At 68.5% G+C, this 55455-nt stretch carries 55 protein-coding genes; 21 read left to right on the plus strand and 34 right to left on the minus strand.

The annotated features are described in order from the left end of the window. Positions 1-67: 67 nt before the first annotated feature. The 11 genes from fusA to fumC all read right to left on the minus strand — a co-directional run bounded on the left by fusA (position 68) and on the right by fumC (position 10496). Positions 68-2143 (minus strand): elongation factor G, encoded by a 2076-nt coding sequence (gene fusA, locus V5F48_RS03590; protein WP_394040166.1) that lies wholly within the window; start codon positions 2141-2143, stop codon positions 68-70. A gap of 18 nt (positions 2144-2161) precedes the next feature. Beyond that, complete coding sequence (rpsG, locus tag V5F48_RS03595) at positions 2162-2632, minus strand: 30S ribosomal protein S7 (protein ID WP_012113698.1); 471 nt, start codon at positions 2630-2632, stop codon at positions 2162-2164. Between the two features lie 25 nt (positions 2633-2657). Next, a complete protein-coding gene (rpsL, locus tag V5F48_RS03600) occupies positions 2658-3029 on the minus strand; it encodes a 30S ribosomal protein S12 (protein ID WP_012113697.1) in 372 nt (123 codons plus the stop codon). A gap of 622 nt (positions 3030-3651) precedes the next feature. Then, on the minus strand, positions 3652-4635 hold the full coding sequence (locus V5F48_RS03605; RefSeq protein WP_394040168.1) for a malate dehydrogenase: 984 nt from the start codon (positions 4633-4635) through the stop codon (positions 3652-3654). Between the two features lie 214 nt (positions 4636-4849). Further along, positions 4850-5230 (minus strand): hypothetical protein, encoded by a 381-nt coding sequence (locus tag V5F48_RS03610; protein ID WP_394040170.1) that lies wholly within the window; start codon positions 5228-5230, stop codon positions 4850-4852. A gap of 274 nt (positions 5231-5504) precedes the next feature. Beyond that, entirely contained in the window at positions 5505-6164 is a 660-nt protein-coding gene (locus tag V5F48_RS03615) for a TPM domain-containing protein (RefSeq protein ID WP_394040172.1), read from the minus strand. Between the two features lie 33 nt (positions 6165-6197). Then, positions 6198-6530, minus strand: coding sequence for a hypothetical protein (locus tag V5F48_RS03620; RefSeq protein ID WP_394040174.1), 333 nt, complete (start codon positions 6528-6530; stop codon positions 6198-6200). A gap of 137 nt (positions 6531-6667) precedes the next feature. Next, positions 6668-7504, minus strand: a complete 837-nt coding sequence (locus tag V5F48_RS03625; RefSeq protein ID WP_394040176.1) for a TPM domain-containing protein — start codon at positions 7502-7504, stop codon at positions 6668-6670. 17 nt (positions 7505-7521) lie between these two features. Continuing rightward, positions 7522-8148: a LemA family protein gene (locus V5F48_RS03630; protein ID WP_394040178.1), complete on the minus strand. Its 627-nt coding sequence runs from the start codon at positions 8146-8148 to the stop codon at positions 7522-7524. Positions 8149-8319: 171 nt separating this feature from the next. After that, on the minus strand, positions 8320-8949 hold the full coding sequence (locus tag V5F48_RS03635) for a ParB-like protein (protein ID WP_394040180.1): 630 nt from the start codon (positions 8947-8949) through the stop codon (positions 8320-8322). Positions 8950-9107: 158 nt separating this feature from the next. After that, on the minus strand, positions 9108-10496 hold the full coding sequence (gene fumC / locus V5F48_RS03640; protein WP_394040182.1) for a class II fumarate hydratase: 1389 nt from the start codon (positions 10494-10496) through the stop codon (positions 9108-9110). A 264-nt stretch (positions 10497-10760) separates the two neighbouring features. On the opposite strand from fumC, the gene V5F48_RS03645 reads away from it, so the two are divergent. The 6 genes from V5F48_RS03645 to V5F48_RS03670 all read left to right on the plus strand — a co-directional run bounded on the left by V5F48_RS03645 (position 10761) and on the right by V5F48_RS03670 (position 15811). Next, on the plus strand, positions 10761-10955 hold the full coding sequence (locus V5F48_RS03645; protein WP_394040702.1) for a DUF4169 family protein: 195 nt from the start codon (positions 10761-10763) through the stop codon (positions 10953-10955). Further along, positions 10936-11214, plus strand: coding sequence for a ribbon-helix-helix domain-containing protein (locus V5F48_RS03650; protein WP_394040184.1), 279 nt, complete (start codon positions 10936-10938; stop codon positions 11212-11214). Before V5F48_RS03645 ends, V5F48_RS03650 begins: the two co-directional genes overlap by 20 nt. Before the next feature lie 245 nt (positions 11215-11459). After that, positions 11460-12617, plus strand: a complete 1158-nt coding sequence (gene hflK / locus V5F48_RS03655; RefSeq protein WP_394040186.1) for an FtsH protease activity modulator HflK — start codon at positions 11460-11462, stop codon at positions 12615-12617. Beyond that, positions 12614-13540: a protease modulator HflC gene (gene hflC, locus V5F48_RS03660; RefSeq protein WP_394040188.1), complete on the plus strand. Its 927-nt coding sequence runs from the start codon at positions 12614-12616 to the stop codon at positions 13538-13540. The genes hflK and hflC overlap by 4 nt, the downstream gene beginning before the upstream one ends. A gap of 18 nt (positions 13541-13558) precedes the next feature. Continuing rightward, positions 13559-13747 carry a DUF2065 domain-containing protein gene (locus V5F48_RS03665; protein ID WP_394040190.1) on the plus strand — a complete coding sequence of 63 codons (189 nt, stop codon included), beginning with the start codon at positions 13559-13561 and terminating at the stop codon, positions 13745-13747. 567 nt (positions 13748-14314) lie between these two features. Beyond that, a complete protein-coding gene (locus V5F48_RS03670) occupies positions 14315-15811 on the plus strand; it encodes a DegQ family serine endoprotease (protein WP_394040192.1) in 1497 nt (498 codons plus the stop codon). Positions 15812-15918: 107 nt separating this feature from the next. Here the strand turns inward: V5F48_RS03670 and serB are convergent, their stop codons facing one another. Then, entirely contained in the window at positions 15919-16818 is a 900-nt protein-coding gene (gene serB / locus V5F48_RS03675; protein ID WP_394040194.1) for a phosphoserine phosphatase SerB, read from the minus strand. Between serB and miaA the strand changes: the two genes are divergently transcribed. After that, positions 16817-17767 carry a tRNA (adenosine(37)-N6)-dimethylallyltransferase MiaA gene (gene miaA, locus V5F48_RS03680; RefSeq protein WP_394040196.1) on the plus strand — a complete coding sequence of 317 codons (951 nt, stop codon included), beginning with the start codon at positions 16817-16819 and terminating at the stop codon, positions 17765-17767. The genes serB and miaA overlap by 2 nt on opposite strands. Before the next feature lie 15 nt (positions 17768-17782). On the opposite strand, the gene V5F48_RS03685 is transcribed toward miaA, so the two are convergent. From V5F48_RS03685 to ccmI, 6 genes are read right to left on the minus strand one after another with little or no spacing between them, the layout of a single operon-like run. Beyond that, positions 17783-18286, minus strand: a complete 504-nt coding sequence (locus V5F48_RS03685; RefSeq protein WP_394040198.1) for a cytochrome c-type biogenesis protein — start codon at positions 18284-18286, stop codon at positions 17783-17785. Further along, entirely contained in the window at positions 18283-18474 is a 192-nt protein-coding gene (locus tag V5F48_RS03690; RefSeq protein WP_394040200.1) for a DUF2283 domain-containing protein, read from the minus strand. The genes V5F48_RS03685 and V5F48_RS03690 overlap by 4 nt, the downstream gene beginning before the upstream one ends. Further along, entirely contained in the window at positions 18471-18728 is a 258-nt protein-coding gene (locus V5F48_RS03695; protein ID WP_394040202.1) for a DUF4258 domain-containing protein, read from the minus strand. Before V5F48_RS03695 ends, V5F48_RS03690 begins: the two co-directional genes overlap by 4 nt. Before the next feature lie 3 nt (positions 18729-18731). Beyond that, a complete protein-coding gene (locus V5F48_RS03700) occupies positions 18732-20717 on the minus strand; it encodes a heme lyase CcmF/NrfE family subunit (RefSeq protein ID WP_394040204.1) in 1986 nt (661 codons plus the stop codon). 3 nt (positions 20718-20720) lie between these two features. Continuing rightward, positions 20721-21200: a cytochrome c maturation protein CcmE gene (gene ccmE / locus V5F48_RS03705; protein ID WP_394040206.1), complete on the minus strand. Its 480-nt coding sequence runs from the start codon at positions 21198-21200 to the stop codon at positions 20721-20723. After that, a complete protein-coding gene (ccmI, locus tag V5F48_RS03710) occupies positions 21197-22378 on the minus strand; it encodes a c-type cytochrome biogenesis protein CcmI (RefSeq protein ID WP_394040705.1) in 1182 nt (393 codons plus the stop codon). Before ccmI ends, ccmE begins: the two co-directional genes overlap by 4 nt. Positions 22379-22633: 255 nt before the next feature. On the opposite strand from ccmI, the gene V5F48_RS03715 reads away from it, so the two are divergent. Further along, on the plus strand, positions 22634-23050 hold the full coding sequence (locus tag V5F48_RS03715; protein ID WP_394040208.1) for a YidB family protein: 417 nt from the start codon (positions 22634-22636) through the stop codon (positions 23048-23050). 166 nt (positions 23051-23216) lie between these two features. After that, complete coding sequence (locus tag V5F48_RS03720) at positions 23217-25487, plus strand: transglycosylase domain-containing protein (RefSeq protein WP_394040210.1); 2271 nt, start codon at positions 23217-23219, stop codon at positions 25485-25487. Between the two features lie 240 nt (positions 25488-25727). Here the strand turns inward: V5F48_RS03720 and yidD are convergent, their stop codons facing one another. Beyond that, entirely contained in the window at positions 25728-26102 is a 375-nt protein-coding gene (gene yidD, locus V5F48_RS03725) for a membrane protein insertion efficiency factor YidD (protein WP_394040212.1), read from the minus strand. A 128-nt stretch (positions 26103-26230) separates the two neighbouring features. Here yidD and V5F48_RS03730 point away from each other — a divergent pair, with 128 nt between their 5' ends. Continuing rightward, the gene (locus V5F48_RS03730) at positions 26231-26845 is read left to right on the plus strand and encodes an HD domain-containing protein (protein WP_394040214.1); all 615 of its coding nucleotides are present in this window, start codon (positions 26231-26233) and stop codon (positions 26843-26845) included. Positions 26846-26849: 4 nt separating this feature from the next. Here the strand turns inward: V5F48_RS03730 and V5F48_RS03735 are convergent, their stop codons facing one another. After that, positions 26850-27326: an iron-sulfur cluster assembly scaffold protein gene (locus tag V5F48_RS03735; protein WP_394040216.1), complete on the minus strand. Its 477-nt coding sequence runs from the start codon at positions 27324-27326 to the stop codon at positions 26850-26852. Between the two features lie 387 nt (positions 27327-27713). Between V5F48_RS03735 and folE the strand changes: the two genes are divergently transcribed. The 4 genes from folE to V5F48_RS03755 all read left to right on the plus strand — a co-directional run bounded on the left by folE (position 27714) and on the right by V5F48_RS03755 (position 31159). Further along, positions 27714-28442, plus strand: coding sequence for a GTP cyclohydrolase I FolE (gene folE, locus V5F48_RS03740; RefSeq protein ID WP_394040218.1), 729 nt, complete (start codon positions 27714-27716; stop codon positions 28440-28442). A gap of 91 nt (positions 28443-28533) precedes the next feature. Then, positions 28534-29055: a phosphoribosyl-AMP cyclohydrolase gene (gene hisI, locus V5F48_RS03745; protein ID WP_394040220.1), complete on the plus strand. Its 522-nt coding sequence runs from the start codon at positions 28534-28536 to the stop codon at positions 29053-29055. A gap of 183 nt (positions 29056-29238) precedes the next feature. Next, a complete protein-coding gene (locus V5F48_RS03750) occupies positions 29239-30342 on the plus strand; it encodes a patatin-like phospholipase family protein (RefSeq protein ID WP_394040222.1) in 1104 nt (367 codons plus the stop codon). Between the two features lie 178 nt (positions 30343-30520). Further along, positions 30521-31159, plus strand: coding sequence for a flavin reductase family protein (locus tag V5F48_RS03755; RefSeq protein ID WP_394040224.1), 639 nt, complete (start codon positions 30521-30523; stop codon positions 31157-31159). A gap of 29 nt (positions 31160-31188) precedes the next feature. Here V5F48_RS03755 and V5F48_RS03760 read toward each other — a convergent pair whose 3' ends face one another. The 3 genes from V5F48_RS03760 to V5F48_RS03770 all read right to left on the minus strand — a co-directional run bounded on the left by V5F48_RS03760 (position 31189) and on the right by V5F48_RS03770 (position 34612). After that, on the minus strand, positions 31189-32307 hold the full coding sequence (locus V5F48_RS03760; RefSeq protein WP_394040226.1) for an alginate O-acetyltransferase AlgX-related protein: 1119 nt from the start codon (positions 32305-32307) through the stop codon (positions 31189-31191). 14 nt (positions 32308-32321) lie between these two features. After that, the gene (locus tag V5F48_RS03765) at positions 32322-33740 is read right to left on the minus strand and encodes an MBOAT family O-acyltransferase (RefSeq protein WP_394040228.1); all 1419 of its coding nucleotides are present in this window, start codon (positions 33738-33740) and stop codon (positions 32322-32324) included. 89 nt (positions 33741-33829) lie between these two features. Next, positions 33830-34612: an NAD kinase gene (locus tag V5F48_RS03770; RefSeq protein ID WP_394040230.1), complete on the minus strand. Its 783-nt coding sequence runs from the start codon at positions 34610-34612 to the stop codon at positions 33830-33832. Positions 34613-35109: 497 nt separating this feature from the next. Between V5F48_RS03770 and cutA the strand changes: the two genes are divergently transcribed. Continuing rightward, positions 35110-35436, plus strand: coding sequence for a divalent-cation tolerance protein CutA (gene cutA, locus V5F48_RS03775; RefSeq protein ID WP_394040232.1), 327 nt, complete (start codon positions 35110-35112; stop codon positions 35434-35436). Positions 35437-35443: 7 nt separating this feature from the next. Here cutA and V5F48_RS03780 read toward each other — a convergent pair whose 3' ends face one another. The 3 genes from V5F48_RS03780 to V5F48_RS03790 form a co-directional block, all read right to left on the minus strand. After that, positions 35444-36484 (minus strand): MBL fold metallo-hydrolase, encoded by a 1041-nt coding sequence (locus tag V5F48_RS03780; RefSeq protein ID WP_394040234.1) that lies wholly within the window; start codon positions 36482-36484, stop codon positions 35444-35446. Between the two features lie 268 nt (positions 36485-36752). Then, positions 36753-37784, minus strand: a complete 1032-nt coding sequence (locus V5F48_RS03785) for an amino acid ABC transporter substrate-binding protein (protein WP_394040236.1) — start codon at positions 37782-37784, stop codon at positions 36753-36755. A 40-nt stretch (positions 37785-37824) separates the two neighbouring features. Continuing rightward, a complete protein-coding gene (locus V5F48_RS03790) occupies positions 37825-38457 on the minus strand; it encodes a L,D-transpeptidase (protein ID WP_282641428.1) in 633 nt (210 codons plus the stop codon). Between the two features lie 458 nt (positions 38458-38915). On the opposite strand from V5F48_RS03790, the gene thrS reads away from it, so the two are divergent. Next, a complete protein-coding gene (gene thrS, locus V5F48_RS03795; protein WP_394040239.1) occupies positions 38916-40898 on the plus strand; it encodes a threonine--tRNA ligase in 1983 nt (660 codons plus the stop codon). Positions 40899-40977: 79 nt separating this feature from the next. Here thrS and V5F48_RS03800 read toward each other — a convergent pair whose 3' ends face one another. Together V5F48_RS03800 and V5F48_RS03805 are read right to left on the minus strand one after the other, a co-directional pair. Next, on the minus strand, positions 40978-41334 hold the full coding sequence (locus tag V5F48_RS03800; RefSeq protein ID WP_394040241.1) for a c-type cytochrome: 357 nt from the start codon (positions 41332-41334) through the stop codon (positions 40978-40980). Between the two features lie 111 nt (positions 41335-41445). Beyond that, on the minus strand, positions 41446-42519 hold the full coding sequence (locus V5F48_RS03805; protein WP_394040243.1) for a hypothetical protein: 1074 nt from the start codon (positions 42517-42519) through the stop codon (positions 41446-41448). 226 nt (positions 42520-42745) lie between these two features. On the opposite strand from V5F48_RS03805, the gene V5F48_RS03810 reads away from it, so the two are divergent. Then, complete coding sequence (locus V5F48_RS03810) at positions 42746-43309, plus strand: nitroreductase family protein (protein ID WP_394040245.1); 564 nt, start codon at positions 42746-42748, stop codon at positions 43307-43309. 305 nt (positions 43310-43614) lie between these two features. On the opposite strand, the gene V5F48_RS03815 is transcribed toward V5F48_RS03810, so the two are convergent. Together V5F48_RS03815 and V5F48_RS03820 are read right to left on the minus strand one after the other, a co-directional pair. Then, positions 43615-44730, minus strand: a complete 1116-nt coding sequence (locus V5F48_RS03815) for a site-specific tyrosine recombinase XerD (protein WP_394040247.1) — start codon at positions 44728-44730, stop codon at positions 43615-43617. Further along, positions 44727-44870, minus strand: coding sequence for a histidine kinase (locus V5F48_RS03820; RefSeq protein ID WP_394040249.1), 144 nt, complete (start codon positions 44868-44870; stop codon positions 44727-44729). The genes V5F48_RS03815 and V5F48_RS03820 overlap by 4 nt, the downstream gene beginning before the upstream one ends. A 344-nt stretch (positions 44871-45214) precedes the next feature. Between V5F48_RS03820 and aroB the strand changes: the two genes are divergently transcribed. After that, the gene (gene aroB / locus V5F48_RS03825; protein ID WP_394040707.1) at positions 45215-46981 is read left to right on the plus strand and encodes a 3-dehydroquinate synthase; all 1767 of its coding nucleotides are present in this window, start codon (positions 45215-45217) and stop codon (positions 46979-46981) included. Positions 46982-47142: 161 nt separating this feature from the next. Here the strand turns inward: aroB and nth are convergent, their stop codons facing one another. After that, positions 47143-48036: an endonuclease III gene (nth, locus tag V5F48_RS03830; protein ID WP_394040709.1), complete on the minus strand. Its 894-nt coding sequence runs from the start codon at positions 48034-48036 to the stop codon at positions 47143-47145. Between the two features lie 154 nt (positions 48037-48190). Here nth and V5F48_RS03835 point away from each other — a divergent pair, with 154 nt between their 5' ends. Beyond that, positions 48191-48730 carry a DUF2244 domain-containing protein gene (locus tag V5F48_RS03835; protein WP_394040251.1) on the plus strand — a complete coding sequence of 180 codons (540 nt, stop codon included), beginning with the start codon at positions 48191-48193 and terminating at the stop codon, positions 48728-48730. 2 nt (positions 48731-48732) lie between these two features. On the opposite strand, the gene V5F48_RS03840 is transcribed toward V5F48_RS03835, so the two are convergent. The 3 genes from V5F48_RS03840 to fae form a co-directional block, all read right to left on the minus strand. Next, positions 48733-49440, minus strand: coding sequence for a cupin domain-containing protein (locus V5F48_RS03840; RefSeq protein WP_394040253.1), 708 nt, complete (start codon positions 49438-49440; stop codon positions 48733-48735). After that, the gene (locus V5F48_RS03845; protein ID WP_394040255.1) at positions 49437-50015 is read right to left on the minus strand and encodes a sigma-70 family RNA polymerase sigma factor; all 579 of its coding nucleotides are present in this window, start codon (positions 50013-50015) and stop codon (positions 49437-49439) included. Before V5F48_RS03845 ends, V5F48_RS03840 begins: the two co-directional genes overlap by 4 nt. A 270-nt stretch (positions 50016-50285) precedes the next feature. After that, positions 50286-50825: a formaldehyde-activating enzyme gene (fae, locus tag V5F48_RS03850; RefSeq protein ID WP_394040257.1), complete on the minus strand. Its 540-nt coding sequence runs from the start codon at positions 50823-50825 to the stop codon at positions 50286-50288. A 302-nt stretch (positions 50826-51127) separates the two neighbouring features. Here fae and V5F48_RS03855 point away from each other — a divergent pair, with 302 nt between their 5' ends. Together V5F48_RS03855 and V5F48_RS03860 are read left to right on the plus strand one after the other, a co-directional pair. After that, positions 51128-53440: a sensor histidine kinase gene (locus V5F48_RS03855; RefSeq protein ID WP_394040259.1), complete on the plus strand. Its 2313-nt coding sequence runs from the start codon at positions 51128-51130 to the stop codon at positions 53438-53440. A gap of 149 nt (positions 53441-53589) precedes the next feature. After that, positions 53590-55206, plus strand: coding sequence for a serine hydrolase (locus tag V5F48_RS03860; RefSeq protein WP_394040261.1), 1617 nt, complete (start codon positions 53590-53592; stop codon positions 55204-55206). The last annotated feature ends 249 nt before the right edge of the window (positions 55207-55455 follow it).

Here is a 55455-nt window from a genome sequence, read left to right on the forward strand (position 1 = left end):
TGGACTCTCCGTTGGGTCTCTCTGGCGAACCTGAAGGGTGAAACTCGTGAGGCTCAGGCCGACGCCGTCAGGCGTACTTGGCCTGGACCTCCTGGGCGACGTTCGACGGCACCTGCTCGTAGTGGTCGAACTGCATGGTGAAGGTGGCACGACCCTGACTGAACGAGCGCAGGGTGTTCACGTAGCCGAACATGTTGGCGAGAGGCACCATCGCGTTGACCACGTTGGCGTTGCCGCGCATGTCCTGGCCCTGGATCTGGCCACGGCGGGAGTTGAGATCGCCGATGACGGAGCCGGTGTAATCCTCCGGCGTCACCACCTCGACCTTCATGATGGGCTCGAGCAGGACCGGGGTGCCCTTCTGGAGGGCCTCACGGAACGCCGCGCGAGACGCGATCTCGAACGCCAGGGCGGACGAGTCCACTTCGTGGAAGGCGCCGTCGATGAGCTGCACCTTCACGTCCACCACCGGGAAGCCCGCCAGCACGCCGGCGCCAAGCACGCTCTCGAGGCCCTTCTGGACGCCCGGGATGTACTCCTTCGGCACCGCGCCGCCCACGATGGCGCTCTCAAAGGCGAAGCCCTTGCCCACCTCGTTCGGCTCCACGATGAACTTCACCCGCGCAAACTGGCCGGTACCACCGGTCTGCTTCTTGTGGGTGTAGTCCACCTCGTACTTCTTCGTGATGGTCTCACGATAGGCCACCTGGGGGGCGCCGATGTTGGCGTCCACCTTGTAGGTGCGCTTCAGGATGTCGACCTTGATGTCGAGGTGCAGTTCGCCCATCCCCTTGAGGATGGTCTGGCCGCTCTCGAAATCGGTGGACACGCGGAAGGACGGGTCCTCGGCGGCGAGCTTGGAGAGGGCGATGCCCAGCTTCTCCTGGTCGGCCTTGGACTTCGGCTCGATGGCGATCTCGATGACCGGCTCCGGGAATTCCATCTTTTCCAGGATCACGGCCTTGGCGGGATCGCACAGCGTGTCACCCGTGCGCACATCCTTGAGGCCGGCGAGGGCGACGATGTCACCCGCATAGGCTTCCTTGATGTCTTCCCGGTTGTTGGCATGCATCAGCAGCATCCGGCCGACGCGCTCACGCTTGTCGCGGGTGGAGTTGAGCAGGCCCATGCCGGTTTCCATCTTGCCGGCATAGACCCGGCAGAAGGTGATGGTGCCGACGAAGGGATCGTCCATGATCTTGAACGCGAGAACCGCGGTGGGCTCCTCGTCCGAAGGCATGCGGACGGTGTCTTCCTCGGTCTTGAAGTCGATGCCCTTGATGGCGCCGCGATCGATGGGGGACGGCAGGAAGTCCACCACCGCGTCGAGCAGGGGCTGAACGCCCTTGTTCTTGAAGGCGGAGCCGCAGAACACAGGGTTGAACTTGCGTCCGATCACCGCCTTGCGGATCAGCGACTTGAGGGTCGCCACATCCGGCTCGACGCCGTCGAGGTAGGCGGTCATAGCGTCGTCGTCGAGCTCGACGGCGGCTTCCACCAGCTTGTTGCGATACTCGGCGGCCTTGTCGACGAGATCCGCGGGGATCTCCTCGTCATGATACTTGGCGCCGAGGGCCTCATCTTCCCACACGACCGCCTTCATGCGGACGAGGTCGATGATGCCCTTGAAGTTGTTCTCGGAACCGATGGGCAGCTGGCAGCACACGGGGTTGCCGGCCACGCGGTCGATGATCATCTCGACGCAGCGGTAGAAGTCGGCACCGATCTTGTCCATCTTGTTGACGAACACGATGCGCGGCACGTTGTACTTGTCCGCCTGGCGCCACACGGTCTCGGTCTGCGGCTCGACGCCCTGGTTGCCGTCCAGCACGCACACGGCGCCGTCGAGCACGCGGAGCGAGCGCTCCACCTCAATGGTGAAATCCACGTGCCCGGGGGTGTCGATGATGTTCAGGCGCTTGCCCGACCAGATGGCAGTCGTCGCGGCCGACGTGATGGTAATGCCGCGCTCCTGCTCCTGGGTCATCCAGTCCATGGTGGCGGCGCCATCATGGACTTCACCGATCTTGTGGCTCTTGCCGGTGTAATAGAGGATCCGCTCCGTGGTCGTGGTCTTGCCGGCATCGATGTGCGCCATGATGCCGAAGTTGCGGTAGTCCTCGATCGCGTGAGTGCGGGGCATGGAAGTCGTCCTCTCCGATCACCAGCGATAATGCGAGAAGGCGCGGTTGGCTTCCGCCATCCGGTGCGTATCTTCGCGTTTCTTCACGGCGGCGCCGCGATTATTGGCAGCATCGAGCAGCTCGGCGGAGAGACGCTCCACCATGGTCTTCTCGTTGCGGGCACGGGCCGAGGCGATGAGCCAGCGGATCGCCAGGGTCTGGCGACGCTCGTTCCGCACCTCAACGGGAACCTGGTAGGTGGCACCACCCACGCGGCGGGAGCGAACTTCCACCGCCGGAGCCACGTTCTCGAGCGCCTGGATGAACACATCCACCGGATCGTGCTTGGCCTTGGTCTCGACCACGTCGAGAGCGCCATAGACGATGCCTTCGGCGACCGACTTCTTGCCATCACGCATCACGGAATTCATGAAGCGCGACAGAGTGGTGGACCCGTACTTGGGGTCCGGAATGACTTCGCGGCGCTCGGCCTTGTGACGACGGGACATCGTTCAGTTCCTCAACCTAGCCGGATCACTTGGGCCGCTTCGCGCCGTACTTCGAACGGCGCTGCTTGCGGTTCTTGACGCCCTGGGTGTCCAGCACGCCGCGCAGGATGTGGTAACGCACACCCGGAAGATCCTTCACGCGGCCGCCGCGGATCATCACCACGGAGTGCTCCTGAAGGTTATGGCCCTCACCGGGAATGTAGCCGATCACTTCGTAGCTGTTGGTGAGCCGCACCTTGGCGACCTTACGCAGAGCCGAGTTCGGCTTCTTCGGGGTCGTCGTGTAAACGCGGGTGCAAACGCCGCGCTTCTGGGGGCTCGCCTGAAGCGCCGGCGCCTTGTCGCGCGCCTTCTGCGCTTCGCGCGGCTTACGGATCAGCTGGTTGATCGTCGGCATGTACGCCTTCGCCTCGTCCTGATCTGCGGCCTGGGGCCGCATTCTTCATTCGACGACCTTTTCAGGGGTCGCCACGATTGACCCCGAAGGGGCCTCAAATTCCGCTCGCACCAACGAACACGAAAGGCGCCGTCCACGGCCCAAACGGGTGCGGACACGCCTTTCTCGCGACAGAGGATCACAGCGCGCAATTCCCTTACGGGACGACGCCGCGATCATGCACCTGAAGTTATCGCAGTGCTGTTTCTGGCAGCGTTTCGGCTCTTGGGATCGTCTCACTCAAGGCTGGGAAGCCTTTGGGAATGAGAAACCGATCGCTCAGACGCCGACCGCCTGCCGCGAAGTGGGCTGCTTCTAGCCGTAGAGTCGCTCTGCGTCAAGCCTTCGTTGAGAAACGGGCGGGATGAACGCCCGAGTTCGAAGGCATCGAACCGCCTTTTAGCCGCCGATGGGGATGCCGGCGGCTTACCGGGCCTCAAATTGCCTGCCAAAAGGGCGGAATTGGCCCGTGCATAAACCAGCGGCACCGCATCTTTCCGCCCTCGACTGCGCACCGGCGCCCCGATCGCACGCGGCGATGGGGGGCCGGGTCACAGATTCGCGATGAGTCGCACCAGGCAGGTCAGCCCAGCAGGGCGGCCACGCCGTCGCGCTCTTCGAGCAGCTCGTTCAGGGTCTTGTCGAACATGGACTTGGAGAAATCGTCCATGGGCAGGCCCTGGACCACTTCGTACGCGCCGGCGGTGCACACGGCGGGCACGCCGAAGACGATGCCCTCGGGCACGCCGTAGGAGCCGTCGGAGGCCACGCCCATGGACACCCACTTGCCGGCGGTGCCGTGGATCCAGTCATGCATGTGGTCCACGGCGGCGTTGGCGGCCGAGGCGGCCGACGACAGGCCACGGGCCTCGATGATGGCGGCGCCGCGCTTGCCCACCTTGGGCAGCAGGGTCTCGCGATACCAGGTCTCGTCGTTGATGAGCTCCGGCAGCGGCTTGCCGTTCGCGGTGGCGAAGCGGTAGTCGGCATACATGGTCGGGGAGTGGTTGCCCCACACCGCCACCTTCTCGATATCCGCCGTGGCGATGCCGGCCTTGGCCGCGAACTGCGACAGGGCGCGGTTGTGGTCCAGGCGGAGCATGGCGGTGATGTTCTTCGCCGGCAGGTCCGGGGCGCTCTTGGCGGTAATGTAGGCGTTGGTGTTGGCCGGATTGCCCACCACCAGCACCTTCACGTCGCGCTTGGCCACCTCGTTCAGCGCCTTGCCCTGGACCTTGAAGATCTCGGCGTTGGCGGAGAGCAGGTCGGCACGCTCCATGCCCTTCGAGCGCGGACGGGCGCCGACGAGGACCGCGGCGTCAATGTCCTTGAACGCCACCTTCGGATCGTCGGTGATGACCACGCCGGCAAGGTTCGGGAACGCGCAGTCCTCGAGTTCCATCACCACGCCGCCGACGGCAGCCTGCGCCTGAGGCAGATCCAGAAGCTGGAGGATGACCGGCTGGTCCTTGCCGTACATGTCGCCGTTGGCGATGCGGAAAAGCAGCGAATAGCAAATCTGACCGGCGGCGCCCGTGACAGCGACGCGAACGGCGGGTTTGGTCATGAGAAGAAGCCCTTTGCCTTAGGTCGAGCCCCGAAGGCTCGGGCGCGCAATCTATGCCGCAGCGCGGCGGAAGGAAAGGCACGAGGCGGGGCCGATTCGGGGCTTGCCGTGGGACCTTGGTCTTAGGCGGGCAGTGCCGTCCGCGCCCGATCGTTCGGGCGCGGGCTGGCCATCAGCGCGGCGGATCTTCCGCGAAACCTCCGGCGTCCCCGGCTCAGGCCCTCGGAAACTTCGCCGCTTTCAGGAAAACCGCCAGTTCCTCGAAATCATCGCCGCCCACGGGATACTCCGCCTTGGTGATGAAGGGCACGGTGATCGCGATCACGCCGCCGTCCCTGGTGGCCACGAGGCTGCAGTCCACGTTCGGGTCGAACGGGCCGGGTGCGTCGGCCTTGCAGGAAATCGCGTAAGCGGAAACTGCCGTAACATCGTAGAGATCATAGGCTAGGAGACTTTTGGGACGGTCCAGTGCCGGATTTTGGCCATTGCCCCATGTCGCAAGGCGGATAGCGGCGGCGGCCGGTCCGGTCTTCTCCAGGTAGATCTGGATTTTCTCTCCGGCCCGACCACTCGACCAGACGGTTGCTGTCGGCATGTTTCCCCCCATCCGAGCGGAAAAAGTGGGATCGCAAAGCCCCCTGCCCTGCAGATGAGATGAACGCATCCACAGCACTGCCGCGCCCCGCCCGGAAACAGGCGCGACCGTGTCCCTAAGCGTGTAGGGAAGCTGAAGACAATCTTAGATTGTAGTTACGAGCGACACAACTGGAAAGGCCAGGAGCCCTACGGTTTCCGTCCCGCACGGCAAACCAGAGCGCCATGGAGGTCCGGGTCCACTCAGGCCATCGCGAGAGGCCGCTCCCCCACCCTCACAGCACGATCACGTGGTTGGAGAGTTCGTTGCGATCGTCGGGCCCGCGCGGCAGGGCGCCGGAGAGCAGTTCGCCCGCCTTCTCGACGCCGCAGACCAGCCCGTCCGCCAGGCTCCCCTGCCGGGCGCGGGAGGCCACCGCTCCACAGATCTCCTGCCAGGCCCCGTGGCCCAGCGGGGTGTGGACCCCCTCGTCCGCCACCACCTCCACCAGCCGCTCGCGGGCCGCGGCGTAGATGAGGATGCCGGTGCGCCCCGCCGTCTGGGGGATGCCGTAGGCCAGGAAGGTTTCGATGGCCGCGCTGCGGGCGGCCGCCTTGAGCGCGAGCCGGGGAACGACCCGCGGTGCCACACTGGGCAGCATCAGCACCGCCGCGATCACCACGAAAAGCACCGCCTGCACCGTGAGCGTTGTCAAAGATGGCATGGGGCGCACCAGCACCACCAGCCACGGCAGGACCAGGGCGGCGAGCGAAGCCCACAGCACCGAGAAAAACGGATGCTGTACCAGCGGCGCCTGCGCCACCACCACGCGGATTTCGGCCGAGGTCTTTGCCTCCGCGGTCGCGATCGCATCGGCGATCCGCAGCAGCGCCGCTTCGGACAGGCCGATGCCGACGGCATCCTCGGTAGGCGAAGCGGGTGCCAAGTCAGTCATCAATACTCTCCAGCCATCAATGCTCTCCAGTCATCAATACTCTCCCGATGCTCCGGCTCCGCCCGACGAACCTCCACTACGGTCAACGGAAGGGGACCTGCCGGTTTCCGAACGCTTGCCGCTCGTGATGCGTATGTCCCCGGTCGCGCGGGACAAAAAGCCAACCACCCGGCGCAGCCGGCTGGTGCGGGATTGCGGCACGAACCCGAAAGCCAGCATCAGCTTCGCCAAAACGGAGACCACCACAAGCGCCGCAATGACGAGGAAGAGCAGCATCACCAACGCCGCGCCAAGGCTCACCGTCTCGACATCGGAACCCGCCGCTCCGGCCGTCGCCGCAGCCATCGCCGCATCGGCGCTGGACATCAAGGCGAAGGCAGAAAGAACGATGGCGGCTGGTGCGCCGGCCGCACGGCCGGACCGATCCGCATCTCTCCGGCCGCCTTCTCCGACACCCCTGCCTGCGCTCCGGTGCATGCTGCCAGTCCCCGCCATGCCCATATTCACCAGTCTCCCGAGGCGCCGCCGCCGCCGGAAGATCCCCCGCCGCCCGACCAGCCGCCGCCGCCGCCGCCAGACCAGCCACCGGAGCCGCTGCCCCAGTCCCAGCCGGAGGCCGCGCCGCCCGCCGCAGCCGCCCCCCCGCGCCGACGCGTCACCGCCCCGCCCCGAGGGCCGCCCCCGCCCCGCGTGACCCGCCAGATGATGAAGCCCCAGAAGACGATCATGGCGATGAGGAAGAGGATGTTGTCCACCTCCTCCTCGCTCATGCCCGGCTGTTCCAGCGCCTTGGCGCGGGCGCGGGCCTCGTCGGGATCGAGGTTGAGGATTTCGAGGATGGCGTCGGTGCCCTTCACGATGCCGCCGGCCATGTCGCCGGCCTTGAAGGCGGGAACGATGGCGTTGCGGATGATGGTGGAGGCCACCGCGTCGGTCAGGATGCCCTCAAGTCCGTAGCCCACCTCGATGCGCACCTTGCGATCGGTGGGGGCGACGAGCAGGAGCACGCCGTTGTTCTTCTTCGCCTGCCCGATCTGCCAGAAGCGGAACAGTCGGTTGGCGTAATCCTCCACCGAGGTGCCCTGGAGCGAGGGGACGGTGGCCACCACCACCTGATCGGTGGCCTTGGCCTCCTGCGCCGCCAGCCGGGCGTCGAGGGCCGCGAGGGTTCCGGCATCGAGCACATGGGCGGCATCCACCACCCGGCCGGTCAGAGCGGGGAACGTCAGCTCCGCCCACGCCGGCGCCCCGGCGAGGAGCACCAGCGCGATAAGAACGGGCGCCGCAAGGCAAAGCGCAGCGCGCGCCGCAGACCGGATGGATTTGGACAGGCGGGCCATGGCCGCCTCCCTCAGGTTCAGTTGAACTTCACCTTCGGAACCTGCATCTGCTGCTCGGAGATGGTGAAGGTCTCCATGGGCCGGTAGCCGCGATAGAAGGTGGACGCCCACAGCAGGCCGGGGAAGGTCTTCAGCTCGGTGTTATAGACCCGCACCGCCTCGATATAATCGCGCCGCGCCACGGCGATGCGGTTCTCCGTGCCCTCGATCTGCGACTGGAGGGCGAGGAAGTTCTGGTTGGACTTCAGGTCCGGATAGGCTTCCGACACCGCGATCAGCCGGCCGAGCGCGCTGGAGAGGCCCGCCTGCGCATCCTGGAACTGCTTGAACTGGGCGGGATCGGTGACGGTGGAGGCGTCGACCCGGATCGAGGTGGCCTTGGCCCGCGCCTCGATGACCGAGGTCAGCACGTCCTTCTCCTGGGCCGCATAGCCCTTCACCGTTTCCACCAGATTGGGAATGAGGTCGGAGCGGCGCTGATACTGGTTGAGCACCTCGCTCCAGGCGGCCTTGGCCCGCTCTTCCTCGGTGGGGATCACGTTGATGCCGCAGCCGGCCAGCATCAGCCCGGCGAGCACGGCGAAAAGCGGCGCCCGCAGGCGGGCGAACTGCTGGAGTGCGGTGGACTTGAGCGCGATGATCATGGCGGCCCCTCCCCTGTCTCGGCGCATCGGCCCCGACCACAACCGTCGGCAGCCCGGCGGGCTTATAACACGGCGAAGCTCGGGAAAGGTCCCGGGTGGATCAACCCAGACGACGCGCGCCCTTCCGTTGCGAAAAGGCGATCCATCAGATCAAAACCATGGGCGGATCCCTCACTTCGGACCAAGATAGCCCGGCAGGTCCTGCGCCTCATCAAGGCGGGAGAGCTTCGCCGCGAGTTTCTCCGCCAGTTCGATGTCGCTCTGGAGCAGCCGCGTGGTCATGAAGGAGCGATAGTAATTGCCCCACATGAATTCCTGGAACGGCGTGTCCTCGTTGGAATAGGCCTTCCCCCGCACGCCGCGGGCGAGGGTGCGCCACGGGTTGTCGGTGAGTTCACTGATGTGCTCGGGGATCTTGATGCACGGCCGCCGGTTGCCGTCCACGTCGATGGGCCAGCAGAAGCCCTGCGTCTCCATGCGGTGCCAGAAGGTCGGCACGTCGAGGTCGGACCAGTCGGCCCGGGGCGTGCCCACCATCACCGTGTCGTGGCCGATCTCCAGCAGCGCCCGGCACAGGTGGTGGTGGTCGATCATGTAGAGACGCTTCTTCGGACCAAGCACGCAGGGTACCGCCTTCTCCTCCAGCAGCGCCAGCAGCTCGCGCCGGGACAGGCCGGCCATGATCTTCGCCCGGCGCTTCACCTCGGAAAGCCCGAGGGTGAGCTGGGTGGGACGCAGCCCATCGATGGCCACTTCGCGCAGGCCGCTCTGCGCCGGGTCCGCGGGCCGCTCGTCGGTCATGGTCTTCTCCCTGGAGCGTTTCGGTATGAACCCAGCCGGTCTCATGCCCGGAAAACGCCGAAAACAGCTTCAGCGCCGCGGCGCCAGCATGGCCGAAAACGCAAGCGGCGGCACCCCACCCGGGTTGCCGCCGCGCCGATGCCTGATGCCGGCAAGGATCAGCCGGGCGAGATCATGTTCTCGGGGCGGACCACGGCGTCGAACTCCTCGTTGGTCACATAGCCGCCGCCGACGGCCTCCTCGCGCAGGGTGGTGCCGTTCTTGTGCGCGGTCTTGGCGATCTTGGCGGCGTTGTCGTAGCCGATCTTCGGAGCCAGCGCGGTGACCAGCATCAAGGACCGCTCCAGCGCCGCCTTGATGTTGTCCTCGCGCGCCTCGATGCCGACGACGCAATTGTCGGTGAAGCTCACCGCCGCGTCCGCCATCAGCCGCACTGACTGGATGAAGTTGTAGGCCATCACCGGGTTATAGACGTTCAGCTCGAAATGGCCCTGGCTGCCGGCGAAGCTGAGCGCGGCATTGTTGCCGAAGATCTGCACGCAGACCTGGGTGAGCGCCTCGCACTGGGTCGGGTTCACCTTGCCCGGCATGATGGACGAGCCGGGCTCGTTCTCCGGCAGCGACAGCTCGCCGAGGCCCGAGCGCGGGCCCGAGCCGAGCAGGCGGATGTCGTTGGCGATCTTGAACAGGGAGGCCGCCACGGTGTTGATGGCGCCGTGCGAGAACACCATGGCGTCGTGCGCCGCCAGCGCCTCGAACTTGTTGGGGGCGGAGGTGAAGGGCAGGCCGGTGATGGCGGCGATCTTGTCCGCCACCGCCTCGGCGAAGCCCACCGGCGCGTTGAGGCCGGTGCCCACCGCGGTGCCGCCCTGCGCCAGCTCCATCAGCGCCGGCAGGGTCAATTCGATGCGCTTGATGCCGTTCTCGACCTGCTGGGTGTAGCCGGAGAATTCCTGGCCCAGGGTCAGCGGCGTCGCGTCCTGGGTGTGGGTGCGCCCGATCTTGATGATGCGCGCCCACTGCTGCGACTTGTCGTTCAAGGCGTTGCGCAGCTTCTGCAGGGCCGGCAGCAGCCGGTGGACGATCTCTTCCGCGCAGGCGATGTGCATGGCGGTGGGATAGGTGTCGTTGGACGACTGGCTCATGTTGACGTGATCGTTGGGATGCACGGGCTTCTTGGAGCCCATCTCCCCGCCGAGCATCTGGATGGCCCGGTTCGAGATCACCTCGTTGGCGTTCATGTTGGACTGGGTGCCCGAGCCGGTCTGCCAGACGGCGAGCGGGAAATGGGCGTCGAGCTTGCCCTCGATCACTTCCTGCGCGGCGGCGACGATGGTGTCGGCGAGCTTGGGATCGAGCCGGCCGAGGTCGCGGTTTACTTCGGCGGCGGCACGCTTGACGATGCCGAGGGCCCGCACCACCGGGAGCGGCTGCTTTTCCCAGCCGATCTTGAAATTCCCCAACGAGCGCTGCGCCTGCGCACCCCAATAGCGGTCGGATTCAACTTCGATGGGACCGAACGTGTCGGTCTCGATGCGGGTGCTCATGGCTTAGCCTTTCAATGGTCTCGCGGCGGCGGGCTCATAGCACAGCTGGCGGCCCTCGGGGGAGTTAGACATCCAGGCTAAAATAATTCCAGGGTGGTAGCCCGCGGATGTTACCTCTCTGAGAATTCGCCATATCTTTAGCCTGCCCTAGGGTATTAGTATCTCGCTGGGCGCGTGGGCCTGACGCGGTGCGCCGGCCGTAAAAAATCACCGGCCGCCGGGTCGGAGGAAACCGGCGACAAGGTGAGGGAAGCGTTGGGCGACGTGGTCAATCTTCATCGGGCGCGCAAGGCGCGGGTCCGTCAGGCGGCGCAGACGGCGGCCGGGGAGAACCGAATCCGATTCGGGCGGACCAAGGCTGATCGTGAAAGGCTGGCAGACGAGCTTGAGCGGCAGCGACGCCACCTTGAGGGCCACGCCCTGACCGAGAGGGAAGAACATGAAAAGCCCCGTGGTTAAGAGATCCATCGTCATCGCCGGCCACAAAACCAGCGTCAGCCTAGAGGACGCCTTCTGGGAGGCGTTGAAGGAGATTGCCAGCGGCCGCCGGCTCACCCTGTCCGACCTCGTGGCGACCATCGATTCCGCCCGCACGCAAGGCAACCTGTCGTCCGCCATCCGCCTCTTCGTCCTCGATTACTATCGTGGCGTGGCAACGGCGGCCCGGACCCAGGCCGTGGGAGAACGGATTCCCATGGCAAGTCCTCCCGTTGCGTAAAGCGCGGCTCGACCTTATCTGCGAACGAGGCTGACCGCGCGTCGCGTTGAAAGGCGACGCGCGGTTTCCTATAACCGCCCGGCCAGGCGGGGTGGCTTCAGGTGCTGGCGGTCGCTGGCGCCGGGCTGGCCTCCTCGGATGGGTCCGCCTGTCGGATCGGGTTCGTTGCGGCATGCCGCACGAGCCCGGCGGAGGCTCGCAGCGACGCGTGTGCCGATGGCGGCACCGCTCACGGGAGACGACGGATGTCGTGGAAGAATCAAAGTGGCGGCCCATGGGGTAATGGGCCGCGGGGTCCCTGGGGTTCGGGGCCCTCTTCATCAGGACCGACGCCGCCAGATCTCGAAGACTTGATCCGCCGCAGCCAGGACCGGCTGCGCACCATGATACCCGGCTCCTTCGGTGCCAAGGGCATCGCCGTCGTCATCGCTCTGGTGGTGTTCGGCTGGCTCATGTCCGGCTGGTATCGCGTGCAACCGGACGAACAGGGCGTGGTGCTGCAGTTCGGCCGCTATGTGGGCACGACCCAGCCCGGCCTGAACTATCACTGGCCCTATCCGATCCAGTCGGTGCTGACCCCCAAGGTCACCTTCGTCAACCGCATCGACGTCGGCATGCAGGTGACCGAGGACGCGCGCCGCGGCTCTCCCGTGATGCGCGACGTGCCGGCGGAAAGCCTCATGCTCACCGGCGACGAGAACATCGTGGACGTGGACTTTGCGGTGTTCTGGGTCATCTCCAACGCCCAGGACTATCTGTTCAACGTCCAGAACCCCGAGGGCACCATCAAGGCGGTGTCCGAGAGCGCCATGCGCGAGGTCATCGGCCGCACCAACATCCAGCCCATCCTCACCGGCGCCCGGCAGAACATCGAGACCGGCGTGCAGGAGCTGATGCAGTCGGTGCTGAACAGCTACAAGGCCGGGGTGCAGATCACCCAGGTGCAGATGCAGAAGGTGGACCCGCCGAGCCAGGTCATCGACGCGTTCCGCGACGTGCAGGCCGCCCGCGCCGACGCCGAGCGCTCCCAGAACGAGGCGCAGACCTACGCCAACCGCGTCCTCCCCGAGGCGCGCGGCGAGGCCTCCCGCATCGAGAATGCCGCCCAGGGCTATCGCGAGCGCACCGTGGTGGAAGCCCGCGGCCAGGCGGCGCGCTTCCTAAAGATCTACGACGAGTACCAGAAGGCCAAGGTGGTGACGCGCGAGCGCATGTATCTTGAAACCATGGAACGCGTGCTCGGCGGCGTGGACAAGGTGATCGTGGATTCAGCCGGCACCCGACAAGGGCCAGGTGGGGCAGCGACCGGCGGGTCAGGCGGCGTCGTGCCCGTCCTGCCGCTCAACGACCTCCTCCGCCGCCAGCCGGCGCCTGCCGCCCAGACCCAGGGAGCCACGCGATGAGAAATCCCATCCTCGGCGGCGTCTTCGCCATTCTCGGCGTCGTCACCCTCATCCTCATCTATTCCGCGGCCTTCATCGTCCACCAGACGCAGCAGGCCCTGGTGTTGCGGCTCGGCGACCCGCTGGCCCCCGTCACCACGCCCGGACTGCACTGGAAGGTGCCGTTCATCGACAGCGTGGTCTATCTCGACAACCGCATCCTCGACCTCGAAAACCCGTCGCAGGAAGTCATCGCCGCCGACCAGAAGCGCCTGGTGGTGGATGCGTTCGCGCGCTATCGCATCACCAATCCGCTGCGCTTCTACCAGTCGGTGGGCACGGTGCAGGGCGCCAATTCGCGCCTGTCCACGGTGCTCAACTCGGCGCTGCGGCGGGTTCTCGGCGAGAACAGCTTCATCAGCGTCGTGCGCGACGGCCGTGAGGGCCTGATGCACCAGATCGCCGAGCAGGTGAACCGCGAGGCGTCCAACTTCGGCATCACCGTGGTCGATGTGCGCATCCGCCGTGCCGACCTGCCGGAGGCCAACAGCCAGGCGGTGTTCCAGCGCATGCAGACGGAGCGCCAGCGCGAGGCGGCCGAAATCCGCGCCCAGGGCAACGAGGCCGCCCAGCGGCTGCGCGCCCGGGCCGACCGCGAGGTGACCATCGTGGTGGCCGAAGCCAACTCGAAGGGCGAGCAGGTGCGCGGCGAAGGCGATGCGGAACGCAACCGCATCTTCGCCGACGCGTTCGGGCGCGATCCGGACTTCTTCTCCTTCTACCGGTCCATGCAGGCCTATGAAGCGAGCATCAAGCCCGGCGACACCCGAATGGTGCTGAGCCCGGATGCGCGCTTCTTCCGCTACTTCCAGGACCCCGTGCAGGCCCCCGTGCAGAACCCCGCGAGCGTGGTGAGCCCCACTGCTCCCACGGCCGGCAACTAAAAAAGGGCCGAGTGCGGCATGAAGGATCTGATCGCCGCGCTCGGCCTTATGCTCGCCATCGAGGGCCTGTGCCTTGCCGCCTTCCCGGCGGCGTGGCGCAGGGCCATGGACGCCATCCTCCACGCCCCGGAGACGCCCATGCGCCTCGCCGGCCTGGGCGTCGGCGCCCTCGGCGTGCTGGTGGTCTTCCTCATCCGGACCTTCTGAGATCGAGGGGACGATCGCGACCAAGGCCGGGCGGATTGGCCCTAGAGCGTTTTCGAGCGAAGTGGATACCGGTTCGCGTAAAGAAAACGCGTCCATGCAAGAAGCTAGAGCGATTGCCGTGAGCCGGTGCAAACGGAAAGCGCTCTAAACTTAAGGAAAGAGAACGCGTTATCCGATCGGATTGCGATGCAATCTGATCGGCGCGTGCTCTAGTGCCGCCGGCATGGTCGAAAACGCCCCCGAGACAGAAAACGCCCCGAGACAGGCGCACCGGCCTCTCGCAAAGTTGACCGCCCGGTTCGCCCGTGACACGGCGGACGGGGCGGTCGCGTTTTAGCCGTATTGCGACCGCACCGATTCACCTGTGAGCAGAGCCGATCCGACCGCTTGCCGGTCGCATCGGGTGGTCTGCTGGTCTTGAATGCGGGGACGGGCCTGCGCCGGGTCGACAAGGCCCGGATGGGTCCGGCTCCGGTGTAGCCGACGCCGGATCGTGACCGCTCGGGACTTGCGCCCGCGCGGCGGCCGGTTCAGCCTCAAGGAACGACCGCCGCGTCGAGGAGAGACATGCCCCACCCGCTTCGTTCCTCAGCTCCCGCCCTCCGCCTGCCCGCCTTCGTCCTGGCAGCCGCCCTCGCACTCCTCACCGCGACCCTCTCGACCCTCGGCCCGCTTCCCCTCCTCGCGGCCCCCGGCAAGGGGCCGGACACGGTGGCGGATGCGGCGGAGCGGGTCATGGATGCGGTGGTGAACATCTCCACCTCGCAGAACGTGGCGGCCTCGCGCTCGGTGCCCCAGCCCCAGCTGCCGCCGGGCTCGCCGTTCGAGGACTTCTTCGACGAATTCTTCAAGCGCAAGCAGGAGGATGGCGGCGAGCAGCGCTCGCGGCGCGTCTCGTCCCTGGGCTCGGGCTTCGTCATCGACCCGTCGGGCCTCATCGTGACCAACAATCACGTGATCGCCGATGCGGACGAAATCTTCGCCAATTTCAACGACGGCTCGAAGCTGAAGGCCGAGCTGATCGGCCGCGACGCCAAGACCGACCTCGCCCTGCTGCGGGTGAAGCCGGACAAGCCGCTCACGGCGGTGGCCTTCGGCGACAGCGAAAAGCTGCGGGTGGGCGACTGGGTGATGGCCATCGGCAACCCGTTCGGCCTCGGCGGCACGCTGACGGTGGGCGTGGTCTCCGCCCGCAACCGGGATATCAATTCCGGCCCCTACGACAATTTCATCCAGACCGACGCCGCCATCAATCGGGGCAATTCGGGCGGGCCGCTGTTCAACATGGAGGGCGAGGTGATCGGCATCAACACCGCCATCATCTCCCCCTCGGGCGGCTCCATCGGCATCGGCTTCGCGGTGCCAGCCGCCACCGCCAAGCCGGTGCTGGCCCAGCTGGAGCAGTTCAAGGAGGTGCGCCGGGGCTGGATCGGGGTGCGCATCCAGCCGGTCACCGACGATATCGCCGAGAGCCTGGGCCTCGGCAAGCCGCGCGGTGCGCTCATCGGCGTGGTCTCGGAGAACAGCCCGGCCGCCCAGGGTGGCATCAAGGCCGGCGACGTGATCGTGAAGTTCAACGGCCGCGACATCAAGGAGGTGCGCGACCTGACCCGCACGGTCGCCGATACCATGGCCGATACCGAGGTGGATGTGGTGGTGATGCGCAAGGGCAAGGAAGAGACCTTGCGCATCAAGGTCGCCCGCATGCCCGAGGACGACAAGCCGGAGACCGCCAAGCCCGCCGCCGAAACCCAGAAGGCCGCGCCCCGGAAAGCCCTCGGCATCGAGCTCACCGCCATCAGCGACGAACTGCGCAAGCGCTATTCCATCAAGAGCGAGATCACCGGCGTGGTGATCACCGGGGTCGATGCCTCCACCCCCGCCGCCGACAAGGGGCTCAAGGCCGGCCAGGTCATCGTCCAGGTGGGCCAGGAGACGGTGGCAAGCCCCGCCGACGTGGAGAAGCAGGTGGACGCCCTACGCAAGCAGGGCAAGCGCTCGGCCCTGTTCCTCGTCTCCGACGGCGACGGCAAGCAGGAATTCGTCACGGTGCCGCTGAACTGAGGGGCGTCACGCCCGAACACCTGCACGCGGGCGAGCGAACACGCGGGCGAGCGAAACGGCGGGGACGACGGCAGTGGGGCGCCTGCTCCGTCCCCCGCCACGCGGCCTCAGGCGGTGTGGAACTCGCTTAGCGCATAGCCCTGCATGTAGAGCAGCGCGGTGAGGTCGCCGTGATCGATGCGCACATGGGCCGCCGCCGCCACCGCCGGCTTGGCGTGATAGGCGACGCCCACCCCCGCTTCCTCCAGCATGGCGAGATCATTGGCGCCGTCGCCCACCGCCATGGTCTCGGAGGGGGCGAGGTGCATGCGGTCGCGCAGTTCCTCAAGAGCGGCAAGCTTGGCCTCACGGCCGAGGATGGGCTCCGCCACCGCGCCGACGAAGCGATCCTCGTCGATGAGCAGGGTATTGGCCCGGTGCTCGTCGAAGCCCATGCGCGCGGCGATGGCGCTCGTGAACACGGTGAAGCCGCCGGAGACCAGCGCCGTATAGGCCCCGTTCGCCTTCATGGTGCCCACCAGTTCGAGCCCGCCGGGGGTGAGGCTGATGCGCTCGCGCAGCACGTCGGCCACCACGCCGGCCGGAAGGCCGCGCAGCAGCGCCACGCGCTCGCGCAGCGCCGGCTCGAAGGCGATCTCCCCGCGCATGGCGCGCTCGGTGATGGCGGCCACATGGGCCTTCACGCCCACGAGGTCGGCCAGTTCGTCGATGCATTCCTGCCCGATCATGGTGGAATCCATGTCGGCGAGGAAAAGCTGCTTGCGCCGGGCCGCCTCAAGCTGCACCACCACGTCGATGGGCGCATCCCCGAGGGCGGCGCGCACCGCATCGGCGAGGGCGCGGGCATCGGTGCCCAACGGCGGGGCGAAATGGATGTCCACGGCCACGTCGGGGGCAAGAACGACGGCGTCCTGCGCCTCGGGCAGGACCGCGCACGCATCATGGATTGCCGCGCGGGTCAAAGCCGGGGCAGATGGGTTGGAAATCAGCGTCGCGACGTAGGCCATGGCGATATCGGTACTCGAACAGGGGAATGAGCCACAGGCGGTGCTCATCGCAGGTCCCACCGCCAGCGGCAAGTCGGCCCTCGCGATGGCGCTCGCCGAGCGGCTCACGGGCATCGTGCTCAATGCAGATTCCATGCAAGTCTATGGCGATCTTCGGGTGCTCACGGCGCGGCCGACCGTCGCGGAGGCCGCGCGGGTCCCCCACGGCCTCTATGGCCATGTGGATGCGGACACGGATTATAGTGTCGGCCGCTGGCTCGCGGATGCCACCTGCGCCCTCGCAGCCGCGCGCGAACAGGGGCTTTTGCCCATCGTCGTCGGCGGCACCGGCCTTTATTTCCGCGCGCTGACGCAGGGGCTTGCCGAGATCCCGCCGGTGCCGGAGGCGGTGCGGGCGCAGGTGCGCGGCATGGCGGAAGCCCTCGACAATCCCGCGCTTCACGCCCGCCTCGCCGCCCTGGACCCGCAGATCGCCGCCCGGCTCCAGCCCAACGACCGCCAGCGGGTGCTGCGGGCGCTGGAGGTGATCACCGCCACCGGCCGCTCCCTTTCGGAGTGGCAGAAGGATGCGCCGCGCCCGGTGCTGGACGCATCCCGCTGCGTGCGTCTCGTGCTGGAGGTGGACCGCGCGGCGCTGCGCCAGCGCATCGATACGCGCTTCGCGGCCATGATGGCGGACGGCGCGCTGGAGGAAGTCCGACGGCTGGCGGCGCGCCGGCTCGATCCCGCCCGCACGGTGCTCAAGACCCTCGGCGCCCCCGCCCTGACCCGGCATCTCAACGGCGAGATGACGCTGGAAGACGCCATCGCCGAGGGCCAAGGCGACACCCGCCGCTACGCCAAGCGGCAGGAGACCTTCTTCCGCCACCAGATGGCCGACTGGCCCCGCGCCACGCCGGAGGCGGCGCTGGATGCGTTGCTTGGCATGATCAACACACCCTCGTCCTGAGTCGGGTCCAGCCGCTCAGCGGTTTTCGGGGGGTGATTTTTCCCGATCCACCAGCAGGGTCTCAAGCCGGGCTTCCTCGTCGGCAGAGAGGCGCTGGGGGGCGACCGCGCGGCGGCGCTTCAGGCCGAAAAATGCGGCGAGCGCGCCCAGCATCAGCACCAGCACCGGCGCCGCCCACAGCAAGGCGTTGCGCCACGACATGACCGGCCGCAGCAGCACGAACTCGCCATAGCGCGCCACCATGAAATCCATCACCTGCCGGTCGCTGTCCCCTGCCTTCAGCCGCTCGCGCACGATGAGGCGCAGGTCCTTGGCGAGCGGGGCGTCCGAATCGTCGATGGACTGGTTCTGGCAGACCATGCAGCGCAATTCGGCCGAGATGGCGCGGGCGCGGCTTTCCAGCACCGGATCGCCCAATACCTCGTCCGGCTGCACCGCCAAGGCGGGCAGCGCGAAGCTGGCGAGGAGGAGCAGGGCGATGAGAATCGCGCGAGGCCGGAGGAAGGACTCGCGCATCATTCCGCCGCCGCCGGCACCGCGCCGGGCGCAAGGCGCTTCGCCGCGTCGAGCACCTCCATAGCGAGGATCCGGCCCTGCGCATCGAAATCAAGGACGATGCCGGGCGAGACTTCCTCGCTCTCCACGATCGTGCCCTTGGCGAAACGGACGAACATGGCGTCCGTCTCCTTGTCGTAGTCCACCGTCATGGCCGTCGCGCTCCGCGGTCGAGAAAGACCGTCACCACGAAAACTCCCAGCTCGTCCTCACGATATACCACGCGCAGGATACGGCCGCCGCGCTCGGGAACGGCGACATAGACCCGGCGCAGGGAGGGATCGCCGTCATCTGCCGCCTCCCAATCGGGCGCAACGATGCCCCGTTCGATCCAGTCGCGTTCAATCTCCCGCTCCCGCGCCGCCACCTCGGCATGGCGGGATAGCCGGACGGGGCCCTTCGTCATGCATCACTCCGCCGGCACCGCGGCGCGGGGGCGCTTGGTGGCGGGGCGGGGGGCGCCGACGCGCAGGCGACGGTCGGCCAGCGACAGGCCGCCGCCGAGCGCCATCACCACCGCGCCGAGCCAGATCAGCGTCACGAACGGCTTGTAGGTGGCGCGCATGGAGATGTGGCCGTCCGGGCTCTCCTCGCCCATGCTCACATAGAGCTGGCTGAGGCCGAAGGTGCGGATGCCGGCTTCGGTGGTGGCCATCTGCCGGGCCGCGAACATGCGGCGCGACGCCTCGGTGGTGCCCTGCGGCGCGCCGTCCTCGCGGATGGAGAACACCGCGGTGCGGGCACGGAAGTTGGCCCCGGTGCGGTTTTCCAGCCGATCAAGGGTGAGGCTGCGCGCGCCGATGGTCACGGTGTCGCCGAGCTTCACGGCGGCGATCTTCTCCAGGCTCCAGCCGGTCTCGCACACGATGCCGAGCAGGCACACCCCGACGCCGAAATGGGCAATGGCGGTGCCATAGGCGGAGCGCGGCGTCCCGGCGAGGCGCGCCAAAGCCACCCGGGCCGTCACCCGGCCGAGGCCGGCGCGCTCGGCGATGTCGGTGAGCGCCCCCAGCATGATGAAGACGGCAAGCCCCACCGCCAGCGGCGCCAGCACCGGCCCGCCCGTGGTGGCGGCGGCGATGACCACGGCGGCCACTACCGCGAGGGCGGCGGCCAGCATCAGGCGCTGGGCCACGCCCATGAGGTCCCCGCGCTTCCAGGCGAGCAGCGGGCCGAACGGCATGGCGAACACCAGCGGCACCATCAGCCCGCCGAAGGCGAGGTTGAAATAGGGCGGCCCCACCGTGATCTTGTCCCCGGTCAGCGCCTCCAGCGCCAGCGGGTAGAGCGTGCCCACCAGCACCGCGCCGGTGGCGGCGGTGAGGAACAGGTTGTTGAGAACCAGCGCCCCCTCCCGCGAGATGGGCGCGAACAGCCCGCCCTGCTTCAGCTCCGAGGCGCGGAAGGCGAACAGCGTCAGCCCGCCGGCGATGAAGAAGGTGAGGATGGCGAGGATGAACACGCCCCGCGCCGGATCGGTGGCGAAGGCGTGCACCGAGGTGAGCACGCCGGAACGCACCAGGAAGGTGCCCACCAGCGACAGCGAGAAGGCGAGGATGGCCAGAAGGACGGTCCACACCTTCAGGGCGTCGCGCTTCTCCATGACCACGGCGGAATGCAGCAGCGCGGTGGCCGCGAGCCAGGGCATGAGGGAGGCGTTCTCCACCGGGTCCCAGAACCACCAGCCGCCCCAGCCGAGTTCGTAATAGGCCCAGTAGGAGCCCATGGCGATGCCCAGCGTCAGGAAGATCCAGGCGGCCAGCGTCCACGGCCGCACCCAGCGCGCCCAGGCGGCGTCGATCCGCCCCTCGATCAGCGCCGCGATGGCGAAGGCAAAGGAGATGGAGAGCCCCACATAGCCGAGATAGAGCAGCGGCGGATGGATGGCGAGGCCGAGATCCTGGAGGATGGGATTGAGGTCGCGCCCTTCCGCCGGCGCCGGCACCAGGCGCGCGAACGGGTTGGAGGTGAACAGGATGAACGAGAGGAAGGCCGCCGCCACCGCGCCCTGCACCGACAGCACCAGCGCCTTCAGCCGGTCCGGCAGGTTGGTGCCGAACAGCACCACCAGCGCGCCGAAGAAGGCGAGCACGAACACCCACAGGAGCATGGAGCCCTCGTGGTTACCCCAGGTGGAGGTGATCTTGTAGATCAGCGGCATCTGGGAGTGGGAGTTCTCCGCCACGTTCACCACGGTGAAGTCCGAGGTGACGTAGAGCTGCACCAGCGCGCCGAAGGCGAAGGCGATGAAGCCGAACAGGGCCAGCGCGATGGGTCCGGCGGAGCCCATCAGCACCGGGTCGTTGCGCCGGGCGCCCCACGCGGGAAGGATCACCTGAGCCAGCGAGAGCGCGAAGGCGAGGGCGAGGGCGTACTGGCCGATTTCCGCGATCATGGCTCAGCTCCCCGGTGCGCGCTGGGCCGGTTCGGCGGCGCCGGGCGCGGGTGCGCCGTCCTTCCAGCGGCCCTGCTGCTTCAGCGCGTCGGCCACCTCGCGGGGCATGTATTTCTCGTCGTGCTTGGCGAGCACGCTGTCGGCCTTGAAGCTGCCGTCGCTCTGGAGCGCGCCCTCGGCCACCACCCCCTGCCCTTCCCGGAACAGGTCCGGAAGGATGCCGGAATAGGCCACCTTCACCGTGGCGTTGCCATCGGTGACCTTGAACGTGGTGAGGGTGCCGGACTTTACGACGCTGCCGGTCTCCACCAGCCCGCCGAGCCGCAGGCGCGCGCCGGGGGCCACAAGCTGCTGGGCGACATCCGTCGGCGAGCGGAAGAACACGATGGTGTCGTTGAGGGCGGACAGGATGAGCCCCGCCGCGAGCGCGAGCACGCCTAGTCCCGCTCCGATGAGAACCAGCCGCCGGCCTTTGCGCGTCATCCTTTTTCTCCCGCTCCCGTCTTCGCCTCGAGCTCCTTCTCGGCGGCATCGAGCCGCCCGAGAGCCTCTGCATTATCCTTGAAGGCGGCACGGGCCTTTTTGAGGGCGTCCACCGCCTTGTCCTTGTCGCCCAGCACGCCGTAGGCGCGCACCAGGCGCAACCAGCCCTCGATATCGTTCGGCTCGCTATCCAGCCGCTGGGCCAGGCGATCCACCATGCCACGAACCATGGCGTTGCGCGCGTCGCTCGACATGGTAGCTGCCGCTGCGACATCCGCCGCAGCGGGACCGGGGGGAACCGGGCCGGGCGCTCCCGCGACAGGGGCCGCGGGCGCCGTGCCGCCCACCCGGGCGAGGGCCGCCGCCACCATGGGCCGATAGGGCGCATCGGCCGGCGTGCGAGCCAGCAACTGGCCCCAGATCCGCGCGGCGTCCGCGCTGCGCCCATCCTGCTCGGCGGCAAGGCCGAGGAAATAGGCGGAGCGCGGCTCGTTGGGGTCGAGCGCCAGCGCAGCGGCAAAGGCGCGGGCGGCATCGGCAGTCACGAGACCGTCGGACGCGACCACCAGCGCATCGCCACGGGCGGAATGGCGCGCCGCGGAAGGCCCGAGGATGCGGATGGCCTCGGCATAGGCGCGGGCGGCATCCTCCGGCCGGCCCATGCGCAGATAGACCGGCGCCAGGATCTCGTAGCCGGCCCCGTCATTGGGATTCTTCTGGAGATGCTCTTCCACCCGCCGCACCAGGATGGCGACATCGCCGCGGTCGGGGGCCGCCGTCAGGCGCTCGGCCAGCGGCGCGCCGGGGAGCCGGGGGGAACCGAGCATCCCATAAAGGCCCGCGGCGAAGACCGGCACGAACAGCAATGCAAACACGGCGGCGGCGCGGCGGCGCCAGGTGGTCTGGCGCGTGATCCGCGCCGGATCCTCGACCGGAGCCGTTTCCCGTGCGGAATCGGCCGCCAGCATGCGCCGCGCCACCTCGATGCGCGCGGCTTCCGCCTCGGCCTTGGGCAGGCGTCCGGACTTGGCATCGCGGACAATCTCGGCGAGCTGGTCGCGATAGACGGCAAGGTCGGCCTCCCGCGCGGGCTGCGGGGTGCGCGCGCGCGACAGGGGCCACAGCACGGCGAGCGCCGCGAGTGCGGTCATGAGCGCAAAGGCTGCGAACAGGGACAGTGAAATCATCACCCCAGAGCCGTTAACGGGTGAAAGGATGGCTGCATAGGCCACATGCCGTCTCAGCGGCGCGGAGCCGCAGGGTGCACTCCAACTTGTGATCGGAAACCTGTGATCGGCCTTGGGTGGCTCCGGGCACAATCGACTTCGCACACCCGATCCGGTACACCAACCTCCACCGCGCCGCATCATGCAGTGCAGCGGAGCACCATAGGACGCGCGGGCGCGCGCAACGGGACCAACGGAGCGTCGGCCATGGGCCTCTTCGACAATATGGTGGGTGGTATTCTGAGCAACATGCTGAGCAAGGCCGGCACCGATGGCGCCGGCAGCCTGCTGGAGACCGTGCTGAACGGCCCCATGGGGCAGATGCTGCCGGGCCTGCTCAACTCGGCCTTTGCCAAGACCCCGTTCGGCAGCCTCGACGGGGTGCTGGAGCAGCTTCAGCAGGCCGGCCTCTCGGACGCGGTGGCAAGCTGGATCTCCACCGGCCCCAACGCGCCGGTGAGCGCCGATCAGATCACGGCGGCCCTCGGCGAGAGCCAGCTGACCGAGGTGGCCACCACCCTCGGCCTGTCGGCGGAACAGCTGCCGGACCTTCTGGCGCAGCACCTGCCCACCATCATCGACCGCCTGAGTCCAGACGGCGTGCTGAACGTGCCGGGACGGTAAGCCGGCCTTCCCCGTCAAAGCCGCGCGCCGCCAAACTCGCGCGATTTTCGGCGGCGCGTTATAGAGTGGGGCCAAGCGACACCGACATGAGTGACACAGACATGAGCGGCGATGCGCAGGCGCGGGGGCGCCGCCGGAGCCGCTGAGCCGAAACCGAGCCCGAACCGTGACCGAGCGCGAACCCACCGACCCCAAGGCCAGCGACGACAAGCGCTCCGATTCGCAGCGCCCCGGCCCGGCGCGCTCGTCCCTCGGCACGCGCCTGCGTGGGCTGATGCTCGATTTCGATGCCCTGCTGGACAGCGGGCTGTTCAGCCTCGGCGCGCGGACCCGGCGAGGACTGTCCGCCTATGCGGCCTTCACCGAGCGGTTCAACCTCACCGGCGTGCCGCGCTTCGCCGCCGGCATGGCCTCCGAGGGCCTGACCCTGTCGCTGGCTGGCGCGCTGGTGATGCTGGCGCTGGCCATCCCCGCCTTCCACGAGACCTCCGACGACTGGCTCAAGCGCACCGAACTGGCCGTCACCTTCCTCGATCGCTACGGAAACACCATCGGCGAGCGGGGCGTGAAGCAGAACGACACGGTGCCGCTGGAAGACATCCCGGACAACCTCATCAAGGCGACGCTGGCCACCGAGGACCGGCGCTTCTACGAGCACTGGGGCATCGATGTGGCCGGCACGTTCCGCGCCGTGGTCACCAATGCGCGGGCGGGCGGCGTGCGGCAGGGCGGCTCCTCGCTCTCCCAGCAGCTCGCCAAGAACCTGTTCCTGTCCAACGAGCGCACCATCGAGCGCAAGATCAAGGAAGCCTTCCTCGCCATCTGGCTGGAAGCACGGCTGACCAAGAGCCAGATCCTGAAGCTCTACCTCGACCGCGCCTATCTCGGCGGCGGGGCCTATGGGGTGGATGCGGCGGCCCGCTATTATTTCGGCAAGTCGGTGCGCGAGGTGAACCTTGCGGAAGCGGCCATGATGGCCGGCCTGTTCAAGGCCCCGTCCAAATACGCCCCCCACGTCAACCTGCCCGCCGCCCGCGCCCGCGCCTCCACCGTGCTCGACAATCTGGTGGATGCCGGCTTCATGACGGAGGGCCAGGTGTTCGGCGCCCGCCGCAACCCGGCCACCCCGGTGGACCGCCGCGACGACGACGTGCCGGACTTCTATCTCGACTATGCCTTCGGCGAGGTGAAGAAGCTGGTGGACCAGCTGCCCCAGTCGGTGGTGGAGCGCAACTTCATCGTGCGCACCGGCCTCGACCCCAACATCCAGAAGGTGGCGGACGCGGCGCTGGAGACCTCGCTGGCCGAATTCGGCCGCGACTACAAGGTGAAGCAGGGCGGCATCGTGGTGATGGAGCCCAACGGCACCCTGCGCGCCATGGTGGGCGGGCGCGACTATGGCGAAAGCCAGTTCAACCGCGCCACCGATGCCCTGCGCCAGCCCGGCTCCTCCTTCAAGCCCTTCGTCTACACGGTGGCGCTGATGAACGGCTTCAAGCCGTCCACCATCGTGCAGGACGCGCCCATCTGCCTCGGCAACTGGTGCCCGCAGAATTACGGGCGCTCCTACATGGGCTCCATCACCCTGAAGACCGCGCTCCAGCATTCGCTGAACACGGTGGCGGTGCGCCTCGCGGAGAAGTTCGGCCGCCGCAAGATCGTGGACCTCGCCCACCAGATGGGCATCCGCACCCCGCTGCCCATCAGCGCCCCCCTGCCGCTGGGCGCCGCCGAGGTGACCCTGTTCGACATGACCGCCGCCTATGCCGTGTTCGCCAATGCGGGCAAGAGCGTCTACCCCCATGCCGTGGTGGAGATGCGCGTCGGCAACGGCGAGGTGGTCTGGCGCTTTGACCGCGACGCGCCCAAGAGCGTGCAGATCATCCCCACCCAGCAGCTCAATGACATCAACGACATGCTGAACAACGTGGTGGAGAACGGCACCGGGCGCCGCTCCCGCCTCGTCAATGCCAAGGTGGCGGGCAAGACCGGCACCACCAATGCCTATCGCGACGCCTGGTTCATGGGCTTCACCGGCAATTATGTGGGCGGCGTGTGGTTCGGCAACGACGACTACGCCATGATGAACAAGATGACCGGCGGCTCGCTGCCCGCCATGACTTGGCAGAAGGTGATGGCCTATGCCCACCAGGGCATCGAGATCAAGCCGATCCCCGGCGTCACCTCGCCGATCCCGAAGCTCGATGAGGCACCCGCGTCCATGACCGTGGCCGGTCTCGACACGGAACGCCCGATCACCCTCTCCCCGCGCGCGGCGGAGCGGCTCGCGGGGCTCGAGCGCATGCTGAAGGAGGCCGAGGTCCGCCTCACCGACGCCACCCCCGCGCCCCAGCCCGCATCCCGCGCCGCCGGCCCGGTGGCCCCCGGTGCAGCCCCCGGTGCAGCCCCCTTGCCCGCCCCCGTGCAGCGCAACTGAGCACCAGCCTGACGGCGCATCGCGTCCCGGACCAGCGACGGCGCAGCCGGAGCGCCGAGCCGGGACGTAAGTGCAAGACTTCTTCACACGACTCCAGCGCAGCCGGCAATCGGGTGTCCCGGTGTTCGGGCCAGGAAGCGCCTGCGGCGGAGTCCTTACGCTGGGCCCCGGCTCTCCTTCCACTGCGCTGCGCTTCGTTGCAGTCGGCTGGGGCACGAGGCTCGCACGGGCTTCAGCCTCTCAGCCAGCGCCGTCCGGCTCCTTCGGCATGCGCCAGACGCCGTAGCGCCAGAAGCGATACCAGCGGCCATCCGCCGGCAGGCAGCGGGGCACCGGATCGTAGCCATGCCCGCCCCAGGGATGGCAGCGGCAGATGCGGGCGGTGGCCATGACCGAGCCGGCAAGCGCACCATGGCGCATCACCGCCTCTTCCGCATAGTCCGAGCAGGTGGGCAGATAACGGCACTGCCGGCCCATGAAGGACGACAGCGTATAGCGATAGATCAGGATCGGCACGCGCAGGGCATGGCGCGGCAGGCGGCGGATGAAGCCCGCCAGCCCCGACGGCGCCGCACCTGCATCCATGGGGTCGCCCCCTGCCCGTTCCCCGTCCATGCGGTCTTCCCTGTCGCCTCAGATTCGCCATGGTGGCCGGCACTGATGATGCCATCCAATCCCACAAACGTGGCCGGGCCGTGTTGGTCCCGGCGACCGCCACGGCTCCGCCTTGCGGAGGTGAACCCGTGACTCGAAACCGGAACTCAAGCCCCGCGGCCGAACCGGCCGCATCCGCCCCGCCGCTGGCTTTGGTGGTGCGGGCCCTCGCCTTCGCGACGCTGCGCCACACCGACCAGCGCCGCAAGGGCCGGCGCGCCCAGCCCTATGTCAACCATCTGGCGGAAGTCGCCCTGCTGGTGAGCGAGGCCACCGGCGGGCGCGATGCCGCCCTCGTCGCCGCCGCTTTGCTCCACGACGTGGTGGAGGACCAGGACGTGACCGCCGCCGAGATCGAAGCCACCTTCGGGGCCGACGTGGCGGGCCTCGTCATGGAAGTCACCGACGACAAGGGGCTGGAGGCCGCCGAGCGCAAGCGCATGCAGGTGGCCCACGCCCCGCACCTGTCGGCCCGCGCCAAGGTGCTGAAGCTCGCCGACAAGACCGCCAACCTGCGCTCCCTCGCCGAGGACCCGCCGGAGGACTGGAGCCCTGCCCGCGCCCGGGCCTATGTGGAATGGGCCCGGGCCGTGGTGGAGGGCCTGGCCGGCGCCTGCCCGGCGCTGGAAGCCGCCTTCCACGAGGCCGCCGAGGAGGCCATCGCCGCCATCGACACCCGCGCCGCGCACTTCATTGCAGACTGAGGCCTCAGCCGGCTGCGGCCGCCGTCTCGGTTGACGCCGTGCCATTGGCGGCACGGGCGGCCTCGATCTGGTCGATGGCATCCACCACCGCGTCGAAGGTGAGCATGGTGGAGGCGTGGCGCGCCTTGTAGTCGCGCACCGGCTCCAGCACCTTCAGCTCGTCCCAGCGGCCATCGGGATGCGGGCCGTTCTCGCGCAGCATCTTCCACATGGCCTCGCGCAGCGCGCGCAGTTCCGCCGTGCTGGCGCCGATCACATGGCGCGCCATCAGCGAGGAGGAGGCCTGGCCCAGGGCGCAGGCGCGCACCTCATGGGCGAAATCCGCCACCAGGTCGCCGTCCAGCACGAGATCCACCGTCACCGTGGAGCCGCACAGGCGCGAATGGGCCTTGGCGCTCGCCTGCGGTGCGGCGAGGCGGCCGATCCTCGGGATATCGGCGGCGAGGGCGAGGATGCGGGCGTTATAGACGTCGTTGATCATGGGCGGCTTCCCCCGCCCTCGGGGCGGGTCGGTTGCGAAGGACGGGCGGCGCGGGCCTGCGCCCTGCCGGCTCATGGCTCTTATATAGCCTCGGGAGCAACGGGCGGAAGGGCTACCCGCGCACCGGGCGCGCACGGCATCAAGGCACCTCCACCCAAGGCGCCGCCCTTGCGAAAACGGGCGTTCGGCCCCATCATGAATTACAGATCCGGCTTCTCGGATCTCGGAAACAGGATACGGACGGCAAAGCCGCCGCCGGATAATGCCGGCGGGGCGCGGTTCGAGCGACACCGCGCATGCGTAGCCGACGACCGGTGACACTCCCGCTTTGCCGCGGGTTGGCGCTTCAGGGCGCTGCCCCGGGGAGCGGGTCGAACGGAGTTGGGCATGGACGCGGTTGTAAAGTTGTTCAAGGCGCAGGCCGAGAACGAGGAGCGTGAGCGCAAGCTCAAGGCGCAAGCCAAGGCAGCCTCCAAGGCCGCGGCGCGGCCGGACGGCACCCCCCCGGCGCCAAAGGTTCATCCCCCCCTGCCGGATGGCACCCCCCGTCCCTCGCGGCAGGAGGCGGAAGCGGCCGTGCGCACCCTGCTTGCCTATATCGGCGAGGACCCCGCCCGCGAAGGCCTGCTCGACACGCCGAAGCGTGTGGTGAAGTCCTATGACGAGCTGTTCTCCGGCTATGGCGAGGACAGCGACGAGCTGCTGGAGCGCACCTTCGGCGAGATCGGCACCTTCGACGATTTCGTGCTGGTGCGGGACATTCCCTTCCACTCCCATTGCGAGCACCACATGGTGCCGTTCGTGGGCAAGGCGCATATCGCCTATTTCCCGGTGGAGCGGGTGGTGGGCCTCTCCAAGATCGCGCGGGTGGTGGACATCTTCGCCCGCCGCCTGCAGACCCAGGAGCACCTCACCTCCCAGATCACCACCACCCTCGACGAGGGCCTGCGCCCGCGCGGCGTGGCGGTGATGATCGAGGCCGAGCACATGTGCATGTCCATGCGCGGCATCACCAAGCAGGGCGTCTCCACCCTCACCACCCAGTTCACCGGCGTGTTCCGGGACGACCCGGCCGAGCAGGTGCGCTTCATCACCCTGGTGCGCTCCAAATCCTGACCAAGGGTTCCGACGGGGGCACCGGACGTTCACATTTTCATCGGGGCGTTCCTGTCATGCGGGGACGCCCCTTTCCGTTCGAGCAGAAACCATGAGCTCCGACACACCCCGCCCCGAGACGTCCGGCCCCGAGACGCCCGCCGCAGCCTTTCCCGCCCCCGGCAAGGGCGCGGCGCTGGAGGAGGACACCCTCCTCTCGCCCCGCTTCGACGCCAACGGCCTCATCACCTGCGTGGCGGTGGATGCCGGGACCGGCGAGGTGCTGATGCTCGCCCACATGAATGCGCAGGCCCTCGCCCTCACCATGGAGACCGGCGAGGCGCATTATTTCAGTCGTTCGCGCGGCACGCTCTGGAAGAAGGGCGAGACCTCCGGCCACACCCAGAAGGTCCTTGAGATGCGCATCGACTGCGACCAGGACGCGGTGGTCATCAAGGTGGAGATGGGCGGCACGGGCGCTGCCTGCCACACCGGCCGGCGCTCCTGCTTCTACCGCACCGTGCCGCTCGGCGCCGCGCCCTCCACCCAATCGAAGCTCGCCTTCACCGGCGATGCCCCGCGCTTCGATCCGGCCACGGTCTACGGCAAGGACGGTCATGGTCACGACCACTGAAGCGGTAAATCAGCGCCACGCTTCCGACACCGGAAATTAGTAACCTGCTGCCAGGCTCTGGAGCACGCGCCGTTCCTCGCATGGCAAGCGGGACGGACGCCGCGTTCTCTGTCTCGAAGTTCAGGGACGGATTTGCCGATCAGCCTGCTTAGGGCCGATCGGACCCGGCTCCAGGAGGCACGCATGTTCCAGTCCCTCCACTGGCGCTCCAACCCGGCCGCGCCCGAGACCACCGGGCCGGAGACCGCGTCGCCGACGCACGCCGCCCCGAAGACGCCGGGGCCCCCCGACGATGGTGTTCCACCCGATTTCGGCACCCCCGCCCACCAGCCCCTGCGGGACCGCGAGCGGGGCCGCCCGGCCATCGGCATCGCCCTTGGCGGCGGGGCGGCGCGGGGCTTTGCCCATATCGGGGTGCTGAAAGTGCTGCGGCAGGCCGGCATCCACCCCTCGGTGGTGGCCGGCACCTCCATCGGCGCGGTGGTCGGGGGCATCGCCGCCGCCGGCAAGCTCGACGAACTGGAAGACTGGGCGATCAGCCTCACCAAGCGCAACGTGCTGGGGCTGCTGGATTTCGCCCTCGGCGGGGCGGGCCTCATCGGCGGCCGGCGGCTGGTGGAGCTGATGCGCCGGAACGTGGGCGAGGTCTCCATCGAGGACCTCCCCGTGGTGTTCGCCGCCATCGCCACGGAGCTTGGCACCGGCCACGAGATCTGGCTCACCCGCGGCGATTTCGTGGAGGCGATCCGCGCCTCCTACGCCCTGCCGGGCATCTTCACGCCGGTGAAGGTTGGCGGGCGCTGGCTGATGGACGGGGCGCTGGTCAATCCCGTCCCGGTCTCCGCCGCCCGCGCCATGGGCGCGCGCATGGTCATCGCGGTAAATCTCAATGCCGACGTGTTCGGCCATGGCACGGTCATCCAGGACCACGGCGGCGTGGTGGAGCGCGTGGCCGAGGTGGCGCTGGGGGCGAAGAAGGAGGGCATCGCCGCCATGCTGAGCCCGGAGCGGCTGAAGCGACAGTTCTTCGCCGGCCACGGTCACGCCGCCAGCGACGGGCCGCGCGGGCTCTCCACGGTGATGATCGATGCGTTCAACATCACCCAGGATCGCATCGCCCGCTCGCGGCTCGCCGGCGATCCCCCCGACATCATGGTCTCTCCCAAGCTCGGGAAAATCGGCTTGTTCGAGTTCCCGCGGGCCAGGGAAGCCATCGCCGCCGGAGCGGAGGCGGCGGAGCGGGCGCTCCCCGACATCCAGGAGGCCATGGTGGCCCTGGGCGCCTGACCCGCACGGCGTTTGTGAAAGCCGCCATGCTCCGGCGGGCGCTGCGCGATTCCAGATGCCGCATTATGCTGCGCCATCCCCGGGGACGGGCCAGCCCGCCCTCACCTTCGAGACCGAGGCCGCGTTGCCACGATCGGCTATGCCGTCGGGTCGCCGCGCGCCATGCGAAAGCCCCGCGATGTTCTACGAGCCCGCCAAGCGCAATCACGGCCTGCCCCACGCGCCACTGAAGGCCATCGTCGCCCCCCGGCCCATCGGCTGGATCTCCTCGCTCACCCCGGACGGGGTGGCGAACCTTGCCCCCTATTCCTTCTTCAACATGATCAGCGAGGCGCCCGCCCTCGTCATGTTCTCGTCGCAGGGGGCCAAGGACAGCCTCGCCAACATCGAGGCCACCGGCGAGTTCGTGTGCAACCTCGCCACCCTCGACCTGGTGGACAAGGTGAACCTCACCTCCTCCCCCGTGGCCCGCAACGTCAGCGAGTTCGACACGGCGGATATCGCCCGCGCGCCGTCGCGCCTCGTCAAGCCGCCCCGCGTCGCCGCCGCGCCCTGCGCGCTGGAATGCGTCTATGTGGAGACCTTCCGCCCGCGCGGCCGGGATGGGGTGCAGGCCGACGCCTACATGATCATCGGCGAGGTGGTCGGGGTTTATATCGACGACGACGCCATCATCGACGGGCGGGTGGATATCGCGGCGCTGAAGGTGATCGCCCGCTGCGGCTATCTCGACTACGCGCCGGTGGACCGCCTGATCGAGCGCGAGCGCCCGCCCGGTGGCGGCATGGACATGAAGGCGCGCACCCCGGTGGCGTGAGCGGCCGCAGATCCCGGCGCATCGGAGGATCAGCCGGCCTTCGGCGTCGGCGGCCAGTGGGCGGGCTCGCCCTTGCAGGGCATGGCACGCTCGGTGGGCGCATAGATCAGGATATCGGGCTTGAAGCGTTCCACCGCCGCCATATCGAAGCGGCAGAGGCGGTGATGCATCCAGCCATAGACCGAGGCGCGATGGGCCAGGAGCCCCTCCCACAACCCTTGAGTGAAGGAATCGCCGATCACCAGGATGCGCGGGCCCGGATGTCCGGAGACATAGGCATAGGGCATGAACGGATCGGTCTTGCTCACCTCCGGCATCACGCCCGGCAGGGCAACCGGGTTCTTCGGCGCCTGCATGGGCGCCTTGCCGGGATAGTCGAGGTCGGGCTCGGCCGGCTTGATGCCGCTCAGGCGCCCGAGATCGCCCACAAAGGACGGCACCGGCGGCTCCAGCGCGTCCTCGGGGCGCACCTCCAGGTCGGGCCGGCCCGCCGCCGCCATGGCGGCATTGAAGCCGAGCAGCGCGCCTCGCAGGTTCCAGTGGGTGTCGTAGCGCCAGTGCACGGGGCCGGTCTTCTTCGCCTCGGCCATGATGGGGCGCATGTCCACGAAGGCGATGCCGGCCTCCTTCATCATCCTCGCCACCAGGTCGTATTCCGTCGGCGCCGTCTTGAGCCGGCGCGCATAGGCGGGCAGCAGCTCGAAATTGGCGGTATGACCGTTGGGCGGCACCAGCATCACGAACCGCCCGCCGTGGGCGGTCATGTAGCCGTTCAACAGCTTCACCATGTCGAACAGCTTGCCCAACGGCTCCGGCCGCACCAGCTGGCCGATGGACTGCTCCAGCGCCTTGTCCTCGTTGAGGAACAGGGCGCCGTGCTCGCCCTTCAGCACGCGGCTGGTCAGGCTGTCGCCCATGGCCCGCACATAGGCGAGATGGGCGGTGAGCACCGCGCCGCGGAAGCCGAAAGTGCTGTTGATATAGGGGTCGAGACGGTGCGCCGCGTCCTCCCACCAGCGCTCTTCCGGCTCCAGCACCGTGGGCGGCGGGCCGGCCACATCCGGCAGCACATGGCCGAGGGTGGGCAGAAGCAGGATGCCCACGAAGATCGCGGCCCACCAGCGGCGGAAGGACATCAGCAGCGGCATGGTCTGTCCTCCTCCTAAAAGCGGAAATAGAGGAAGGGCGAATAGGTCGCCGCGCCCACCGAAAGCACGCACAGGGCGAACAGCACCCACACCGCCAGCGTATCCACGGTGCCGAACAGGGCAAGGCGCAGGCGGGGGCTGAGCGCCCGCGCGCCGGGGCGCGGCAGGCCGAACATGGCGAGCGGCCAGGCCAGCACCATGATGACCATGGTCACAGGCTTCAGCGTCACCTGCAGCTGGGCGGCGAGCGGGCCGATGCCGTTCAGCCCCACGAGGCCCTCGAACAGCTCCATGGCGGCGGGCAATGTATCAGTGCGGAACCAGACCCAGCCGGACAGCACCACGGCGAGCACATAGGCATGGGACACGAGGCGCGGCGCCTGTTTCAGCGCGGCGCCGAAGCTGGTGCGCTCCAGCACCAGGAAGCTGCCGTGGTGGATGCCCCAGATCACGAAGGTCCAGCTCGCCCCGTGCCACAGGCCGCAAAGCAGGAACACGGTCCACAGGTTCGCCGCCGTGTGCACATGGCCGGCCCGGTTGCCGCCCAGCGGAATGTACACATAGTCGCGGAACCAGCTGGACAGGCTCATGTGCCAGCGCCGCCAGAAATCGCTGATGGAGCGCGCCCCATAGGGCAGGTTGAAGTTGCGCGGGAACTTCAGCCCCATGGCGATGGCCAGGCCGATGGCCATGTTGGAATAGCCGCCGAAGTCGAAATAGATCTGCAGCGCATAGGCGGTAAGGCCGAGCCACGCCTCGCCGAGATTGGGATGGGGCGTATTGTCGAACACGGCGGCGACCACAGGCGCCACCTCGTCGGCGATCAGCACCTTCCACGACAGGCCGATGATGAAGATGCGCAGGCCCGCCGACACCCGCCCCAGCGTGGTGCGGCGCGTATGAATGCGGCGCTCGATGGTGGAGTAGCGCACGATGGGTCCCGCCACCAGCTGCGGGAACATGGTGATGTAGACCGCGATCTCCTCGAACCGCCCGTTGGCCGCGGCTTTCCGCCGGTAGACATCCACCAGGTAGGAGATGGCGTGGAAGGTGAAGAAGGAGATGCCCAGCGGCAGCGCCGGATGCACCACCGGCAGCGCGACCCCGAGGGGATCGAGCAGCACATTCAGGTTCTGCGCCAGGAAGCCGGCATATTTGAAGGCGATGAGGCCGGCGAGGTTGGCCGCCACGGCAAGCCCCAGCCCCCTCAGCCGCCAGCGCTCGCTGCGCTTGTCGATGAAGAGGGCGAACAGGTAATTGCCCACGATGGAGACCGCCAGCACCGCCACATTGGCAAGCCCGCCCCAGGCATAGAAGACCAGCGAGAAGGCCAGCAGAACGAGGTTCTTCGCCCGGACGCCCGGCGTCGCGAAGTAGCACAGCAGAAACGCCGGCAGGAAATAGAAGAGGAAGGTGACCGAGGAGAAGACCATGGACCGCCGGAAGCCGTTGTGCCCTTTTTGACGCGAGCACGCGGGAGCGCGCCATCAGTCTGGACGGAAGCGCTTCCGTCCGGCCGCCTCTAATACACGAATTGCTCGCGCAGGATACGCTCCTCCAGCCCATGGTCCGGATCGAACAGCATGTCGATGGAAGACGTCGCATCGAGCCGCGCCGAGACCGCGATGATGTCGCGCACCTCGAAATGGTCCGCCGCCGCGCTCACCGGGCGCTTGTCGGCCTCCATCACGGCGATGTCGATGCGCGCCTTGTCCGGCACCAGCGCCCCGCGCCAGCGGCGGGGGCGGAACGGCGAGATGGGGGTGAGCGCAAGCAGCGCGGTGCCCAGGGGCAGGATCGGCCCGTGGGCGGAGAGGTTGTAGGCGGTGGAGCCGGCGGGCGTCGCCACGATCACGCCGTCGCAGATCAGTTCCTCCAGCCGCACGCGGCCATCTATGGAGATGCGCAGCTTGGCGGCCTGATACGATTGGCGCAGCAGCGACACCTCGTTGAAGGCGGGGGCGCGGTGGCGCGTGCCGCTGGCGTCCACCGCCTCCATGATGAGGGGATGGATGGTCACCTGCAGGGCAGCGGTGAGGCGCTCCACCAACCCTTCCTCCCGGAAGGTGTTCATGAGGAAGCCCACCGAGCCGCGATGCATGCCGTAGATGGGCAGGCCGCGGTCGCGGAAGCGATGCAGGGTCTGCAGCATCAGGCCGTCGCCGCCGAGGGCGACAATGACGTCCGCATCCTCGTGCTCCACCGCGCCGTACCGCGCCACCAGGCGTTCCCGCGCGGCCTCCGCCTCGGGCGTCTGGCTGGCAACAAAGGCGATCTTGTTGAAGCGGCGGGGAGATTCGCTCATCAGTGCGGCGGCCTGGTCGGCATCCGGCGCTGAGCGCCGGCCACGCGGGGAATGGGGATTTCCGGTCTAGCGGCCCGACCGCCATCTGTCGAGGCGTCGGCACGGGCGGGGGGTCCCAGTCTGGAATGGAGCGCGGTTGACGCCCCATTGCGTCCCGCGCGACGCGACGCCTGCTTGCAAGAGCGCTGCGAAAGCGCCTTGAGCGGTCGTCCTCCCCTCTCCCCTTGCGGGAGAGGGGTTGGGGGTGAGGGGTCGGCGCCCCGAGAAAGCGCACATCCCCTCAGGACGGTCGCACCACACCCCTCACCCCGGCCCTCTCCCCTAAGGGGAGAGGGGGACCAGTTTGTGTACCGACCGCGGGTGAGGGGTAACGTTCGCAAAGCTCCCACAAGAGGTGCATAGGTACCGCGCAGTCGGAGAAGCGGTCGGCAGCGGAGCCACCTTCGCCGGCTCCCCGTCATCGGCTATGAAGAGCCGGCCGATCGGGAGCCAGACCCATGCAGCCGCGCCTCGTCTACACCACCTTCCCCGCGCGCGAGGCCGCCGAAGAGGTCGCCCGCGCCCTGGTGGAGGCGCGGCTGGTCGCCTGCGCCAACATCCTGCCGGGCATGGTCTCCATCTACCGCTGGGCGGGGCAGGTCGAGCGCGCGGACGAGGTGGTGATGATCCTGAAGACCACCTCGGCTCGCGCGAGCGACGTGGTGGAGGCGGTGCGCGCCCGCCACCCCTATGAGGTGCCGGCCATCCTGGTCCTGCCGGTGGAGGGTGGCCTTGCCGCCTATCTCGGCTGGATCGGCGCCGAGGTGGCGGACGAGCCTGCGTGACGCCGGCTCACAGCACCGGGCGCCAATAGATCGGGATGTAGCGGAAGCCCTCGCCGTCTTTCTCCAGGTGCGCGGCGCCGGGGAAGGGGAAGTGATAGCCGGCCACCTGCGTGCGTTCAGCCGCGAGCCGCTCATAGGTCTTGCGCCGCACCTCCTGCGCCATCACCGGGTCCATGTCGAACACCGCGTGCCAGGTGGGATTGCGCACGAACAGAGCCGGCAAATTGGTGATGTCCGACTGGATGAAAAGGGTGTCGAACCCCGAGTCGAGGCTGAAGGAGGTGTGCCCCGGCGTGTGGCCGGGCGTGCCCACTGCGGTGAGGCCGGGCGCCACCTCCTTGTCCCAGGCGTAGCGCTCCACCTTGCCCTCGAACGGCTTGAACACGCGCCGCACGTTCTGGAAGGTATTCTTCAGTCCCTCGGGGGCGCGGCTCATCTGGCCTTCGTCCATCCAGAACGCCCATTCGCGCTCGGGCACGCTCACCTGTGCCTTCGGGAAGGCGGGAGCGCCGTCCGGGGTGAGCAGGCCGTTGATGTGGTCCTGGTGGAAATGGGAGATGACCACGTGGTCCACCGTCGCCGGATCGATGCCGATGTCCGCAAGGGTGCCACGCACCTGCCCCACCGGCCCCGGCTTGCCGCCATTGCCCGTGTCCACCAGCACGCGCCTGCCGCCCATGTCGAGCAGCAGCACGGTGAAGGAGATGGGAATTTCGTTCTCGGGCAGGAACGCCGTCTTGAGGGCTGCGTTCACCGCCTCCCGGGGCTGGTTGCGCACGAAGGTGTCGGTGAGGGGAATGGTGCGCATGCCGTCGGACACGGCGGTGACCACCACGTCGCCCACCTTGTAGCGATAGGCGCTCGGCACCTGACCGGCCTGCGGCGCGTTCGCAGCAGGCGACGCGGCGGGGGGCTGGGCCGTCGACTGGGCATGTGCCATGCCGCTTCCGGCCACAAGGCCACCGGCCAGGGTGCCTGCACCCGCGAGCATCGCGCCCGTGACGCCGGCCGTTCCGGCCAGAAGGGTCCGCCGAGACACCTCGGTCATCACTCTCTCCCCGCTGCATGAAGACGAGGGGAGCTTAGGGAGGCAGCGGCGTAAGGTCGATGCCGCAGGGGGATTTCCCCCTCACATCGCCGCGAGCAAAAAGGGCCGGCCCGTGGAAACGGACCGGCCCTTTTCAAAGCCCTTAATACCATTGGCCTCGGTCGTTGACCGAGGCCAAGTGCGTTTCGCTCAAGTGCCGCGCAGGCTTAAACGATGGCCCATGAGTCAAACTCATGGGCCATCGTTATGAGTGGGAAACGGCTGCGGCTCAGCGCACCGGCGGGGCGTACTGGATGCCGCCCATGCTCCAGAGCTGGTTGATGCCGCGCGGAATGCCGAGCTTGGACGCGGCGCCCACATTGCGCTCGAAGCTCTCGCCGTAATTGCCCACCGACTTCACGATGCGCACGGCGAAGTCCTTGGTCACGCCCAGTTCCTCGCCGTAATTGCCGTCGGTGCCCACCAGGCGGCGCACTTCCGGCTTCTTGGAGGCGAGGGCCGCATCGATGGTGGTGGTGGCCACACCGAGTTCCTCGGCGTTGATCATGGCGAAGATGGTCCACTTGACGAGGTTGAACCACTGGTCGTCGCCCTGGCGCACCACGGGGCCGAGGGGCTCCTTGGAGATCACGTCGGGCAGCACGATGTGGTCGCCCGGCTTGGCCATGGTCAGGCGCAGGGCATAAAGCTGCGACACGTCGGTGGTGAGGGTGTCGCACTTGCCCTCTTCATAGGCCTTCACCAGATCGGTGCTGGTGGGCAGGGTGACCAGTTCCAGCGCCATCCCGTTGGCGGCGAAATAATCCTTGGTGTTGTCCTCGGCGGTGGTGCCGGCCTGCACGCAGACCTTGGACTTGTCCAGCTCAAGGGCGGACGCGACCTTGCGGGCGTCGCGCACCAGGAAGCCCTGGCCGTCATAATAATTGATGGCGGTGAACAGGAGGCCGAGCTTGGCCTCGCGCTCCAGGGTCCAGGTGGAGTTGCGCGAGAGCACGTCCACATCGCCCTTGGTGAGGGCGGGGAAGCGCTCGTCCGCCGACAGCGGCACGAACTTCACCTTGTTCGCGTCGTTGAAGATGGCGGCGGCGAGGCCGCGGCACACGTCCACGTCGAAGCCGGTCCACTTGCCGGAGGCGTCGGGGGCGGAGAAGCCGGGCAGGCCCTTGGACACGCCGCACACCAGTTCGCCGCGGTCCTTCACCGTCTTCAAGGTCTGCGCCGACTTCAAGGTCTGCGCCGAGGCCGCCGGTGCGGCAAGCGCAAGGGTGGCGCCGGCCAGAAGCGCCAGGATCGTCTTCATGAATGCCCCCAGTGAGAAATAAGGAGAAAAAGGACCGTCCTCAGAGGGCGGCCTGCTGGCGCACCACGACCTTGGTGCCCACGGGCACGCGGGAATACAGGTCGATGATGTCGGTGTTCACGAGCCGGAAGCAGCCCGAAGACACGGCATAGCCGATGGTCTGCGGCTGGTTGGTGCCATGGATGCGGTAGACGGTGCCGCTGATGTAGAGCGCGCGGGCGCCCATGGGGTTGCCGGGGCCGCCGGCCATGAAGCGCGGCAGATAGGGCTGGCGCTGGATCATCTCCGCCGGGGGGGTCCAGTCGGGCCACTCGGACTTGCGCTCGATGCTCTTGAGGCCGGACCACTGGAAGCCGTCGCGGCCGACGCCGATGCCGTAGCGCATGGCGCGGTTGTCACCCTGCACCAGGTACAGGAAGCGCTCGTTGGTGTGGATGACGATGGTGCCCGGCTTCTCGGTGGTGCGGAAATACACCGGCTGGCGGCGGAAGGCGGGGTCCATCTGGGCCACGTCGTCCTGCGGTGCCTCAAGGCCCGGCTGCTCGTCGATGTCCATCACGGCGCCCGGTGCGCCACGCGGGCCGATCTGGGCGCTGGCAGCGGACGCGAAGGCAAACACGCCGACCTGGAGCAGGGCGGCGAAGGTCAAGGTCTTGAACGTGGATGGCATCATGCCGGCCTCTCTTTACGCGTCCGAGGGCGCAATCGGCCCTTTTGACAGCGGTGACACGCGAACTGGTCGGAAGCGGGGCAGGATATTCCGCTCCGTGGCCAACCGGTTCCCCTCCCCCGCGCGAACCGCCCTGCCCCCGGTCCGGACCCGATCCATCAGGCCCGGCCGGACGACGCCGGCATGGCGAACACTCACGACCCCGCTCACGGGATTAGCCGAGGCCGCGCGCGAGGAAAAGGGGGGTCGCGGCCTGAGCAGTGCAGCATTTTCCACCCAAAGCGTTGCCGAACGGTATCCAACGGCATCCATCTGGGCACAACCACGTGAACAATGCCCGGCAGCGCTCCTCGATTCCCCGTTCTGGACGCGGGCGCCCGCTCTCGCCTAAAAGACCCGCGTGAACATGAAAAGACGCCTACCTGCGTGGTCCGCAGGAGTGGGCGGCAAGGAGTTGCCTCATGATTTCCCTCACCTTCCCTGACGGCGCCAAGCGCGACTATGCCGAAGGGACGTCCGGCGCGGACATCGCAGCCGCCATCTCCAAATCCCTCGCCAAGAAGGCCGTCGCCGTCACCCTCGACGGCGCGCTCACCGACCTGTCCGAGCCCATCACCCGCGACGCCAAGCTGGAGATCGTCACCCGCGACGACCCGCGCGCGCTGGAGCTGATCCGCCACGACTGCTCGCACGTCATGGCCGAGGCGGTGCAGGAATTGTGGCCGGGCACCCAGGTGACCATCGGCCCGGTGATCGAGAACGGCTTTTATTACGACTTCGCCCGCAACGCCCCCTTCACCACCGAGGACCTGCCGGTGATCGAGGCGAAGATGCGCGAGATCATCGCCCGCGACCGCCCCTTCACCCGGGAAGTGTGGACCCGCGACGAGGCCAAGCGCGTGTTCGCCGCCAAGGGCGAGGCCTACAAGGTCGAGCTGGTGGATGCCATCCCCGCCGACCAGGACGTGAAGATCTACAAGCAGGGTGAGTGGTTCGACCTCTGCCGCGGCCCGCACATGCCCTCCACGGGCAAGATCGGCGCCGCCTTCAAGCTGATGAAGGTGGCGGGTGCCTATTGGCGCGGTGATTCGAACAACCCCATGCTCACCCGCATCTACGGCACCGCCTGGCAGGATGAGAAGGAGCTGGCCGCCTACGTCCACCGGCTGGAGGAGGCGGAGAAGCGCGACCATCGCCGCCTCGGCCGCGAGATGGACCTGTTCCACTTCCAGGAGGAAGGCCCCGGCACGGTGTTCTGGCACCCCAAGGGCTGGACCCTGTTCCAGGAACTGGTGGCCTACATGCGCCGCCGCCTGAAGGCCGACTACAGCGAGGTCAACGCCCCGCAGGTGCTCGACGCCGCCCTGTGGGAGACCTCCGGCCACTGGGGCTGGTACAAGGAAAACATGTTCAAGGTGCAGTCCGCCGGCGACGAGACCAAGGACGAGCGCATCTTCGCGCTGAAGCCCATGAACTGCCCCGGCCATGTGCAGATCTTCAAGCACGGGCTGAAGAGCTACCGCGACCTGCCCATGCGTCTTGCCGAATTCGGCGCGGTGCACCGCTATGAGCCCTCCGGCGCGCTGCATGGGTTGATGCGCGTGCGCGGCTTCACCCAGGACGACGCCCACGTCTTCTGCACCGAGGAGCAGATGGCGGCCGAGTGCCTGAAGATCAACGATTTGATCCTCTCCACCTATGCCGATTTCGGTTTCGACGAGATCGTCGTGAAGCTCTCCACGCGCCCCGACAAGCGCGTGGGCTCGGATGCGGTATGGGACCACGCCGAAGAGGTGATGACCCGCGTGCTGGGCGAGATCGAGGCGGCCTCGGGCGGGCGCATCAAGACCGGCATCCTGCCGGGCGAAGGCGCCTTCTACGGCCCCAAGTTCGAATACACGCTGAAGGACGCCATCGGCCGCGAGTGGCAGTGCGGCACCACCCAGGTGGACTTCAACCTGCCGGAGCGATTCGGTGCCTTCTATGTGGACGCGGACGGCCAGAAGAAGACGCCGGTGATGATCCACCGCGCCATCTGCGGCTCCATGGAGCGCTTCACCGGCATCCTCATCGAGCACTTCGCCGGCCATTTCCCGCTCTGGCTCGCCCCCACCCAGGTGGTGGTGGCCACCATCACCTCGGACGCGGACGACTATGCCGCCGAGGTGGCGGAGCTGCTGAAGGCGGAAGGCCTGCGCGTGGAACTGGACGTGCGCAACGAGAAGATCAACCTGAAGGTGCGCGAGCATTCCCTCGCCAAGGTGCCGGTGCTGCTGGTGGCGGGCAAGAAGGAGGCGGCCGAGCGCACCCTCTCCATCCGCCGTCTCGGCTCCAACGCCCAGGCCAGCGGAACCCTCGACGAGGTGGTGGCGGCGCTGGTGGATGAAGCGGTGCCGCCGGATCTGAAGCGCAAGGCGCTGGCCAAGGCCCTGCAGGCGGCGTGACCGCCGGGATGATGTGAAGAAGGCGGGAGGCTCAGGCCTCCCGCCTTCTTCATGTCTGCGGCCGCGCGGGCGCGCCGCGCTACTTCTTCAGCGTCGCCAGATAAGCGGAAAGGTCGGCCGCCTGCGCGCGGGAGAGCGACACCTGCGGCATCTGCGGATGGGGGCCGAGCAGGCGGAAGGCGAGCCATGCCGGCGAAATGTCACCATCCCGTGCGGCGATGGCCGCGAAGGTGGGCGCATCGCTCGCCGCGCTCTGCGGCGCACCCCCGACCACATGGCAGGTGGCGCACCAGCGCTCCGCGAGGGCACGCCCTGCGGCAGCGTCTGCCGCCTGGGCCGGCGGCGCGGACACCATGCCGGCCGCCATGGCAGCAACCATGACGCCCGCGGCGACGGCCGCCCCCGCAAGATGAAAGGCAGCGAAGCGGGACCCCATTCTCGTCCTCCCCGGTCAGTGTCCGGCGCCCGCTCGGGGGCGCGATTCCATTCAGGTGGGACGGCGGGGCAGCTCCGTCCGGATGCTTGGGCTTGAGACCGGGCCGGCGCGTTATTTCGCCAGCACCTCGATTTCCAGGTTCTTGCCGGCTTCCACCTTGATCTCGCGGCTGAAGTTCTTGCCGTCCTTGCGCGCGATGGCGGTGTAGTCGCCTTCGGAGAGGACGAAGGTGGGGAAGGCGCCGATGGATTCCTTGATGGTGTCGCCGCCGGGGGTGATCACCGTCCACTGGGTGTCGGCCTGCGCCTCGCCGCCTGCCACCTTCACCAGCTTCAGCATGACCTGCGCGGCGCGGTGGTGGACGATGGCATCGGTGAGCTTGCCGGGGGCGACGGTGACGTCGGCACGCACCACGGCATTGGCGTCGCCGTAGGTGGAGACCACATGATAGGTGCCCTCGGGCAGGAGCACCACTTCGCCGGCACCGGCGCCGCGATAATAAGGCTGGCTGGAGGTGCGGCCCTGAAGAAACGAGCCTTCGAAGATGTCGAAGGTCAGCTTCTGGGCGGGAATGGGCTTGTCCTCCACATCGGCGGACAGGCGCAGGGCACCGGCCGGCACGTCGAACGCCTGGCGGCGCGAGAGCGGCCCCATCTGCACCCTCTGGGCGACGGTGGCGAAGCCATAGGACACGTGGACGATATAGCCACCCGGATTGAGCAGAAACACCGGCGTCGCCTCGGAGCTTTCCGCGACCAGAGGGAAGGCGCCGGTGCTTTCCGGCTGGTCGGCGAAGACGCGCCAGACGAGGCCGCGGGGGATTGCCGCGCCATCGGCCCCGAACCGCGCGAAGACACCGAGCGCCGCCTTGCCGGGCGGCGCCTGCGGCAGCACCGCATGGGGCTCGCGGCTCGACGGGGCGGGGCCAACAGCTCCTCCACCGGGGGCCTGGAACGCCGGGCGCGGGGCATTGGGCGGGGTCTGGAACGGACCAGCCGGCGGCGGCGCGGCCGGCGGGCCGAGGAACTGCATGGTTTGCGCCACGGCATCGCGCGGGGCGGCGAGCACCGGCGCGGCCACGGCCAGCGCGGCGCACAGGAGCACCGCAAGCCGCAGCCCCCGGCGGCGCGGCGCACGGCTGCGAACGGCGGGAGGGAGGCCAAAAGCGCGGGCGAAGCGGATCATGTGTGCTGACGTGCACAATATTCGGGGCGGATTCAAGTCGGCTCCGCAGCGTCTGCCTCGTCGCGCCACGCGCGAACCGGACCGCCGCGCGCAGGGAAGCCGCCGCGGGACGGTATTTTCACGCCGCCCTGCGTGCCCACACCCTGTTCAAACCGTCGGCACTTGCCCTTATGGTGCCGCTCTACCCGCCTTGCATCTCCTCATTCTTCAACAGAGCCATTGCCCCATGCCCGACGCCCTCGAACTCCTCACCACCCGCCGCTCCTCCCGCGTCATTGACCTGGTCGAGCCCGGCCCGTCGGCGCCGGAGCTGGACACTCTCCTCACCATCGCCTCCCGCGTGCCGGACCACGGAAAGCTCGCCCCCTGGCGCTTCATCGTGTTCGAGGGCGAAGGCCGCGCCCGCGCCGGTGCGAAGCTGGCCGAGGTGCTGGCGGCGGCCGATCCCGGCGTTTCGGAGAAGCGGCTGGAGGACGAGCGCGGGCGCTTCCTGCGCGCCCCGGTGGTGGTGGCAGTGGTCTCGCGCGCCGCGCCGCATGTGAAGATCCCGGAGTTCGAGCAGCTCATGTCCTCGGCCGCCGCCTGCCAGAACCTGCTGATCGCCGCCGCCGCCCTCGGCTACGGAGCGACCTGGCTCTCCGAATGGCCGACCTATGATGCCGACGCCCGCGCCGCCCTTGGCCTTGAAAGCTTCGAGCGCATCGCCGGCTTCATCTATATGGGCACCGCCACCCAGAAGCTGGAAGACCGCCCCCGCCCCGAGTTGGCCGCGGTGGTGACGCGATTCTGAAGGCCCGGCCGGCCGGGCCTTTCACCAAGCCGTATCCCGGACCAGCGACAGCGCAGCTGGAGCGCCGAGCCGGGATCCAGCGCAAAACTGCGCAGCAGGCAGCGCCTGCGCCGCCAGGGTTCAGAAGCGCCTGCGGCCGACTTTTGCGCTGGGCCCCGGCTCTCCTTCCGCTATCGCTGCAGTCGGCCGGGGAACGGGATGTCATTACCATCGGCCTCGGTCGTTGACCGATGCCGAGTGGGTCCGCTCAAGCGCCGCGCGGGCTTGACCAATGGCCAATGAGCAAAGCTCACACGCCATTCGCCTCACTCGTCCGCCAGCGGGTGCAGGTCGCGCACCATGCTCTTGAGGCGCTCGTCGAGGACGTGGGTATAGATCTGGGTGGTGGAGACGTCGGCATGGCCGAGCAGGGTCTGCACCACCCGCAGGTCGGCGCCATGGGCCAGCAGATGGCTGGCGAAGGCGTGGCGCAGCACGTGGGGCGACAGCTTCGCCGGATCGAGCCCCGCCGCCAGCGCCAGGTCCTTCAGATCCCGCGCCGCCTGCTGGCGGGTGACGTGGCCGCTCTCGCTGCCGGAGGGGAACAGCCAGCGCGAGGCCTCCAGCCCCGCTGCCCGCCGCGCGGCGAGGAAGGCCGCCATGGCCACCTTGGCGGGGTCGGAGAGCGGGACGAGACGTTCCTTGCGTCCCTTGCCGGTGACAAGGATGGCCTCGCCCCTTGTCCGCGCGGCGGTGGCGGGCAGCGCCACCAGTTCGGACACGCGCAGCCCGCTGGCGTACAGCAGCTCCACCATGCAGGCGGTGCGCCGCAGGCGCAGCACTTCGGCGCGCCCCGCCTTCGCCGCGCCCGCCGCCGGCGCCGTGCCGGTGCCCTCCCCCTCCTCGCCCTCTTGCTCCCCGCCCTCTTGCTCCCCGCCCTTTTGCCGCGCCGTCTGGCTCGCCTCGGCCTCGGCGGCGCGCAGGTGGGCGGCGTCGATGAGGCGGGTGACCTCCGCCACGCTCAGCACCTTGGGCAGGGGCCGGCCGCGCTTCGGGCCTTCCAGCACGGCGGCGGGATCGTCGGCGCGATGGCCCTCGGCGAACAGGAAGCGGTAGAACTGGCGCAGGGCCGACAGCCGCCGCGCCACCGTGGTGGCCGCAAAGCCGCGCGCGGACAGGTCCGCAAGATAGGCGCGGATCGCGCTCGTATCGGCCGCGGCGAGCGGGACCGGGGCGAGGAATTCGGCGAGGTCGGTGAGGTCGCGGCGGTAGGCGTCGAGGGTGTTGGGTCCGCCGCCGCGCTCGATTGCCTGCATGTCCAGGAACAGCGCCAGCGGGCCGGATGCGGAAAGCCCCTTTCCGGACCGGCCCGTTTCGGGCGGCCTATCTTCGGGCAGCCCATCTTCGGGCGGCCCATCCTGGGGCAGCCCTTCAGCGCTCATTTGCCGATCTTCTCGGCCGGCACGGTGAAGCTGATTTCGCGCTGCAGCGGCTCCACCTTGGTGGCGAGCGCCCACATGGCCGCATAGGCCAGGCCGCACAGCACGGCCAGGACCGCCAGCAAGCGGAAGAGCGTCGGCACCTTCGCCTCCTCATGCCGGGCCGCGAATCGACCCGCGCGGCCCCTCGCATCGAGAGGTGCCACGCCATGGCGTCTTGTTCAACCGCATTGCCGGCTCGCGTGGCGGATGCTAGAGCCGCACCCGTCCGGTCCGCCGTTCGCGCGCATGATTGCATGCGTACGGCCAAGCCGCCGTAGCGAGGAAGGCGCGGGTGCAGACGCAAAATATCCCCCCGTCCCGCAAGGACACCGAGACCAGCGAAGCCGGGACCAGCGAAGGCATCCAGGCCGCGCCCGCCGGCGTCACGGCTGCCCCGGCGACCCCTGCCCCGGCGACCCCTTCTCCGGCGACCCCTTCTCCGGCGATTCCTTCTTCAGCGACTCCTGCCGACATGGTCCGCCGCCTCGGGCGCCGCTCCATCGTGCTGGTGGGCATGCCGGGCGCCGGCAAGTCGTCGGTGGGCCGCAGGCTCGCCAAACGGCTTGGCCTGCCCTTCGTCGACGCGGACGAGGAGATCGAGCGGGCCGCCTGCATGAGCATTCCGGAAATCTTCGCCCGCCGCGGCGAGGTGGAGTTCCGCGAAGGCGAGAAGCGGGTGGTGGCGCGGCTGCTCCAGTCCGGCCCCAGCGTGCTCGCCACCGGCGGCGGCGCCTTCATGAATGCGGAAACCCGCGATGCGGTGGCCGGCCAGGGCGTCTCCGTCTGGCTGCGCGCCGACCTCCACACCCTGCTCAAGCGCGTGAAGAAGCGCACCGACCGCCCCCTCCTCGCCCAGGGCGACCCGGCGGCGAAGCTCGCCACCCTGCTGCAACAGCGCGGCGACACCTACGCCCTCGCCGACGTGATCGTGGACAGCCGCGACGTGGTGCACGAGATGGTGGTGGAGGAGGTGATCGGCGCCGTTCACCGCCACGTCATCCAGTATCCCGAAGGGACCCGTTCCATGTCCGCCCCCCCAGGTCCCGCCTCCCTTGGTCCCGCCGATCTGGCCCACGCCGAGCCCGAGCCCCTGCCCATCGGCGACATCACCCGCAGCACCGTGCGCGTGGACCTGGCCGGGCGGCCCTACGACATCTATATCGGCCCCGGCCTGCTGGCCGAGGCGGGCACCCATGTCACCGTTCTGCGCAAGGGCGCGCGGGTGGCCATCGTCACCGACGCCAACGTGGTGGCCGCCGGCCACCTGAAGACGGTTCAGAATTCGCTCGAAGCCGCCGGCATCGACCACACCGCCATCGTGGTGGAGCCGGGCGAGAAGACCAAGGGCTGGCCTGGCCTGCAGCAGGTGGTGGAAGGCCTGATTTCCGCCCGCATCGAGCGGCGCGACCTGGTGCTGGCGCTCGGCGGCGGCGTGGTGGGCGACCTCGCGGGCTTCGCCGCCTCGGTGCTGCGGCGCGGCGTGGACGTGGTGCAGGCGCCGACCACCCTGCTCAGCCAGGTGGATTCCTCGGTCGGCGGCAAGACCGGCATCAACTCGCCCCAGGGCAAGAACCTCGTGGGCGCCTTCCACCAGCCGGTGCTGGTTCTGGCCGATACCGCGGCGCTCGACACCCTGCCCGTGCGCGAGGTGCGCGCCGGCTATGCGGAAGTGGTGAAATACGGCCTGCTCGGCGACCGCGACCTGTTCGACACGCTGGAGCGCGACTTTGCCGGCGTCATTGCCGGCGGGCCGGAGCGCATCTCGGCGGTGGCGGCAAGCTGCATGGCCAAGGCCGCCATCGTCGCCCGCGACGAGAAGGAAACCGGCGACCGGGCCCTGCTCAATCTCGGCCACACCTTCGGCCACGCGCTGGAGGCGGGCGCCGGCTATTCCAGCCGCCTGCTCCACGGCGAGGGCGTCGCCATCGGCATGGCGCTGGCCTTCGCCTTCTCGGCACGGCTCGGCCTGTGCCCGGGGCAGGACGTGACGCGGGTGGTGCGGCATCTGGAAGCCGCCGGCCTGCCCACCAAGATCTCCGACGTGCCGGGCGAATTGCCGGACACGGACGGGCTGATGACCCTCATCGCCCAGGACAAGAAGGTGAGCCGAGGCGCGCTTACCTTCATCCTGGTGCGCGGCATCGGCGAGGCCTTCGTGGCCAAAGACGTGAACCCGGACGAGGTGCGCGCCTTCCTCGCGGAGATGCGCTGAGGGGGCTGCTAAGCCGCCCGCAGTTCCGACACCCCTCACCCCAGCCCTCTCCCGCAAGGGGAGAGGGTGTAGCGGCGCGCCGTCAGCGAAGGACTGCTGATGTTACCAGCCTCCCCTCTCCCCTGGCGGGAGAGGGGTTGGGGGTGAGGGAGAAACCTCCGTCAGAACCGTTTCTCCGGCCAGCGGCACAGGTCGGCGATGATGCAGCGGCCGCATTCGGGCTTCGTCGCCTTGCAGATGTAGCGGCCGTGCAGGATCAGCCAGTGGTGGGCGTGCAGCTTGAAGCGGTCGGGGATGCGCGCCTCCAGGCCCAGCTCCACCGCCAGCGGCGTCGGGCCGGGCGCTAGGCCGGTGCGGTTGGCCACCCGGAACAGATGGGTGTCCACCGCGATGGTGGGCGCGCCGAAGGCGATGTTCAGCACCACATTGGCGGTCTTGCGCCCCACCCCCGGCAGCGCCTCCAGCGCTTCCCGATCCCGCGGCACCACGCCGGCGTGGCGCTCCAGCAGCAGGCGGGACAGCTCCACCACATTCTTCGCCTTGCCCCGGTAGAGGCCAAGGGTGCGGATGTGGCGGGCCACCTCCTCCTCGCCGAGCGTGACCATGGCGGCGGGCGTGGCGGCGGCGGCGAACAGGCCGGTGGTGGCCTTGTTCACCCCGGTATCGGTGGCCTGGGCCGAGAGCACCACGGCCACCAGCAGGGTGAAGGCATCGGTGTGGTTGAGTTCGCCCTTGGGCTCGGGGTCCTGCGCCTCGAAGCGGGTGAAGGCCTCGGCGATCTCGTCCTCGCTCCAGGCGACAAGCGTCTTGCCGTGGGCAGCGGCGGCCGCATTGGCCACCGCCTTGTTGCGGCGGGGCGCCGGGCTGGGGATTGGCGGCGCGGCCGGCTTGCGCTTGCCGGACGGGGCAGACTTGGCGCCGGACTTGGCGCCGGACTTGGCGCCGACCTTGGCGCCGACCTTGGCGCCGGACTTGGCGGCGGGTTTGGCGCCGGACTTGGTCGCAGCCTTGGCTGCGCCTGTTCCTGCATTGGCATTTGCCTTGGCCTCGGCCACTGGTGCAGCAGGCGCCTTTGCCATGGCCGCCGGCTTCGCGGCGGGCAGCCTTCCTCTCGCCGCCGGCTTCGCGGCAGGGTCGGCGACATCCATCGCAGCGGAAGGTTTGGGCGGAATGATCTTGCGCGGCATTTTTCCGGTATACTGTTCACCGATGCCCCAAGCCAGCGACCGTGATACCGCACCCGAAGGGGACGCGAGCTTCCCGGAGGAGCCCGTCGTCTATGCGGTGACGCTTGCCCCGCACCGCTCGCTCACCCCCCGCGGCTTCCGCTTGGTGATGATGGGCGTGGGCGGCGTCAGCCTCGTCACCGGGCTTGCCTTCCTCGCCATGGGCGCATGGCCCATCTTCGGCTTCTTCGGCCTTGATGTGCTGCTGATCTACATCGCCTTCCGCGCCAGCTTCCGCTCGGCGCGAGCGCGCGAGCACATCCTGGTCACCCCCAGTGTCATCGAGGTGCGGCGCGAGCCGGCGCGCGGGCGGCGCACCATCACCCGTCTCAACCCGTTCTGGACCCGCCTGACCCGGGAGGACGACGAGGATCACGGCACGCTGGACGTGGCCCTCGTCAGCGGCCCGCGCACGGTGCCGGTGGGGCGCTTCCTGGGGCCGGACCAGAAGGCGGAGCTGGCCAGCGACCTGTCCCACGCCCTCGCGGTGGTGAAGAAGGGCGTGCCGCGCAATTCCTTCTAGGCCTACAGGAACGGCCGCAGCACCACGCCCAGCAGGCCGCGAAAACGCGGCCGCCCCTCGAAGGCCGCGAGGCAGATGCAGGTGCCGTCCTCGTCCACCCGCGGCGAATGATCCACATCCCCGTCCGCCTCCACGATATCGCCGGGACCGTAATGGCCGGACGGGTCGCTGAAGCCGCCGCAGATGACGTGGGTATATTCGGTCCCGGCATGGGTGTGCTGGGGAATGGCCCGGCCCGGCCCGATCTGGAACAGGAAGACGTTGGACTGCCCGTCCTCGGGAACATGCACCCGGCCCACCCGCACCCCCGGCGCCACGGGCATGAGGGCGCCGATGCGGCGGGAGGCGAGCGGCCCGGGCAGGCGGACGCCCGCCGGCAGCACCAGTCCTTCGGGCAGGCGCGATGCTGCTGCGGCCGCCGAAAAGCCGGCTTCCAGGTGATCGCGCCGCGCGCCGCCGCCCCTCAGCCCCCCGGACATGGGCTCAGGACCAAGCCGCGCGAGGGTGCGGGCGAAGGCGTCGCCGGCCAGGGCCGCGGGCTCTACCGCATCCAGCAGCGCCCCGCCCACCGCCTCGAACCGGCGCACCGCCGTGCGGCAGAGCGGGCAGCCCTGAAGATGGATCTCCACCAGCAAAGCCGGCCCGGCCGGCAGCGTGCCGGCCGCAAGGCGCAGCAGCGTCTCGTCGCCGGGATGGGAATGAACGCTCATTTCAAATCTTCCAGCAGCGTGCGCAGGCGGCTCAACGCCAGGCGGACGCGCGACTTGGCGGTGCCGAGCGGAATACCCAGCTCCTGTGCGATCTGCGAATGGGGCTTCTCCTGAAAAAAGGAGAGCCGAACGATGGCGGCCTGCTCCTCGGACAGCTTGGAGAGGGCCGCCCGCACCCGCGCCTCACGCTCGGCGCACATGAGGATGGTCTCGCCGGAGGTCTCGTCGGCCTCCTCGTCCACCGCATCCAGATCGACGGTCCCCATATGGCGCTCGCGGCGCTTCAGGTCGATGGAGAGGTTGCGGGCGATGGTGAAGATCCAGGTGGAGGCGGCGGCGCGGGCCGGATCGAAGTAGGACGCCTTGCGCCACACCGTCAGCAGGGTTTCCTGCGCCAGTTCCTCCGCCGCGTTGGCGGAAAGCCCGCTGCGCATGAGGAACGCCTTCACCCGGGGCGCGAAATGGCGGAACAGGAGGGCGAAGGCCTCCCGGTCGGCCGTCCGGGCGATGGCGACCACGAGCGCGCTCATGTCGGCCCCCGTGCGGGCGCCGGGCACGGGCGGGGCAGAGCTCATGGCTGGCAACCCGGCTGGCAATCCGGCGGCCGGAACAGAAAACAGGCCGTCCGGCGGCGCATCACCATGCGGACGCACCCCCGCCGGGGGCGACGGGTGGAGAGAGAGAACCGACAGGCTGGGCTCGGCGACATCCATGCACTCGATACGAAGCCGGGACGCGATCGGATGATGTGAGCCCCCGATCGCGGCGCGTGCCTTATCCCTAGCGCAGACCCGGGACGGCCTCTACCAACGTCACCGTGAGCTGAGCCGCAACAGCGGGCCAGGTCAGTATTCCACTACCCCTTCAAGGGCGTAGTGCTTCACGGTCTTGCGGTTGGCGATCAGCTCGTCGATGGTCGGCTCGCCCTTGATGGCGCGGGAGATGGCGAGCTTGGTGGCCTCGTAATTGGTGCGGTAGAGGTCGGCCTTGTCGAGGTCCGGGTCCTCGGCACAGCGCGGGTCGAGCCACACCATGATGATCATGGCCAGTTCGTCCACCTCGTCCTTGGGCAGGATGCCTTCGCTCACGCAATCGATGATGGCGTCGCCCATGGCCGCCTGCACCACGCCGCCCAGCAGGTCCACATATTCGACGGTATGGATGGTGGCCTTGGTGGTCATCATGGTCAGCGGGCGCACCAGCTGGTTCAGGTCGCGCACCACGAACATGCGGGTGTGGCCCTGCACCTGCCCCATCATGGAGGCGAGCGCCTGCCCCACCGGGCCGCGCACGGAGCCGATGAGCACTTCCGGCATGGCGTCGGTGGCCTGCCCGTCCGCCGCGAGAACCGTCGCTTCACCCGCCTTGAACCAGATGTCGGTCATGTTTTCCTCCTGTATGGGAGCGCAAGGAAGCACCCCGCTGCCGCCCCGTCCACGGCGACCCAGCGTCGCGACGCCCGGCAATGTCCACAAGCGCCGTCCGCCGCTCCGAAACACCTCCAAAACCAAGGCGTGGCCGTAATTATTCGCCCCTTGACTCGGCTGGACTCTAGACAACAGCCCCCCGATTCGATTCCAATGGGCTCGATTCGGAGAGATGCGGCACGTCCCTCCAGATCTAGGACGTGGGGGCTTCAAGAGCAGTAGGCCGCTCAGAGCCCCCGGACACCCGGAGGAGACCGGCGATGGCACGCGCCAACGCTGAGAGCGTAGGCGTGCGCGACCAAGCCATTCGAGGTCTGGCACGGTCGATCGCGCGTCCTGCCTACCAGCGCCTGCTTGATGCGGAACCGGTCCTGCGCAGGATCGTCCCGGCGCTCATCGTCACCTTCCTGGTGGTGATCGGGGTCGGCGCGGTGGTGCAGATCCACGCCCACCGCGTGGCCGAGCTCAACAACGCCAAGGACGATCTCTCCCTGCTCGCCCTCGCCACCGCCGAGGGGATGACCCTGCGCGCCGGCAACGCCCTTGCCCGCGTGCCCTCCGCCCTGGAGGAGAGCCTGCCGCCCCGCGCCACCGAGAGCGGGCGGCGCGTCTATGTCACCGACGCCCAGGGCCGCATCATCGCCTCCGCCCCCCGCGGCGAGGCGCCGGCGAATCTGGCCGACGTCATCGATCCCGCCCAGCCCCTCGTCATCTTCGCCGAGCGCGCCGGCGTGCTGGAGGTGCCGTTCGGCGAGGCCACCGCGCTCGCCACCGTGCGCAACCTCAACGCCCCGCTGGGGCAGATCGTCTTCCTCCAGCCCACCGAGCGGGCGCTGGCGGCGTGGTCGGATTCCACCACGCTGACGGTGACGTTGTTCACCACCACCGGCACGGTGCTGCTCATCCTCGGCTTCTCGTTCCACTGGCAGGCGAGCCGGGCCCGCGAGGCCGACGCCATCTACGACACCGTGCGCCGGCGCATCGACACCGCGCTCAACCGCGGCCGCTGCGGCATGTGGGACTGGGACATGGCCCGCGGGCGCATGTACTGGTCCGACACCATGTTCGAAATCCTCGGGCTGGAGCGGAAGGACGAATTGGTCTCCTTCGGCGAAATCGCGAAGCTCGTGCATCCCGACGACGGCGACCTCTACGAGCTGGCCCAGGAGCTGGCCGAGCGGCCGGGCACGCCGGTGGACCGGGTGTTCCGCATGCGCACCGCCAAGGGCGACTTCGTATGGCTGCGCATGCGCGCCGAAGTGGTCCAGCAGCAGGGCGAGGACGGCCCCCACCTCATCGGCATCGCCATGGATGTCACCGAGGCCCAGCGCATGGCCGAGCGCACGGTGACCGCCGACATGCGCCTGCGCGACGCCATCGAGAGCATCTCGGAAGCCTTCGTGCTGTGGGACAGCCAGAACCGGCTGGTGCTGTGCAATTCCAAGTTCCAGACCCTGCACGAGTTGCCCGACGACGCGATCCACGCCGGCACCCCGTTCGAGACCATCGCCTCGGTGGGCCGCCACCCCATCACCCGCACCCCCCTGAAGCCCGAGGACAAGCCCGAGGAGGGCTCGCGCGCCTTCGAGGCCCAGCTCTCCAACGGCCGCTGGCTGAAGATCGCCGAGCGCCGCACCAAGGATAACGGCTACGTCTCGGTGGGCACCGACATCACCACCATGAAGCGCCATGAGGAGCGCCTCATGGACAATGAGAAGCGCCTGATGGCGCTGGTGGCGGACCTGCGCAAGTCCCAGCAGACCCTGGAGCACCAGGCCCAGCAGCTGGCGGAACTGGCGGAGAAGTATTCGGAAGAGCGCAACAAGGCCGAGGACGCCAACCGCGCCAAGAGCGAGTTCCTCGCCAACATGTCCCACGAGCTGCGCACGCCGCTCAACGCCATCATCGGCTTCTCGGAGATCATGGAGAGCGGCATGTTCGGCCCGCTCGGCTCCGAGAAATACGCCGAATATTGCACCGATATCAAAGGCTCCGGCACCTATCTCCTCGACGTCATCAACGACATTCTCGACATGTCGAAGATCGAGGCCGGCCGCATGCAGCTGGAGGTGGAGGACCTGGCCCTCGACGACATCATCGCCGATGCCCTGCGCGTCACTGCGGTGAACGGCGACGAGAAGAACATCACCATGACCATGGCGGCGGCGCACAACCTCGCCATCAAGGGCGATCGCCGGGCGCTGAAGCAGATCCTGCTGAACCTGCTCTCCAATGCGGTGAAGTTCACCCCCGAGGGTGGCAACATCGCGGTGAAGGCGCGCATCAACGGCGCGGCGGCGGTGATCGCCATCGAGGACACCGGCATCGGCATCGCCAAGGACGCGCTGGCGCGGATCGGGCGGCCGTTCGAGCAGGTGGAAAGCCAGTTCACCAAGACCCACAAGGGCTCGGGCCTCGGCCTTGCCATCGCCAAGTCGCTGGTGGAGCTGCACGGCGGCGCCATGCGCATCCGCTCCATCGAGGGCCGCGGCACCACCGTCATCGTCCGCCTGCCGGTGAACGGGCGCGCCGCCAATTCCAACGAGACGCCAAGGCTCGCCGCGGTGATGTGAGGGTGGCTCGGACTGACGGCCTCAGCCGTTGTCGCCGGGCACCTGAACCCCCGCTCCCTCCGCCCCTTGCGGGCTGCCCGCCCCTGCCGCTAAGCCTGGAGCCACAAGCAGCCCGCGCCGGTGAGTGCGGGCGAACGGAGGCAACACCCATGGCCCACAGGCGTTTCCCCCGAACCGGCCGGCGCGCAGGCCTGTCCTGCACCGCCCTCGCCCTCCTCCTCCTCGCCGCCCCGGCCCTCGCCCAGACCCGGATCGACGCCTCCCGGCCACCGCCGCAGACATCCGGCGTGCCCATCCCCACGGGGCAGATCGAGATGGCGGTGGGCAAGGTCGACGCCCTCGCCCGGGACCTCATGACGCGCAGCGGCGTGCCCGGCCTCGCGGTGGCCGTGGTGCATGAGGGCAAGACGGTGTTCCTCAAGGGCTACGGCGTGCGCAAGGTGGGCGAGAGCGCGGCCATCGACGCCGACACCGTGTTCCAGCTCGCCTCCCTGTCCAAGTCGGTGGGCTCAAGCGTGGTGGCCCATGAGGTGGGCAGGGGCACGGTGAAGTGGGACACCCCGGTGGAGGACCTTCTGCCCTGGTTCGCCCTGAACGATGACTGGGTGTCCGGGCACGTCACCATCGCCGACCTCTACAGCCACCGCTCCGGCCTGCCGGACCATGCCGGCGACGAGCTGGAAGACCTCGGCTATGATCGCCGGCAGGTGCTGGAGCGGCTGAAGAAGCTGCCCCTCGCCCCGTTCCGGGTCTCTTACGCCTACACAAATTTCGGCGTCACCGCCGCCGCCGAGGCGGTGGCCAGCGCGGCGGGCAAGGACTGGGAGACCCTGTCGGATGCGGTGCTCTACAAGCCGCTCGGCATGACCGCCACCTCCTCGCGCTTTTCCGACTACATGGCCCGCCCCAACCGCGCCGTGCCCCATGTGCGGGTCGGCAAGATCGGGGAGAGCAAAACCTCGGACAACAAGACCTTCGCGGCGAAATTCCAGCGCGATCCGCAGGCCCAGTCCCCGGCGGGCGGGGTGAGTTCGTCCGTGCGGGACATGGCCCACTGGCTCGGTTTCGTGCTCGGCGGCGGCACTTTTGAGGGCCGTCAGATCGTGCCCGAGAAGGCGCTGCTGCCGGCCATGCGGCCGCAGATGATCTCCTCGCCCGCCTATGCGGTCGATGCCCGTGCCGGCTTCTACGGCTTCGGCTTCGCCGTGAACGTGTCGCCCGCCGGCCGGGTGATGGTCGACCATTCCGGCGCCTTCATTCTCGGCGCCGGCACCACCTACATGCTGCTGCCGTCCGAGAAGCTGGGCATCGTGGTGCTCACCAATGCCCAGCCCACCGGCGTGCCGGAGGCGTTGTCGGCCAGCTTCATGGACCTTGCCCAGTTCGGCACGGTGACGCGGGACTGGCTCACCGCCTATGGCCCCCTCATCGATCCGCTCTACACGCCGCTCGGCGCCCTCGCCGGCAAGAGCGCGCCCGCAAAGCCCGCGCCGGCCAAGCCGCTGTCCACCTATGCGGGCACCTATGCCAATGCCTATTTCGGCGAGGCGCGGGTGAGCGAGGAGAAGGGCCGGCTCGTCCTCACCGTGGGGCCGAAGCCACGGGTGTTCACCCTCGACCACTGGAGCGGGGATGATTTCATCTTCCGCCCTGAGGGCGAGGAGACGGCGCCAATGGGATCGGTATCGCAGGTCACCTTCGCGGACCGGCGGATGAAGGTGGAATTCTTCAACGACAACGGCCTCGGCACCTTCGAGCGGCGGTGAGGGAGGATGGCGTAAGGGGCCACTTTCCGCGTCCCAAACCGGCGCGGCCCCCTCCCCCGCACGCGGGAGAGGGTTAGGGAGGGGGCAGAGCCCTCCCCCGAAGAGATCCGCACCGGCGGATAGGCACCAGCCCCCACCCTGCCCTCCCCCGCACGCGGGAGAGGGTTCGCACCGCACCCGGTGGCGGGGGGCTTGCTAAGCGGCGAGATGGGCCCTCCGGTCGAGCCGGAGGGCGACGATGGGGAGATG

This window comes from Xanthobacter autotrophicus ATCC 700552 (assembly GCF_043194565.1).
Classification (GTDB): Bacteria; Pseudomonadota; Alphaproteobacteria; order Rhizobiales; family Xanthobacteraceae; genus Xanthobacter; species Xanthobacter autotrophicus_F.

Bases quoted from the DNA above. Each gene is read 5' to 3' on its own strand.
- serB (WP_394040194.1), bottom strand. From the start codon at position 16,818: ATGGCCTACGTCGCGACGCTGATTTCCAACCCATCTGCCCCGGCTTTG.
- V5F48_RS03760 (WP_394040226.1), bottom strand. From the start codon at position 32,307: ATGCCGCTGCTGATGTCCTTCCGCCGCTGGTGGGCCGCGATCTTCGTG.
- V5F48_RS03650 (WP_394040184.1), top strand. From the start codon at position 10,936: ATGAAAAGCCCCGTGGTTAAGAGATCCATCGTCATCGCCGGCCACAAA.
- hflK (WP_394040186.1), top strand. From the start codon at position 11,460: ATGTCGTGGAAGAATCAAAGTGGCGGCCCATGGGGTAATGGGCCGCGG.
- fae (WP_394040257.1), bottom strand. From the start codon at position 50,825: ATGACCGACATCTGGTTCAAGGCGGGTGAAGCGACGGTTCTCGCGGCG.
- V5F48_RS03685 (WP_394040198.1), bottom strand. From the start codon at position 18,286: ATGATGCGCGAGTCCTTCCTCCGGCCTCGCGCGATTCTCATCGCCCTG.
- V5F48_RS03605 (WP_394040168.1), bottom strand. From the start codon at position 4,635: ATGACCAAACCCGCCGTTCGCGTCGCTGTCACGGGCGCCGCCGGTCAG.
- V5F48_RS03615 (WP_394040172.1), bottom strand. From the start codon at position 6,164: ATGACTGACTTGGCACCCGCTTCGCCTACCGAGGATGCCGTCGGCATC.
- V5F48_RS03835 (WP_394040251.1), top strand. From the start codon at position 48,191: ATGCCCCAAGCCAGCGACCGTGATACCGCACCCGAAGGGGACGCGAGC.
- V5F48_RS03610 (WP_394040170.1), bottom strand. From the start codon at position 5,230: ATGCCGACAGCAACCGTCTGGTCGAGTGGTCGGGCCGGAGAGAAAATC.
- V5F48_RS03805 (WP_394040243.1), bottom strand. From the start codon at position 42,519: ATGATCCGCTTCGCCCGCGCTTTTGGCCTCCCTCCCGCCGTTCGCAGC.
- V5F48_RS03840 (WP_394040253.1), bottom strand. From the start codon at position 49,440: ATGAGCGTTCATTCCCATCCCGGCGACGAGACGCTGCTGCGCCTTGCG.
- hflC (WP_394040188.1), top strand. From the start codon at position 12,614: ATGAGAAATCCCATCCTCGGCGGCGTCTTCGCCATTCTCGGCGTCGTC.
- rpsL (WP_012113697.1), bottom strand. From the start codon at position 3,029: ATGCCGACGATCAACCAGCTGATCCGTAAGCCGCGCGAAGCGCAGAAG.
- V5F48_RS03790 (WP_282641428.1), bottom strand. From the start codon at position 38,457: ATGATGCCATCCACGTTCAAGACCTTGACCTTCGCCGCCCTGCTCCAG.
- V5F48_RS03780 (WP_394040234.1), bottom strand. From the start codon at position 36,484: ATGACCGAGGTGTCTCGGCGGACCCTTCTGGCCGGAACGGCCGGCGTC.
- folE (WP_394040218.1), top strand. From the start codon at position 27,714: ATGGACGCGGTTGTAAAGTTGTTCAAGGCGCAGGCCGAGAACGAGGAG.
- V5F48_RS03625 (WP_394040176.1), bottom strand. From the start codon at position 7,504: ATGGCCCGCCTGTCCAAATCCATCCGGTCTGCGGCGCGCGCTGCGCTT.
- V5F48_RS03700 (WP_394040204.1), bottom strand. From the start codon at position 20,717: ATGATCGCGGAAATCGGCCAGTACGCCCTCGCCCTCGCCTTCGCGCTC.
- V5F48_RS03630 (WP_394040178.1), bottom strand. From the start codon at position 8,148: ATGATCATCGCGCTCAAGTCCACCGCACTCCAGCAGTTCGCCCGCCTG.
- V5F48_RS03815 (WP_394040247.1), bottom strand. From the start codon at position 44,730: ATGAGCGCTGAAGGGCTGCCCCAGGATGGGCCGCCCGAAGATGGGCTG.
- V5F48_RS03770 (WP_394040230.1), bottom strand. From the start codon at position 34,612: ATGAGCGAATCTCCCCGCCGCTTCAACAAGATCGCCTTTGTTGCCAGC.
- fusA (WP_394040166.1), bottom strand. From the start codon at position 2,143: ATGCCCCGCACTCACGCGATCGAGGACTACCGCAACTTCGGCATCATG.
- V5F48_RS03735 (WP_394040216.1), bottom strand. From the start codon at position 27,326: ATGATCAACGACGTCTATAACGCCCGCATCCTCGCCCTCGCCGCCGAT.
- V5F48_RS03620 (WP_394040174.1), bottom strand. From the start codon at position 6,530: ATGTCCAGCGCCGATGCGGCGATGGCTGCGGCGACGGCCGGAGCGGCG.
- miaA (WP_394040196.1), top strand. From the start codon at position 16,817: ATGGCGATATCGGTACTCGAACAGGGGAATGAGCCACAGGCGGTGCTC.
- V5F48_RS03635 (WP_394040180.1), bottom strand. From the start codon at position 8,949: ATGACCGACGAGCGGCCCGCGGACCCGGCGCAGAGCGGCCTGCGCGAA.
- V5F48_RS03860 (WP_394040261.1), top strand. From the start codon at position 53,590: ATGGCCCACAGGCGTTTCCCCCGAACCGGCCGGCGCGCAGGCCTGTCC.
- V5F48_RS03750 (WP_394040222.1), top strand. From the start codon at position 29,239: ATGTTCCAGTCCCTCCACTGGCGCTCCAACCCGGCCGCGCCCGAGACC.
- V5F48_RS03810 (WP_394040245.1), top strand. From the start codon at position 42,746: ATGCCCGACGCCCTCGAACTCCTCACCACCCGCCGCTCCTCCCGCGTC.
- V5F48_RS03670 (WP_394040192.1), top strand. From the start codon at position 14,315: ATGCCCCACCCGCTTCGTTCCTCAGCTCCCGCCCTCCGCCTGCCCGCC.
- cutA (WP_394040232.1), top strand. From the start codon at position 35,110: ATGCAGCCGCGCCTCGTCTACACCACCTTCCCCGCGCGCGAGGCCGCC.
- V5F48_RS03695 (WP_394040202.1), bottom strand. From the start codon at position 18,728: ATGACGAAGGGCCCCGTCCGGCTATCCCGCCATGCCGAGGTGGCGGCG.
- V5F48_RS03690 (WP_394040200.1), bottom strand. From the start codon at position 18,474: ATGACGGTGGACTACGACAAGGAGACGGACGCCATGTTCGTCCGTTTC.
- V5F48_RS03800 (WP_394040241.1), bottom strand. From the start codon at position 41,334: ATGGGGTCCCGCTTCGCTGCCTTTCATCTTGCGGGGGCGGCCGTCGCC.
- fumC (WP_394040182.1), bottom strand. From the start codon at position 10,496: ATGAGCACCCGCATCGAGACCGACACGTTCGGTCCCATCGAAGTTGAA.
- rpsG (WP_012113698.1), bottom strand. From the start codon at position 2,632: ATGTCCCGTCGTCACAAGGCCGAGCGCCGCGAAGTCATTCCGGACCCC.
- yidD (WP_394040212.1), bottom strand. From the start codon at position 26,102: ATGGACGGGGAACGGGCAGGGGGCGACCCCATGGATGCAGGTGCGGCG.
- V5F48_RS03715 (WP_394040208.1), top strand. From the start codon at position 22,634: ATGGGCCTCTTCGACAATATGGTGGGTGGTATTCTGAGCAACATGCTG.
- hisI (WP_394040220.1), top strand. From the start codon at position 28,534: ATGAGCTCCGACACACCCCGCCCCGAGACGTCCGGCCCCGAGACGCCC.
- thrS (WP_394040239.1), top strand. From the start codon at position 38,916: ATGATTTCCCTCACCTTCCCTGACGGCGCCAAGCGCGACTATGCCGAA.
- V5F48_RS03765 (WP_394040228.1), bottom strand. From the start codon at position 33,740: ATGGTCTTCTCCTCGGTCACCTTCCTCTTCTATTTCCTGCCGGCGTTT.
- V5F48_RS03785 (WP_394040236.1), bottom strand. From the start codon at position 37,784: ATGAAGACGATCCTGGCGCTTCTGGCCGGCGCCACCCTTGCGCTTGCC.
- V5F48_RS03855 (WP_394040259.1), top strand. From the start codon at position 51,128: ATGGCACGCGCCAACGCTGAGAGCGTAGGCGTGCGCGACCAAGCCATT.
- V5F48_RS03755 (WP_394040224.1), top strand. From the start codon at position 30,521: ATGTTCTACGAGCCCGCCAAGCGCAATCACGGCCTGCCCCACGCGCCA.
- V5F48_RS03665 (WP_394040190.1), top strand. From the start codon at position 13,559: ATGAAGGATCTGATCGCCGCGCTCGGCCTTATGCTCGCCATCGAGGGC.
- ccmE (WP_394040206.1), bottom strand. From the start codon at position 21,200: ATGACGCGCAAAGGCCGGCGGCTGGTTCTCATCGGAGCGGGACTAGGC.
- V5F48_RS03845 (WP_394040255.1), bottom strand. From the start codon at position 50,015: ATGAGCTCTGCCCCGCCCGTGCCCGGCGCCCGCACGGGGGCCGACATG.